This window comes from Acinetobacter sp. UBA3461 (assembly GCF_002381195.1).
Lineage (GTDB): Bacteria > Pseudomonadota > Gammaproteobacteria > Pseudomonadales > Moraxellaceae > Acinetobacter > Acinetobacter schindleri.
On sequence record NZ_DFRO01000041.1, the window covers coordinates 5066 to 54924 of the forward strand.

The 49859-nt window shown below is 43.1% G+C and carries 51 protein-coding genes, 2 tRNA genes and 2 pseudogenes; 27 read left to right on the forward strand and 28 right to left on the reverse strand.

Annotated elements, in window-relative coordinates; translation table 11 throughout:
- Nucleotides 1-169 precede the first annotated feature (169 nt).
- From B3D47_RS11280 to B3D47_RS11325, 10 genes are all read right to left on the reverse strand, one after another.
- Nucleotides 170-589, reverse strand: coding sequence for a F0F1 ATP synthase subunit epsilon (locus B3D47_RS11280; RefSeq protein ID WP_004814254.1), 420 nt, complete (start codon nt 587-589; stop codon nt 170-172).
- Nucleotides 590-615: 26 nt separating this feature from the next.
- Nucleotides 616-2010, reverse strand: coding sequence for a F0F1 ATP synthase subunit beta (atpD, locus tag B3D47_RS11285; RefSeq protein ID WP_286862076.1), 1395 nt, complete (start codon nt 2008-2010; stop codon nt 616-618).
- A 30-nt stretch (nt 2011-2040) separates the two neighbouring features.
- Nucleotides 2041-2910 carry a F0F1 ATP synthase subunit gamma gene (atpG, locus tag B3D47_RS11290; protein ID WP_004814251.1) on the reverse strand — a complete coding sequence of 290 codons (870 nt, stop codon included), beginning with the start codon at nt 2908-2910 and terminating at the stop codon, nt 2041-2043.
- Nucleotides 2911-2997: 87 nt separating this feature from the next.
- A complete protein-coding gene (gene atpA, locus B3D47_RS11295) occupies nt 2998-4542 on the reverse strand; it encodes a F0F1 ATP synthase subunit alpha (protein WP_004814250.1) in 1545 nt (514 codons plus the stop codon).
- Between the two features lie 43 nt (nt 4543-4585).
- A complete protein-coding gene (locus B3D47_RS11300; RefSeq protein ID WP_163164576.1) occupies nt 4586-5122 on the reverse strand; it encodes a F0F1 ATP synthase subunit delta in 537 nt (178 codons plus the stop codon).
- A 12-nt stretch (nt 5123-5134) separates the two neighbouring features.
- Complete coding sequence (locus B3D47_RS11305; RefSeq protein ID WP_004814248.1) at nt 5135-5605, reverse strand: F0F1 ATP synthase subunit B; 471 nt, start codon at nt 5603-5605, stop codon at nt 5135-5137.
- A 39-nt stretch (nt 5606-5644) separates the two neighbouring features.
- The gene (atpE, locus tag B3D47_RS11310) at nt 5645-5890 is read right to left on the reverse strand and encodes a F0F1 ATP synthase subunit C (protein WP_000424060.1); all 246 of its coding nucleotides are present in this window, start codon (nt 5888-5890) and stop codon (nt 5645-5647) included.
- 83 nt (nt 5891-5973) lie between these two features.
- Complete coding sequence (atpB, locus tag B3D47_RS11315) at nt 5974-6849, reverse strand: F0F1 ATP synthase subunit A (RefSeq protein ID WP_004814247.1); 876 nt, start codon at nt 6847-6849, stop codon at nt 5974-5976.
- A 103-nt stretch (nt 6850-6952) separates the two neighbouring features.
- Nucleotides 6953-7351, reverse strand: coding sequence for an ATP synthase subunit I (locus B3D47_RS11320; RefSeq protein WP_004814246.1), 399 nt, complete (start codon nt 7349-7351; stop codon nt 6953-6955).
- A gap of 173 nt (nt 7352-7524) precedes the next feature.
- Nucleotides 7525-8361, reverse strand: coding sequence for a metal ABC transporter solute-binding protein, Zn/Mn family (locus B3D47_RS11325; protein WP_286862079.1), 837 nt, complete (start codon nt 8359-8361; stop codon nt 7525-7527).
- A gap of 138 nt (nt 8362-8499) precedes the next feature.
- Between B3D47_RS11325 and B3D47_RS11330 the strand changes: the two genes are divergently transcribed.
- Genes B3D47_RS11330 through B3D47_RS11345 form a run of 4 tightly spaced genes read left to right on the forward strand, consistent with a single transcriptional unit; the run spans nt 8500 to nt 11051 of the window.
- Nucleotides 8500-8997 (forward strand): transcriptional repressor, encoded by a 498-nt coding sequence (locus B3D47_RS11330; protein ID WP_278364598.1) that lies wholly within the window; start codon nt 8500-8502, stop codon nt 8995-8997.
- Nucleotides 8979-9761, forward strand: coding sequence for a zinc ABC transporter ATP-binding protein ZnuC (znuC, locus tag B3D47_RS11335; RefSeq protein ID WP_180185371.1), 783 nt, complete (start codon nt 8979-8981; stop codon nt 9759-9761). The genes B3D47_RS11330 and znuC overlap by 19 nt, the downstream gene beginning before the upstream one ends.
- A gap of 3 nt (nt 9762-9764) precedes the next feature.
- The gene (gene znuB / locus B3D47_RS11340) at nt 9765-10565 is read left to right on the forward strand and encodes a zinc ABC transporter permease subunit ZnuB (RefSeq protein ID WP_286862081.1); all 801 of its coding nucleotides are present in this window, start codon (nt 9765-9767) and stop codon (nt 10563-10565) included.
- Between the two features lie 3 nt (nt 10566-10568).
- On the forward strand, nt 10569-11051 hold the full coding sequence (locus B3D47_RS11345) for a DUF523 domain-containing protein (RefSeq protein ID WP_286862083.1): 483 nt from the start codon (nt 10569-10571) through the stop codon (nt 11049-11051).
- Between the two features lie 10 nt (nt 11052-11061).
- Here the strand turns inward: B3D47_RS11345 and B3D47_RS11350 are convergent, their stop codons facing one another.
- Together B3D47_RS11350 and B3D47_RS11355 are read right to left on the reverse strand one after the other, a co-directional pair.
- Nucleotides 11062-11382: a pyrimidine/purine nucleoside phosphorylase gene (locus B3D47_RS11350; RefSeq protein ID WP_004895307.1), complete on the reverse strand. Its 321-nt coding sequence runs from the start codon at nt 11380-11382 to the stop codon at nt 11062-11064.
- Nucleotides 11383-11471: 89 nt separating this feature from the next.
- Nucleotides 11472-12095, reverse strand: coding sequence for a LysE family transporter (locus tag B3D47_RS11355; protein WP_005220285.1), 624 nt, complete (start codon nt 12093-12095; stop codon nt 11472-11474).
- Nucleotides 12096-12253: 158 nt separating this feature from the next.
- On the opposite strand from B3D47_RS11355, the gene B3D47_RS11360 reads away from it, so the two are divergent.
- Entirely contained in the window at nt 12254-13174 is a 921-nt protein-coding gene (locus B3D47_RS11360) for a Dyp-type peroxidase (protein ID WP_004895311.1), read from the forward strand.
- Between the two features lie 113 nt (nt 13175-13287).
- Here the strand turns inward: B3D47_RS11360 and B3D47_RS11365 are convergent, their stop codons facing one another.
- From B3D47_RS11365 to B3D47_RS11375, 3 genes are read right to left on the reverse strand one after another with little or no spacing between them, the layout of a single operon-like run.
- Nucleotides 13288-13749: a hypothetical protein gene (locus B3D47_RS11365; RefSeq protein ID WP_286862086.1), complete on the reverse strand. Its 462-nt coding sequence runs from the start codon at nt 13747-13749 to the stop codon at nt 13288-13290.
- Between the two features lie 8 nt (nt 13750-13757).
- Complete coding sequence (locus B3D47_RS11370; RefSeq protein WP_286862088.1) at nt 13758-15059, reverse strand: LysM peptidoglycan-binding domain-containing protein; 1302 nt, start codon at nt 15057-15059, stop codon at nt 13758-13760.
- 2 nt (nt 15060-15061) lie between these two features.
- On the reverse strand, nt 15062-17899 hold the full coding sequence (locus tag B3D47_RS11375; protein ID WP_286862090.1) for a type VI secretion system Vgr family protein: 2838 nt from the start codon (nt 17897-17899) through the stop codon (nt 15062-15064).
- Between the two features lie 245 nt (nt 17900-18144).
- Between B3D47_RS11375 and B3D47_RS11380 the strand changes: the two genes are divergently transcribed.
- From B3D47_RS11380 to B3D47_RS11395, 4 genes are all read left to right on the forward strand, one after another.
- Nucleotides 18145-19299 carry a methionine aminotransferase gene (locus B3D47_RS11380; protein WP_286862092.1) on the forward strand — a complete coding sequence of 385 codons (1155 nt, stop codon included), beginning with the start codon at nt 18145-18147 and terminating at the stop codon, nt 19297-19299.
- Nucleotides 19300-19421: 122 nt separating this feature from the next.
- The gene (locus tag B3D47_RS11385; protein WP_004895320.1) at nt 19422-20786 is read left to right on the forward strand and encodes an MATE family efflux transporter; all 1365 of its coding nucleotides are present in this window, start codon (nt 19422-19424) and stop codon (nt 20784-20786) included.
- A 285-nt stretch (nt 20787-21071) separates the two neighbouring features.
- Nucleotides 21072-21458, forward strand: coding sequence for an LLM class flavin-dependent oxidoreductase (locus B3D47_RS11390; RefSeq protein WP_286862122.1), 387 nt, complete (start codon nt 21072-21074; stop codon nt 21456-21458).
- A 369-nt stretch (nt 21459-21827) separates the two neighbouring features.
- Nucleotides 21828-22142, forward strand: a complete 315-nt coding sequence (locus B3D47_RS11395; protein ID WP_286862095.1) for a nitrilotriacetate monooxygenase — start codon at nt 21828-21830, stop codon at nt 22140-22142.
- 172 nt (nt 22143-22314) lie between these two features.
- On the opposite strand, the gene B3D47_RS11400 is transcribed toward B3D47_RS11395, so the two are convergent.
- On the reverse strand, nt 22315-23160 hold the full coding sequence (locus B3D47_RS11400) for an SDR family NAD(P)-dependent oxidoreductase (protein WP_004814214.1): 846 nt from the start codon (nt 23158-23160) through the stop codon (nt 22315-22317).
- A 220-nt stretch (nt 23161-23380) separates the two neighbouring features.
- Here B3D47_RS11400 and B3D47_RS11405 point away from each other — a divergent pair, with 220 nt between their 5' ends.
- From B3D47_RS11405 to phoR, 3 genes are all read left to right on the forward strand, one after another.
- Complete coding sequence (locus B3D47_RS11405; protein WP_103800693.1) at nt 23381-24058, forward strand: TetR/AcrR family transcriptional regulator; 678 nt, start codon at nt 23381-23383, stop codon at nt 24056-24058.
- Nucleotides 24059-24270: 212 nt separating this feature from the next.
- A complete protein-coding gene (gene phoB / locus B3D47_RS11410; protein WP_005220310.1) occupies nt 24271-24981 on the forward strand; it encodes a phosphate regulon transcriptional regulator PhoB in 711 nt (236 codons plus the stop codon).
- A 24-nt stretch (nt 24982-25005) separates the two neighbouring features.
- Nucleotides 25006-26364, forward strand: a complete 1359-nt coding sequence (gene phoR, locus B3D47_RS11415; RefSeq protein WP_004814208.1) for a phosphate regulon sensor histidine kinase PhoR — start codon at nt 25006-25008, stop codon at nt 26362-26364.
- A gap of 57 nt (nt 26365-26421) precedes the next feature.
- Here phoR and B3D47_RS11420 read toward each other — a convergent pair whose 3' ends face one another.
- From B3D47_RS11420 to B3D47_RS11430, 3 genes are all read right to left on the reverse strand, one after another.
- Nucleotides 26422-27069, reverse strand: coding sequence for a glutathione S-transferase (locus B3D47_RS11420; RefSeq protein WP_004814206.1), 648 nt, complete (start codon nt 27067-27069; stop codon nt 26422-26424).
- 122 nt (nt 27070-27191) lie between these two features.
- Nucleotides 27192-27590, reverse strand: coding sequence for an OsmC family protein (locus B3D47_RS11425; protein WP_286862124.1), 399 nt, complete (start codon nt 27588-27590; stop codon nt 27192-27194).
- 29 nt (nt 27591-27619) lie between these two features.
- Complete coding sequence (locus tag B3D47_RS11430) at nt 27620-28567, reverse strand: pirin family protein (RefSeq protein ID WP_286862100.1); 948 nt, start codon at nt 28565-28567, stop codon at nt 27620-27622.
- A gap of 491 nt (nt 28568-29058) precedes the next feature.
- Here B3D47_RS11430 and B3D47_RS11435 point away from each other — a divergent pair, with 491 nt between their 5' ends.
- Nucleotides 29059-30363: a GGDEF domain-containing protein gene (locus B3D47_RS11435; RefSeq protein ID WP_286862102.1), complete on the forward strand. Its 1305-nt coding sequence runs from the start codon at nt 29059-29061 to the stop codon at nt 30361-30363.
- 198 nt (nt 30364-30561) lie between these two features.
- Entirely contained in the window at nt 30562-31812 is a 1251-nt protein-coding gene (locus tag B3D47_RS11440; RefSeq protein ID WP_286862103.1) for a GGDEF domain-containing protein, read from the forward strand.
- Here the strand turns inward: B3D47_RS11440 and B3D47_RS14805 are convergent.
- The 4 genes and pseudogenes from B3D47_RS14805 to B3D47_RS11455 form a co-directional block, all read right to left on the reverse strand.
- A pseudogene (locus B3D47_RS14805) lies at nt 31813-31908 on the reverse strand (restriction endonuclease); the annotation flags it as partial.
- A gap of 346 nt (nt 31909-32254) precedes the next feature.
- Nucleotides 32255-33823, reverse strand: coding sequence for a glutamine-hydrolyzing GMP synthase (guaA, locus tag B3D47_RS11445; RefSeq protein ID WP_004895334.1), 1569 nt, complete (start codon nt 33821-33823; stop codon nt 32255-32257).
- A 198-nt stretch (nt 33824-34021) separates the two neighbouring features.
- Nucleotides 34022-34387: a NirD/YgiW/YdeI family stress tolerance protein gene (locus B3D47_RS11450; RefSeq protein ID WP_004895336.1), complete on the reverse strand. Its 366-nt coding sequence runs from the start codon at nt 34385-34387 to the stop codon at nt 34022-34024.
- A gap of 150 nt (nt 34388-34537) precedes the next feature.
- Complete coding sequence (locus tag B3D47_RS11455) at nt 34538-34873, reverse strand: DoxX family protein (protein WP_376747633.1); 336 nt, start codon at nt 34871-34873, stop codon at nt 34538-34540.
- Between the two features lie 294 nt (nt 34874-35167).
- On the opposite strand from B3D47_RS11455, the gene B3D47_RS11460 reads away from it, so the two are divergent.
- Entirely contained in the window at nt 35168-35806 is a 639-nt protein-coding gene (locus B3D47_RS11460) for a DedA family protein (RefSeq protein ID WP_004895339.1), read from the forward strand.
- Between the two features lie 16 nt (nt 35807-35822).
- Here B3D47_RS11460 and B3D47_RS11465 read toward each other — a convergent pair whose 3' ends face one another.
- The 5 genes from B3D47_RS11465 to B3D47_RS11485 form a co-directional block, all read right to left on the reverse strand.
- A complete protein-coding gene (locus tag B3D47_RS11465; RefSeq protein ID WP_286862126.1) occupies nt 35823-36416 on the reverse strand; it encodes a LysE family translocator in 594 nt (197 codons plus the stop codon).
- A gap of 190 nt (nt 36417-36606) precedes the next feature.
- Nucleotides 36607-37002 carry a hypothetical protein gene (locus B3D47_RS11470; protein ID WP_286862105.1) on the reverse strand — a complete coding sequence of 132 codons (396 nt, stop codon included), beginning with the start codon at nt 37000-37002 and terminating at the stop codon, nt 36607-36609.
- 16 nt (nt 37003-37018) lie between these two features.
- Nucleotides 37019-37855: a ParA family protein gene (locus B3D47_RS11475; RefSeq protein WP_286862107.1), complete on the reverse strand. Its 837-nt coding sequence runs from the start codon at nt 37853-37855 to the stop codon at nt 37019-37021.
- 63 nt (nt 37856-37918) lie between these two features.
- Nucleotides 37919-38311 (reverse strand): SirB2 family protein, encoded by a 393-nt coding sequence (locus B3D47_RS11480; protein WP_286862109.1) that lies wholly within the window; start codon nt 38309-38311, stop codon nt 37919-37921.
- A 9-nt stretch (nt 38312-38320) separates the two neighbouring features.
- Nucleotides 38321-38629 (reverse strand): BolA family protein, encoded by a 309-nt coding sequence (locus B3D47_RS11485; protein ID WP_004814186.1) that lies wholly within the window; start codon nt 38627-38629, stop codon nt 38321-38323.
- Nucleotides 38630-38868: 239 nt separating this feature from the next.
- Here B3D47_RS11485 and B3D47_RS11490 point away from each other — a divergent pair.
- From B3D47_RS11490 to B3D47_RS11545, 12 genes and pseudogenes are all read left to right on the forward strand, one after another.
- Nucleotides 38869-38944: transfer RNA gene (locus B3D47_RS11490), tRNA-Gly, on the forward strand.
- 47 nt (nt 38945-38991) lie between these two features.
- Nucleotides 38992-39067: transfer RNA gene (locus B3D47_RS11495), tRNA-Gly, on the forward strand.
- Between the two features lie 523 nt (nt 39068-39590).
- Entirely contained in the window at nt 39591-40556 is a 966-nt protein-coding gene (locus tag B3D47_RS11500) for an alpha/beta hydrolase (protein ID WP_286862111.1), read from the forward strand.
- A 369-nt stretch (nt 40557-40925) separates the two neighbouring features.
- Nucleotides 40926-42437 (forward strand): aldehyde dehydrogenase family protein, encoded by a 1512-nt coding sequence (locus B3D47_RS11505; protein ID WP_286862113.1) that lies wholly within the window; start codon nt 40926-40928, stop codon nt 42435-42437.
- 359 nt (nt 42438-42796) lie between these two features.
- Nucleotides 42797-43912, forward strand: a complete 1116-nt coding sequence (gene ribBA / locus B3D47_RS11510; protein WP_163170691.1) for a bifunctional 3,4-dihydroxy-2-butanone-4-phosphate synthase/GTP cyclohydrolase II — start codon at nt 42797-42799, stop codon at nt 43910-43912.
- A gap of 19 nt (nt 43913-43931) precedes the next feature.
- Entirely contained in the window at nt 43932-44402 is a 471-nt protein-coding gene (ribE, locus tag B3D47_RS11515; RefSeq protein WP_004895821.1) for a 6,7-dimethyl-8-ribityllumazine synthase, read from the forward strand.
- A gap of 4 nt (nt 44403-44406) precedes the next feature.
- Nucleotides 44407-44856, forward strand: coding sequence for a transcription antitermination factor NusB (nusB, locus tag B3D47_RS11520; protein ID WP_004814175.1), 450 nt, complete (start codon nt 44407-44409; stop codon nt 44854-44856).
- A 20-nt stretch (nt 44857-44876) separates the two neighbouring features.
- Nucleotides 44877-45794 carry a thiamine-phosphate kinase gene (gene thiL / locus B3D47_RS11525; RefSeq protein ID WP_286862116.1) on the forward strand — a complete coding sequence of 306 codons (918 nt, stop codon included), beginning with the start codon at nt 44877-44879 and terminating at the stop codon, nt 45792-45794.
- A gap of 22 nt (nt 45795-45816) precedes the next feature.
- Nucleotides 45817-46293 carry a phosphatidylglycerophosphatase A family protein gene (locus B3D47_RS11530; RefSeq protein WP_071320831.1) on the forward strand — a complete coding sequence of 159 codons (477 nt, stop codon included), beginning with the start codon at nt 45817-45819 and terminating at the stop codon, nt 46291-46293.
- A 20-nt stretch (nt 46294-46313) separates the two neighbouring features.
- A complete protein-coding gene (glmU, locus tag B3D47_RS11535) occupies nt 46314-47678 on the forward strand; it encodes a bifunctional UDP-N-acetylglucosamine diphosphorylase/glucosamine-1-phosphate N-acetyltransferase GlmU (RefSeq protein ID WP_286862118.1) in 1365 nt (454 codons plus the stop codon).
- An 11-nt stretch (nt 47679-47689) separates the two neighbouring features.
- Complete coding sequence (glmS, locus tag B3D47_RS11540; protein ID WP_286862120.1) at nt 47690-49528, forward strand: glutamine--fructose-6-phosphate transaminase (isomerizing); 1839 nt, start codon at nt 47690-47692, stop codon at nt 49526-49528.
- A gap of 58 nt (nt 49529-49586) precedes the next feature.
- Nucleotides 49587-49859: pseudogene (locus tag B3D47_RS11545) on the forward strand (phosphomannomutase CpsG); the annotation flags it as partial.

Genomic DNA, 49859 nt, shown 5'->3' on the forward strand with positions numbered 1-49859 from the left:
ATATCGTGTGGTACAAAATATAATTATACGGGTTGGTTAAAAAGCTATTTAACAGATCTAACAAGCGACTACTTTTTTTACTAGACTTATAAGATAAGTAGATTCAAACTGAATTTTTACAATAAAAAAACCACCCTTTCGGGTGGTTTCTTCAATCTTAAACCAGCAATTACATTGCGCGGTTTTTGATTTTGCGGATCGTTTCCAGCTGAGCAGCAGTTTCTGCAAGAGCAGCCAAAGCAGCAGCAGCGTCCAAATCGCCCTTTTGATTTGCTAGCAATTGTTCAGCGTGTTTACGCGCTTCAATAATTGCCGCTTCATCCAAGTTTTCTGCACGGACTGCTGTATCAGCAAGAACCGTAACAACATGCGGTTGAACTTCTAGAACACCACCAGATACATAGATTAATTCTTCTGTACCGTTTTCCAAAATAACGCGGATCGCGCCAGGTTGGAGCAAAGTTACCAGCGGAGCGTGACCAGGCATAATACCTAACTCGCCGCCAGCACCTTTAGCAATTAGCATAGTTACAGTGCCTGAGTACAAAGACTCTTGAACACTTACAACGTCACATTGCATAGTCGCCATGAGAATCTCCTAAATTAGGGAACTAATTAAAGTTTCTCAGCTTTAGCAATCACTTCGTCAATACCACCAACCATATAGAACGCTTGTTCTGGAATGTGATCGTATTCACCAGCTAGAAGACCTTTAAAGCCACGAATCGTTTCTTTAAGCGGTACAAGTTTACCAGGAGCACCAGTAAACACTTCAGCTACGTGGAACGGTTGAGAGAAGAAACGTTGGATCTTACGTGCGCGATACACGATAAGTTTGTCTTCTTCTGACAATTCGTCCATACCAAGAATTGCGATAATGTCTTTCAATTCTTTATAACGTTGAAGAACGTTTTGAACTGAACGAGCGATTTCGTAATGCTCAGTACCAACTACAAGTGGATCTAGCTGACGTGAAGTAGAGTCAAGTGGATCGATCGCAGGGTAAATACCTTGAGAAGCAATGTCACGGCTCAATACAACAGTTGCGTCCAAGTGAGCGAACGTAGTTGCAGGCGATGGATCCGTTAAGTCATCGGCAGGTACGTATACCGCTTGGATTGACGTAATAGAACCAGACTTAGTCGATGTAATACGTTCCTGAAGAACACCCATCTCTTCTGCAAGTGTAGGCTGATAACCTACTGCAGATGGCATACGGCCTAGAAGTGCTGATACTTCAGTACCTGCTAGTGTATAACGGTAGATGTTGTCAACGAACAATAGTACATCACGGCCTTTACCGTTTTCGTCTTTTTGATCACGGAAGTACTCAGCCATAGTCAGACCAGTCAACGCTACACGTAGACGGTTACCTGGTGGCTCGTTCATCTGACCGTAGACCATTGCTACTTTGTCTAGAACGTTAGAGTCTTTCATCTCGTGATAGAAGTCGTTACCTTCACGAGTACGCTCACCAACACCAGCGAACACAGATAAACCTGAGTGCGCTTTCGCGATGTTGTTGATCAACTCCATCATGTTTACAGTTTTACCAACACCGGCACCACCGAACAGACCAACTTTACCACCTTTCGCGAACGGGCATAGTAAGTCAATGACTTTAATACCAGTTTCTAGAAGGTCAGTAGAAGCCGCTTGTTCTGCATAAGAAGGCGCTTGACGGTGAATTGGTAAACGCTCTTCAGTTGCAACTGGACCAGCTTCGTCGATTGGGCGACCAAGAACGTCCATGATACGACCTAGAGTCGCTGTACCTACTGGTACAGAAATCGGAGCGTTAGTGTTAGTTACGTTCAAACCACGCTTAAGGCCTTCAGTAGAACCCATTGCAATAGTACGAACTACGCCATCACCAAGTTGTTGCTGAACTTCTAATGTAGTTTCAGTACCGTCAACTTGGAGAGCGTCATAGATCTTAGGAACGCTGTTACGTTCAAACTCGACGTCGATAACCGCGCCGATGATCTGAATGATACGACCGCTACTCATTGCTGTCTCCTCAATTCAAACTAATATATGTTAAACGGCAGCGGCACCACCAACGATCTCAGAAATTTCCTGAGTAATCGCGGCTTGACGCAGCTTGTTATAAATAAGTTGCAGGTTCTTGATCAAATCACCAGCGTTGTCTGTTGCAGCTTTCATTGCAACCATACGAGCAGACTGCTCACACGCGATGTTTTCGATCACACCTTGATACACCACAGACTCGATGTAACGAACCAACAAGCCATTTAAAAGCTCTTCAGCTTCAGGCTCGTAGATGTAGTCCCAACCGTATTGACGGTTAAGCGTCTTGTCTTCTTCAGCAGCTGCTAAAGGAACAAGCTGTTCGATCTTTTGGTTTTGAGTCATGGCGTTGACAAAGCCGTTAGATACTAGATAAATACGATCTAACTCGCCTTTATCGTAAGCGTCTAACATCACCTGTACAGAACCAGATAACTGTTCAAGACTTGGAGTGTCACCCACTTGAGTGGTCGCACCAAGTACTTTACCGCCGTAGTTTTTAAAAAACGAAACCGCTTTTTGACCAATCAAAGCAAATTGAACTTCAATTGACTGCTCTTGTTGCTGTTGAACGTGTTTTACCACTTTCTTGAACAAGTTAATGTTCAAACCACCAGCAAGTCCGCGATCTGATGACACGATGATATAGCCAACGCGCTTTACAGGACGTTCAACCATATAACGGTGTTTGTATTCAGGATTCGCTTGAACCAAGTGAGCAATTACACGGTGCATATTTTCGGCATACGGACGGCCTTGAGCCATGCGCTCTTGCGCACGACGCATCTTAGAAGCTGCTACCATCTGCATCGCGCGAGTAATTTTCTGCGTGCTTTTGATACTAGCTACTTTGGCGCGAATTTCTTTTAAATTTGCCATACGCTTAACCTAGTATTCGAAGGCCCTTTCGAGCCCTCGAAGGTTGATTCCGTGAACCAAACCAACACTAATTAGCAAGTTGCTAAATTAGTAAGTTTGAGTCGCTTTGAACTTTTCAATACCAGCTTTGAATTCAGCTTCGATATCTTTGTCCCAAGCACCAGTCTCGTCAACTTTTTGCATAACTGCAGCATGTTCTGAACGGAAGTAAGAAATTAACGCAGCGTCAAAGTCTACGATTTTCTTAACTTCTACATCAGCCATATAGCCTTCGTTAGATGCATAAACTGATACAGCTTGGTCAGCGATTGAGTATGGAGCATATTGTTTTTGCTTCATAAGCTCAGTTACGCGTTGACCGTGTTCAAGTTGTTTACGAGTTGCTTCGTCAAGGTCAGAAGCGAACTGAGCAAACGCTGCCAATTCACGGTACTGTGCAAGTGCAGTACGGATACCACCAGACAATTTCTTGATGACCTTAGTCTGCGCAGAACCACCAACACGAGATACAGAGATACCCGCGTTCACAGCAGGACGAATACCCGCGTTGAACAATGATGTTTCAAGGAAGATCTGACCGTCAGTAATCGAAATTACGTTGGTTGGTACGAATGCAGATACGTCACCCGCTTGAGTTTCAATAATCGGCAATGCAGTTAATGAACCAGTTTGGCCTTTAACTTCACCGTTAGTGAATTTCTCAACGTAGTCAGCAGATACACGAGAAGCACGTTCAAGTAGACGTGAATGTAGATAGAACACGTCACCTGGGTAAGCTTCACGACCTGGTGGACGACGAAGAAGCAATGAAATTTGACGATATGCTACAGCTTGTTTAGACAAGTCATCATAGATGATCAGAGCATCTTCACCGCGGTCACGGAAGTATTCGCCCATTGTACAGCCTGAGTACGGAGCAAGGAAAAGCATTGCTGCTGGATCCGCTGCCGCTGCTGCTACAACAGTTGTATACGCCATAGCGCCAGTTTCTTCTAGCTTGCGCACAACGTTAGCGATAGTCGATTGTTTTTGACCAATTGCTACGTATACACATTTAATGCCAGAGTTTTTCTGAGCGATGATCGCGTCGATCGCCATAGCTGTTTTACCAGTTTGACGGTCACCAATGATCAACTCACGTTGACCACGGCCTACAGGGATCATTGTATCTACTGATTTATAACCAGTTTGTACAGGTTGATCCACTGATTGACGCCAAATTACGCCTGGTGCTACTTTTTCAACAGCATCAGTTAATTTTGCATCAATTGGGCCTTTACCATCAATCGGGTTACCCAAAGCATCTACTACACGGCCTAAAAGTTCTGGACCAACCGGAACTTCTAATACACGACCTGTGCAACGCGCTTTTTGACCTTCTTGAAGGTTTAAGTAGTTACCTAAAACAACGACGCCCACTGAATCCTGTTCTAGGTTCAGTGCCATACCGTATAAGCCGCCGTCGAATTCGATCATTTCACCGTACATTGCATCAGCAAGGCCGTGAATACGCACAATACCGTCGGATACCATAACAATGGTACCTTCGTTTTTAGCGGTCGCGCTGGTGTCCAGATCGCCGATACGCTGTTTAATGAGCGCACTGATCTCGGATGGATTCAGTTGTTGCATTGCGCTATACCTCAATCTTTTTAAAGTTCAGTCTTCTTATTTCTTAAGCAAGAAGACGAGTACGCATTTTTTCAAGCTTATTAAGCGCAGAATCATCTATCACTTGGTCGCCTGCACGAATAACCACACCAGCAATAAGCTCTGGTTTAACATCTACAGAAACATTTACCGCCGCTTCGAATTTTTTCTCTAATGCGTGAGTAAGGAGTTGTTCCTGTACAGAAGTCAATGGGAATGCTGATTCAATCACAACATCCACAGTATTGTTATTCTGTGATTTGAGCTGTTCATATTCTGCAGCAATTTCAGGAAGCAAAGCCAAACGTGCGTTTTCAGCAAGCATTGTCAAAAAGTTTGACACTGCAGGCGTTTGGTCTTCGCCTAAAACTTTAGCAAAAAGTGTCACCTGCTCAGCAGGTGTCAACTCAGGGCGATTTAGATAAGCTGAAAATGCTTCGTCTTGCACCGCAGCACTGAGCAATTCAAGTGCAGTTGACCAAGAGTCAGCTGTACCTTGCTCAGAAGCGTAAGCAAATGCTGCTTTAGCGTAAGGGCGTGCCAACGTCAAGAGTTCAGCCATAATCCGCCTCTCTTAAAGTTTAGCAGCCAGCTGAGTCAGCATGGCATTGTGAGCTTCTGCGTCAACTTGCTGGCTAAGAATTTTCTCAGCGCCAGCAACTGCAAGAGCAGCCACTTGTTGACGTAATTCTTCGCGAGCAGAATTGATTTCAGTATCAACAGCTTCTTTAGCCTGTTGACGAATACGCTCACCTTCAGCTGACGCTTGAGTACGAGCTTCTTCTACCAATTGCGCTGCACGACGGTTCGCTTGTTCGATCAATTGAGCCGCTTGTGCTTTTGCCGCGTCCAGTTCAGCTTTCACTTGTGCTTGCGCATCTGCAAGGTCAGCCTTCGCTTTTTCAGCAGCATTTAAGCCATCAGCGATTTTACGCTGACGTTCACTAATCGCATTGATTAGTGGTGGCCATACAAACTTCATGCAGAATGCGACGAAAATCGCAAATGCAATCGCTTGGCCAAACAATGTGAGGTTGATATTCATTGCAAATTCCTCAAATAGTGAATTTCGGAATTAAGCTGATTAACCTACAAATGGATTAGCGAAGATGAAGAACAAGCCAATACCAACACCGATCATAGGCACAGCATCAAGAAGACCCGCGATTAAGAACATACGAGTTTGAAGTTGTGGAGCCAATTCTGGTTGACGAGCTACAGCTTCAAGGAAACGGCCGCCTAAAAGACCAAAACCAATCGCAGTACCTAAAGCACCGAAAGCGATCAAGATAGCAGATGCAATTGCAACTAGACCTAAAGTGAGTTCCATGATAATTCCTCAGAGGTTAGGTTTTATACCAAATTAAGTTAAAAAATTGTGCCCAACCATCCCGTGACAGTTAGGCAATACCATTAATGCTTTTCGCTTGCCATGCTCAAGTATACGATAGTCAGCATCATGAAAATGAATGCCTGTAGCGTAATAACAAGAATGTGGAAGATCGCCCAAGGCACAGATAACGCCCACTGGATCCAGAACGGTAATAACGCGATAAGAATGAAGATTAACTCACCCGCATACATGTTACCGAACAGTCGTAGAGCCAATGAAACTGGACGTGCAAGGAAGGTTACCAATTCAAGAATCAAGTTCACTGGAATGAGTAACGCTTTTGCAACTGGGTTACTTGGGTTAAATGGGTTAAGTGCAAGCTCACCAACGAAACCGCCAATGCCTTTCTCACGAATACTGTAGAACAAGATAAGCGCAAATACAGACAATGACATACCAAGGGTAATGTTAGGGTCAGTAGATGGAACGATCTTGAAGTAAACGTGGTGCGGATCAATACCAAGAAGGCTACCAATCACGTGTTGAGCGATATAAGGAATCCAGTCAACAGGGATCAAGTCCATCAAGTTCATGAGGAAAATCCACACGAAGATGGTTAGCGCTAGTGGAGCGATCAAACGCGATTTTCCGTGGAAAGTATCGCGTACACTTGAGTCAACAAACTCGATAATCATTTCGATTGCAGACTGGAACTTGGTAGGAACACCAGAGTTTGCAGCTTTCGCTACGATCCAGAACATGAAACAGAAAAGAATACCAAGGCCGATTGACCAACCCATTGAATCCAAGTGAATAGCAGTGAACCCCATCTGTTGAGCTTCAGCACCATTCTCGGCCAATTTCCATGTACCGTCCGGCATTTTGCCATAGGTCATGTTGGTCAAGTGGTGCTTGATGTACTCGGTCGAAGTAAGGGCATGTTCTTCAGCAGCCATAAATCACACCTGGTCAATGTCAAAAACTAATGAAACTTACGAATATCGCGTGCTGCTTGATATCTCGCTTATTTCTGAAAAAACTTTTCAATTTTTGCTGCGCTTAAACTCGTCTTTGTAGACGTGACACCCAAAACGGAGCGACCCACGACATGGCTTGAACGAGTATAAAACCACAAAACAATGCAACCGGGGATAACGGCTTGACATTGCTTAAAATCAAAATGAATCCAACAATCACAATTGCAAACTTACCGAGCATGCCCCTATACATGTTCGATAGAACTTGTTTGGAAGCTCGCGCGCCCGCAGCACGAAACGACTGCCAGCTAAAGTAGCAGGTCGCCAGCCAACATACGAATGCACCCAAGGCTGCACTCAAGGCTGCGGTTGTGTCCTTCAGAACCCAACCTAACAACGCTGAAACGGGTATCATTACTGCTTGCAAGATGACTAAAGCTTTCGCTAATCGTCGGTCAATCAAGCGACTAGTTCGGCTCATTATTTATTCACTCACAGCAATCATGCTTGACAAGTTTAGCTGATGATTATTTTTAATCGCAGGCATTATAGAGTTACACCCCTTAACATGCAATCTTTTCCCGAGCTTAGCTTCGAAAAATTCGATGGTTCAATCGCTTCTAAACTAAGCAAAACTCGATCACTTTTTAATCATTATCGAGAATTTAGCACACATTTGTTCGTTTGATCAGCTAATTGTTGCCAGCCTTGGATAAAGTCCCCTGCCCCACTCATGCTTTCGTCTACATGCTGGAAAACTACCGGGTTCAGTTTTCTGTACTGATTGGCATTGGCATGTCCCTCAGCCAGCAGACACATTTTGGTCTGTGCGCGGGTATCCTGCAGGTACTTGATCTGTGCAACCGTTGGTGACACATGCGGATCATCGGTGAGTGCACCCATAAACTTCAGGTTTAGCGGACGCTCCAGATATTGATAGGCATCATGATATGACCAATAGGGGCGTGGCTTGGAAGTTGAACTATAACGTTGTGCTGTCGTCAGCATATTTTGTGCAAAAGCACGTGCATTTTTCCAGTAAGTTTCACGGTACTGTGGCATTTGCTGTGAACGCAGCGCAGCAATAAAGAAACCGATGCGAACTGCATTATTTGGATCCAGCCAGACATGTGTATCAACTGTATTTTTTAACGCTTCACCACGCGGATTACGCATTGGTAAAGGATTAATAATGCTGGAATTCAGAATTGCGATACTTTTATTACTTTCTTCGAGTACTTTTGCCAAAGGCGCTTCATGGGCCTGTCCCAGCCAGATCACCAGCCCCGCATCCTGAATGGTTTTACGGTGTGCCGGGGTCAGGCTGACATCATGTCCAGTCTGATTGGCCAATAATAAGGTTGGCTGTTCTACCCCTTGGGTAATTTTTTTGGCAATCAGGTAAATCGGATGCGTAGAAACCACCAGACTTTGTGACCAACTTAAGGTACTCAATAAAGCCAGGGCACAGAACGCAAAGAAACGAGACATGGGTGAAAATCGCGGTAAAAACACTAAGTGTTATAATATAACAAATTTGCAAAAATACCTATGCCCAATCGAAACTGACAACGCTTCATGATAAGATTTAAAATTCTTTTAATTTCAGTTTCGCACTTGAGGTGAACTATGGGTTCCTGTTCGCACGAACACCACAACGCATTGCACGGCGTACACGATCATCCGAACGTGGAACAACGCCTGGCTGAAGCGGAAAGCCTGTGTGCAGCAACTGGTGCGCGACTTACGCCTTTGCGTAAGGAAGTCCTCGAACTGATTTTAAATGCTTCAGGTCCCATGGGCGCCTATGATCTGCTGGCCAAGATTAAAAATAATAGTGATCGTCCTGCGGCACCACCCACAGTATACCGCACGCTCGACTTTTTATTAGAAAAAGGCTTTATTCACCGTCTGACTTCTATTAATGCCTATATTCCATGCTGTCATCCACGTGAAGGTCACCAAGCGGCTTTCCTGATTTGTACCGAATGTAAAGCCGTAACAGAAGCATCTGCACAAGGATTACTGGATCAGCTCGACGCATTAGCAAGCTCAGATGATTTTAGTGCTCATCACAGCATCATTGAGATTTCAGGAATCTGTCAGCAGTGTCGCAACAAAGCCTAACTCCCGTACCGCTGATTCAACTTTCTAAAATTTGGGTCAATATCGATGAGCGGGACATCTTAAAAGCCATTGACTTCTCTTTGCAGGAGAAAGAGATTGTCACACTCATTGGTCCAAATGGTGCCGGCAAGTCGACTTTAATTAAAGTTATGCTCGGAATTGTGAAACCGCAATCCGGTGAGATTAATACGGCGCGCAAACTGAAATTTTCTTATGTACCACAAAAATTCAATCCTTCGCATAGCTTGCCGCTACGGGTAAAAGACTTATTGGCTCTCGAGAAATGCCCTTCAGCTATTAAAGCTGAAATCATCCGTGATACCGGTATTGCCAAGCTGGAAAACTCCAAAGTTCAACAACTTTCTGGCGGTGAGCGTCAACGTGTATTATTAGCACGCGCTTTACTACGCCAGCCGGATATCCTGGTTCTAGACGAACCCATGCAAGGTCTGGATATCCAATCCGAAGCCGAGCTGTATGAATATGTGCGTAGCCTGCCAGAAAAATATGACTGTGCCATTTTAATGGTCTCGCATGACCTGCAATGGGTAATGCAAGGCACGCATCGTGTGGTTTGTCTGAATAAACATATTTGCTGTAGCGGATTACCGGAAAGTGTGCAGCAGCATCCAGAATATCAGGCGATCTTTGGCACCAATCGGGTGTTCTACCAGCATCATCATGATCACTGTGCCCATGGCGACTCTGCAACACCTTGTCAGCACGATACACGACCGCATATTCACCCCGAGCCGGAAGCTTAAGCCATGATGGACTGGTTACAACTGCTTTTACCTGCATGGATCATGGGAACACTCTTGGTGTTCCTGACTGCGCCGCTGGGCTGTTTGATGCTGTGGCGTCGTATGTCTTTCTTTGCTGATACCATGGCGCATGGAACTTTACTGGGTGTTGCCATTGCTGGTGCCATGAGTCTGCCGCTGTGGATGGGTGTGACCTTTATTGCCCTATTGCTGGTGGCTATTTTATGGGTGCTGTATGATCCTCGCTTACCGAACGATGCATTGCTTGCGCTCTGCTCAGCCACCCTGCTCTGCTCAGGCTTATTGTTCATTCAGCATTTACCGAGTTTAAGACCGGAACTGCTGAGTTATCTGTTCGGTGATTTGCTGACGATTTCCTGGAATGATTTACCCACTTTTGCTGTGGTGATTATTGTTGCACTGGCTGTGATTTATAAAAGCTGGCAGGCACAGATCCAAATTGCCATTGATCCTGATATGGCGATCAGCGAAGGTGTGAATGCCAAATTACAACGCCTGATCTTTATGTTATTACTGGCCTTATTCACCATATTGGCACTTCGAGCAGTAGGTTCACTTCTAATGGGAGCCCTGCTGGTCATTCCGGCACTGACGGCTCGCTTGCTTGCGAACTCACCAAGACAAATGGTGATCTGGGCCTTCGTGATTGCTCAGATTGGGGTAACGGTTGGTCTCTGGTCAAGTGCAGGCCTCAACACTTCGACAGGTCTAACCATTGTCCTGACCATGTCAGTACTGTTTACCCTGATCTTCTGTATACAGAAATTTAAGAAACTGAGTTAAGTCATGCAGAGCAAACGCTATTTGATTAGTGCCTGTTTGCTCGGTCATAAATTCCGTTACGATGGACAGGATTGTCTGCTCAAGGAACTGCTGCAACATCTGCTACCTGATCAATATGTCAGTCTTTGCCCTGAAGTCAGTGGTGGCTTAGCCATCCCCCGCCCGCCTGCCGAGATTCAATCTGGGAATGGTCACAATGTACTGCTACGCCACGCTCATGTTCTCGATATAAATGGTATAGATATTTCAGAGGCTTTTATTCAAGGCGCCTATGCTGCTTTAGATCTTGCCCGAAGATTTCAAGTAACACATGCCATCCTCAAAGCCAATAGCCCATCTTGTGGCAGTGACCTGATTTATGATGGATCATTTACTGGGACAAAAATTCAAGGTCAAGGCGTCACTGCTGCCCTGTTGCAACAACACGGCATTATCGTGATGACCGAACAAGATTTTTTGAAACAGTTAAAAGTTCAACCTGAGTAAGTTCACTCCCCTATTCAAAGTGACAAACATAATCCACAACTTCTCGGCATAACAGTTTAAACCGACTATGTTTAGGTACATAGAAAGATTGTCCTGGTACATAACGCTGATAATGCGCATCCTCACCGATCTGCACCAGACATTCACCGGAAATAATTTCCAGACGTTCTGCCACAGCAGTTTCAAACACGATCGGCTGTTCTGTCGGCAGGAACACACCTAAAGTTTTTTGAGTGCCATCCGGCAACTGAATGCAATGACTGATACAACAGCCATATTCATGGATAGTTGGTTTTTTAATAATAGACACGCAGTCGAATTGACCAGACATAGGAATACCTCTTTTATTATTTTTATGTTTTATATTCAAAAGCTAGCGACATCACATTGTTTTTATTTTTGTGTAATGCACCTTTATGTTTAAGCCTGATGCACCAAACTGAGCAAGGTTGCAGCGCAGGCAAACAGCACGGCAAAGCTGCGATTTAATATTTTTTGTTGCTTTGCTGATGTCAATAATCTTAAAACTTTCGCTGCCAATCCGGTATAACCCGCCATCACAATCAGATCAATGGTGACCATGGTTGCTGCCATAATCACGTACTGAATCCACTGAGGTTTGGACAGATCCAGAAACTGTGGCAATACCGCAAGCAGGAACACAATCGCCTTTGGATTACTCATATTCACAAGAAAACCATGCAGCACCAACTTCCCCGCTGATTTACGGGTTAATTCATGCTGAATCTCAATTGACTGCATCGGCGCAGTCCACTGTAAATATGCTAGATAAAGCAGGTAGCCCACGCCAAACCATTTCACCAGCAGGAATGCCCAAGGTGTCGTAGCAAATAACACCCCAGCGCCGGCAGCGACAATGGCGATTTGAACTAGTAAAGCCAACTGCAAGCCTAAAGCATTCCAGTAGCCATGTCGAAAACCGTAATTCAGGCCACTCGACATCGAAGCAATGGCGCCCGCACCCGGGGAAATGCTAATCACCCAACAGGCCAGCATGTAGGCAAACCAAACTTGATAGGACATGAATCTGCTCGATAGAAAACTTGAAGCGTATTATATGACTTTTCAAATATATTCAGATCAAAATCTCGCTAAAATTTAATCTGAATACTATTCACCCTGTATGGCTTCAGGCACAATAGTTCGATTAAATACAGGAATTTTTATTACAGGAGCCATGAATGACAGCCCAATCTGTAATTTTGCCATTACCTTCAGATCATGCTCGTTTTATTGTTTTACGTCTTAAAGATCTCAGCATTGAAGATTTTAAAGAGCAATTAGAGCAATTATTTACGACACGTGATCGTCTGATTACTCAACATCCTAATGCGCAAATTAAAACAGGCGTGGCTTTTGGTCCTGAACTGTGGGCGAAACTTTATGATCAAGCTCCTGTAGGCTTTAAACAACTCGAGCCGATTCAAGGTTCATTTGATATGCCAGTTATTCCTGCGGATGTACTGATTCATATTGCTAGCGCACGTGCTGATATCTGCTTTGCTTTAAGTCAGGCTTTCTTTGAAGGAATTCGCGATCAAGTTGAAGTGCTGGATGAACGTGTCTGCTTCCGCTATTTTGATGGACGTGATATTACCGGCTTCATCGATGGTACTGAAAACCCGCAATTCCCGGATGATCGCGCTGAAGTCGCTTTAGTCGGTGAAGATGCCGGTATTTTCCAGGATGGTTCATTTATTTTTGCACAGCGTTATGCGCATAATCTGGAAAAATGGAAAAAGCTAAAAGTTGATGCTCAAGAGCAAGTAATGGGTCGTACCAAGCTTGAATCAATTGAGCTCGATGATGATGTAAAACCTGCCAATGCACATGTTGCTCGTACAGTAGTTGAAGACGAGGAAGGTGAAGAAATGGAAATTTTACGTCACTCCCTGCCTTATGGTGATGGTCGTGGTGACCAAGGCCTGTTCTTCATTGCCTACACCAAAGATTTAAACATTATTGATGCCATGTTAGAGCGTATGTTCGGTACGTCTGGCGATGGAATACATGACCGCTTGCTCCACTTCGTGACTCCAATAGATGGTGCATATTACTTTGCGCCGAGTGAGGAATTGCTGGAAGAGGTTTTGGAAGGGTAATTTTTAAAAAAAGCAGTTAGGTTTAGCTGCTTTTTTTGAATTCACTTATTAACATTAGTTCAAACATAAACATATATTTCAAATCAAAAAGATATTATTTTTGACGCGAAATTTTATCCACATTGTGCACGTGTATTTTTATTCATTTTTTTCAAATATTTTTTAAAGTCATTCTGTAATTCATTTTCAGTTTCAGAGTCATCTAGTAGCTCATCATATTTAACTTTTGTAGACTTTTTCGTTGCTTCTTTATCTAGAAATATAGAAAAAAAAGTTCTCGTATATCCTAAATACATTTTATTTTTTTTAAAAAAAATAACATCTTCATAACCACCAAAATTAGACTCGTTATTCAAAATAGCTACAATTACGCATTCATTATTTTTTATTTTATATATATTGACATTTTTATCTGAAATTCTTCCATCTTCATATTCAAATGGTATGGTTATAACTTGTAATTTTTTAAATTTATTATTTATTTCCTCTCCTGTATATGAATATGCCATTACCTGATTACTCATACATCCCACAAGGGAAAAATACACTAAAATATATTTTATAAGATTTTTCATACTTTTACCTAAAAGGCCAATTTTCTATAATTTTCAGCACCAAGTTTTATTAATTGAGGTTTTAACTCGCGCCAAGTTTTACCATTTGGATGTAATTCAAAATGTGGCCAATCCTTTTTTCTCCAAACTCCCCCCCATACTAATCCTATTTTTTGTCCTATAGGACCTATTTTTTTACTATCCTCGATAGATTGCTTACTGTCTGAGAGATATGTTATTTCACCATTCCTAACTGAAACAATATCTATAGCTAATCCATATTGATGGTAACTTTGCAAAGCTTTAGCATTAGTATTTGCACTAGGCAGAGCATTCTGTTCTCTTGGACTTCTATAGCCATCTGTAATTACCCAAGTTATTTTTAATTCTTTATATGCAGTATTAATCAAATTAATAACATAGGGTTGATACACTGAATGTAGTTCAGCAATTCTACTCAAAGTTCTTTTGTAGTGCTTTTCTCCACCACATGCTTGTGGCAGTAACCCCTTAGCATTGACTGGAACAGAAGATTCAACTTTAGCTACAGGAGTCTCTTTCTTATTCTTTGATGCATCTTGTTTTACTGTTGGGGGCGTTGCAGTTTTTATCTCTTCTTTCTTCTTCTCAAACTGTGGGTCAGATACAGGAAATACCACTTTACGGTCGTAAACTTTTATTTTTTGGTTTTGACTAAGATTATCGCTGGATAAATTATTTAATTTCTTGATTTCATAGACGAGATTACCTGTTAATTTTGCTATCAAAGCTAAAGTATCTTTTTTCTGAACAACAATAATCTTGGTTTTTTCCTGTCGAATTTGTTGTAGTTTTGGCTTACTTTCAGGTGATGGCGTTGATACTTCCGCTTTTTTTACAGGAATTTTTAACACTTGTCCAGGATGAATATCAGTATCACTTTTTAAATTATTGATCCTAATCAATTCTGTTGTAGTCGTATGATTATCATCTGCTATTCGAGATAAATAATCACCTTCAGCAACAATATATGTCGATCTGACATATGTACCCGTTGCTACATCCTTGGCAGAAAAATTAACTCCTTTTAATAGAATTTTAGGGCTCCGAATAATAAAATTAGTTTTCTCACCTACCAGCTCTAGTTTTATTTTAGATTTATATTCGCCTATAGTACTTTTAACTTTTACTTCAATTGTTGTGCCTACTGGCCGTTTAATCCAAACGGATTCTCCATTTTCAGGAGTAATATATTCTGATATCAAACTAGAACCTACCCATAATTGATGTGCTAGCCCTTGAATAGGCTGATCTAAAGCATCTAAAAATCTGATATTTGCTAGACAATACACGATTAATCCCCTTCTTCATTGCAACAATGGGCGTTACAGCCATGCTCTATTTCTTGATCTTTACTTCCATCATCTAATGACACAGACCAATCATCAGCAGTACCAATGAGAATGTCATAATCCTCATTAATAGATGTATTTATTCGTTGAGTTCGACCATGTTGGTCGAGTGTTCCGGAAATATAGGTATTATTTTTATTGTTAATTAATTTGTATTTAACTTCTGAAAAATTAGCTTCATAAAATAGATCATAAAAGTCCCATCTGTTTGTAAAAGTCTTAACATCTTGAATTACAGGTAAAGTTTGTATTTCAGTTTTAACTTTATCCCCCTCCACAAAACTATGCTGCCCCGCTTTACACTCAAACTTCCCACTTGTAGTACTAAATACTCCCTGTCTATTAATCTTTAACTGAGATCCACCCGCAGTCAGTACAATTTCTTTAGGACTTATAATTTCAATCTGATCTTCAGTCGAAATAATTTTAATTTGTTTGCGAGCAATAGCTTCAATTGCATCATCTTGTGCTTGAAGCTCAATTTTGCCTTTTGCCGCAATGGCTCTGAATCCTTTTTGTGCTGCAAACAGGCTAATCCTGTCCTGAGCATGGGCAATTAAAGATTTCTGGGTTGAAAAATTGATGCTATCCGCGGCACTGTGGTTAATATGTTTATCAGCCAATAAGTGCAAATCTTCATTCGTTGAAAGTGCAATTGAATTTGGTGCACAAAGTACCATTAGCGCCTGTTTAAAGGTTTCAGCCTTACTTTGATCCTGCTGTTCAATTTGGTTCAGAAAATTTGTCAGATGATCAAGTGCCTCTAAAGGATCAGTTTGCTGGTTTTTAGCAACGTCACTTAAGGCCTTACTATTATTTAAACTTGATTCAAGCTGGCTTTTAGCCGGGCTACTATTTAAGTGGTTGGCATTAGCATTTCCCTGTTTATGTGTTGAAAGAAGCAGGCCAGCCCCCGCCCTCACTGCTCCCCACTGATCCGTCCTAAGCTCAAACCCTTCACCACGCCCATCACTCACTTCATCTTCTTTAGGGTGACTTAGATTTCCTAAATTTAGTTGGCTAGCCCCATGACTACTTTGTAGCTGTACACTAATCTGTCCGGTCGTATCATCAAACCGAAGCTGGTTAAAACCTTCCCCATTTACCTCCTGAGAGCGGATACCGCTCAGTTTTTTGGTTAATGGCAGTTTGCCTTTGACATCAAACATCGTCTGATGCCGTTCAGCTTCATGAATACGACCCACCACAAATGGCCGGTCGACATCTCCCTCAAAGAAATCAATGACGACGATTTCCCCGATACGTGGATGGAATCTTGCTCCATAGCCTTCACCTGCCCATGGTGTCAACACATCTACCCAAGCCGAGTCGCTATCATTATCATTGGCACCAGCGCCACCATCATGTTGATGGTCATCACTGCGGGTAAACAGGAAACGAACCTTGACCCGCCCCCATTCATCCACGTAAATAGTTTCACCCTCAGGTCCAACTACTTTCGCCCGCTGTGGATAGGCCATAGGCCTATGTTGTAATGGATGATATTCAGGTACGACTGGAATATGACGACGAACCAAATACAATTCATTACTCTGTCTTTCATCATCTAATACTTTCCAGCGGCTGGACTGTATTAAGTGATCAAGCTGCAGCAAAATATCTTTGGGTAAATTATTCTGGTTATAGAAGTATTTCCCTAAAATTAAAAATTCACGTTCATTGGCTGGATGTTGATCTATTTCGGGATGATCATGTAATTCAAACCAGTACCCAACTTGTGCATCACGCACACTACTACTGGCCTTAAAATATTTGGACTGCAAGGCATGGGACTGGTGTAGCTGCTGGCTGAGTTGATCCAGTTGAGCAGAACTGGCTGAAGTCGTCTGATCTTCTCCATTCAGGTCGCTGATCCAGGCTGGGCTAATGGTCCAGACATCTTCAAGATTCAGGCTTTGATTATCCTGTACTTCGCTATGCTGATGGCTACTGAGCAGTACCTGACTTTCATTCTGAGCCAGCTGATCCGCGTGCCAGCGCTGGGTTTGTACTAAGGTTGGATTTAAAGAACGCTCTGCCAATAGACCAGTAATCGTGTCAAAAGGTTCGGTGGCATGGCTACGATGAAAATGGATACTACGGCGCTTTAAAGACTGAAAATGCGGCTGGTCATCAATCAAACGTAGAATTTGTGGCTGAATGGTCTGAGCTGAAACGGGGACCATGATTTCCTTTTCATCGATCAGCCAGTTAACGCCTTCACTACGCCATAAGCGGGTCAGAAACTCATAATCCGTTTCATTTGACTGCATCACAAAAGGTCGAACATCGTAGTCCCGTGACAAGGCAGAAACATCCAGGCTCAATCGTGCTGCAAATAAGGAGCTGCGAGCCTGCCATTCTTTAAATAAAATTTCACTAATATCCCGAACGCTTTTATTCATAAACACACGACTATTGCGGCGTTTATGCCATAAGGAAGTTGCATCCTGCAGGGTCAGTTTATACAGCGTCAAAGCTCCGTCGCTTTGTCCCTGGCTTGCCGCTGTAATCAGACCTGTCGTTCGAAATAATTCTCCACGGTCAGTCACTTGATCAACTGCAACCTGACAGCCAATAAATTGTTTTAAAGCGAGATTTGCATTGGTTGAAAGGCAGATCAGTTCTGCCTGTAAACCCTCATTAATCTGATGATGACCTTCAATGCGCTGAATAAAAACCTGTGTATTTAAAACCTGATTAGAAAACTGGATATGTAGGGCTCGTTTTTGCAGATTAAGCCCAAGAGTCTCAAGGATGATATGAATATTGTTTAGCATCTTATAGTTATTTTTAAGGAATATTATGCAGCTGATTTTATGAAAATTGCCCCCTATACGTCCATCATGCTTTTTATTTCACATGATTTGACCATTAATTTATTGCTCATCAGCTCTTTCATTAAGGTTTTAATCTTTTAATATTTTATTGACAAAATGACTAACGATTTCTGTTATTTGTGCTCACAGAGCAGAATCGTTACTGCTACACTTTATGCTTATATCAATCAAAAGAGCGTTGTGACATGCTTGATCTCCAGTCCAAACTGCCTGACTTGGGCGTGACGATTTTCAGTACCATGTCTGCCCTTGCTCAGCAACTCGGGGCATTGAATCTTTCACAGGGATTTCCCGATTTCCCTGCACCACCCGATTTAATTGAAGCTTTAGGACGAGCAAGCACATCCGGTTTTAACCAGTATGCACCTGGAGATGGTTTACCTTTATTACGCGCTTTGGTCGCTGATTTATATTTACAGCGTGATCAATTATCACTAGATCCAGCTCAGGAAATTACCATTACACCTGGCGCAACGATTGCAATCTTCTGCGCAATTCAGGCTGTAGTGCGTGCAGATGAAGAAGTCATTATTTTTGACCCGAGTTATGACAGTTATGCGCCGACGGTACAGGTTTTAGGGGCTAAACCGATTCATATCGCACTCGGACATCCGGATTTTTCAGTGGACTGGAGCCAGGTTAAGGATGCGATTAATGATCGCACCCGCATGATTATTGTAAATACCCCGCATAATCCTACTGGAAGTGTCTGGTCTAAAGCGGATTGGCAACAGCTGATTGAACTGATCCGTGACCGCAATATTGTGGTGCTCTCTGATGAAGTTTATGAACATCTGGTCTTTGATGATGTAAAACATTATTCAGCACTTTCCTTCCCGGAATTGCGTGAACGCAGTTTTGTCATTGGCTCTTTTGGCAAGACCTTCCATGTCACCGGCTGGAAAACCGGCTTCTGTGTAGCTACCCCGGCCTTAATGAAATTGTTCCGTCAGGTATACCAATTTGCCAGCTTTTGTGGTGTAACACCAGTACAAGTAGCATTAGCTAAATATTTACAACAGCATCCTGAGCATATTCCCCAGCTGTCGGCCTTCTATCAGGCCAAACGCGATTTGTTTAATTCATCCATTCAGAATTCACGTTTTCAGTGGACACCATCACAGGGGACTTACTTCCAGAATCTGGATTACAGCGAAATTCGACCAGATTTAGAGGATGTTGCTATGTGTCAGTATCTGGCCCATCAACATGGGATCGTGGCGATCCCGGTATCAGTATTTTATAAACAGCCACCAAAAGATTTACGTTTGCTGCGTTTCTGTTTTGCCAAAAAAGAACAAACCTTGCTGCAAGCGGGCGAAATTCTTTCCAAAGTTTGATTTAAATATTTAAAGACTTACATAGCTTCAGCCTTAGTTACCTAAAAGCTAAGGCTATTTTTCTGCAAATTTCCGATAATTATTTTTTTCTCCCTTTCTAATAATCAAGAACAGGATGTTTTATGGCACAGCAAGCATTGGTTCAGCAGCAAAATCTATGGAAAACATTTTTTATTTTCCTGTTGCCGCTGGTTGTGACCAATATCCTGCAAAGTTTGTCCGGCACGATTAATACGATTTTTGTGGGGCAAATGCTGGGCGTACATGCCATTGCTGCAGTTGCGGTTTTTTTCCCAATTCTGTTCTGCTTGATGGCTTTTGTAATTGGCTTGTCCGCAGGTTCAACCGTTTTAGTAGGACAGGCTTGGGGAGCAAAAAATCTGGAAAAAGTCCGCTGTGTTATTGGTTCTACCCTTTTTATGACCCTGATTGGCGGTAGCCTGATTGCATTTTTTGGGGTGATTTTTGCAGAGAAGATTCTGCTACTGCTTGGAACCGATCCCGATGTGATGCATCTGTCTCTGCCTTATGTGCAATGGATGCTTGCGGGTAGCCCGCTGATTTTTATTTATATTATTTATACTTCAATTTTGCGTGGTGTGGGTGACAGCACGACGGCCTTATTTGCCTCAGCCCTGACGATTGGAGTTGGTCTGGTGGTGACACCTGTTCTGATTGCCGGTTATTTCGGTTTCCCGAAAATGGGGATTATCTCGCCTGCTATTGCAACTATTCTTGGTAACATAGCAGTCCTGTTATTTTTAGCCCTATATTTAAATTATAAACAACATCCACTTAAGCTAGATTGGGCTTTACTCAAGCATATCCGTCATCATCCCGGCTTAAGCAAAATTATTCTGCGCTTGGGCATTCCTACCGGTGTTCAGATGATTACTACTTCAGCTGCCGGTTTGGTGATTGTCGGTCTGGTCAACCGTTATGGTGCGGAAGCTACAGCAGCTTATGGTGCAGTAAATCAGGTGCTGAATTATATCCAGTTCCCTGCACTTTCCATTGCGATTGCTGCTTCCGTTTTTGGTGCCCAAGCAATTGGTGCTGGTAAAAATGACTTACTCAATAAAGTGACGCGCACCGCCCTGAGTATGAATATCCTGTTTACAGGTAGTCTGGTGGTATTGGCCTATCTGTTCTCGAAATATCTGATGGCTCTGTTTATTACCGATCCGCAAGTGGTGGTGTTGGGTCAGCAGCTGCTATTTATTGTGCTTTGGTCAATTCTGTTCTTTGGTGCCAGTGCGATTTTTGCTTCAATTATGCGAGCCAGCGGTACAGTGACCGTACCGATGATTATCAATATTATCGCCATCATCGCAATTGAAGTTCCGGCAGCTTATCTATTCAGCCATTGGTGGGGGCTGCAAGGCATCTGGTATGGCTATGCCTTGGCTTTTGTCTGCCTGTGCATCATGCAAGGCTTGTATTACCAGTTTGTCTGGAAAAAGAAAACCATTGAAGCGCTGATTTAACAGTAGCTTAAGTATGTATAAATTCAAAACTTATCTATTTTTGAAGTAAATACATCTCGTCCTTATGTTTATCCCATATTCATTATAAGGATTTAATTTTATCGTATTTTTAAACTCGATTATTCCTTGTTATAAACCTGTTGAAATACAGGATAACAACAGGATTTCAGCATGGCTCAACGACAAATTAAACTGGGTGCCTTCATTCCAACGACATCGCAACATGCAGCAGGTTGGCGGCATCCAGCGTCCCAGCCTCAAGATCATTGAAGCCTTGATTATGCAATTGAACTAGCAAAGACTGCTGAACGTGGTCTATTTGATGCTTATTTTCTTGCCGATGGTTTAGCTGTTAACTGGAGTCATGGCGCTTCTAAACATAATAAAAATGTAGGTTATAGTGACAAAGTTGTTGGGTTTGAACCCGTGACCTTATTTGCAGCTATTTCAGCAGTCACCAAAAATATTGGCTTTATTGCCACTGCATCAACCACCTATGAAGAACCCTATCTATTAGCACGTAAATATGCCTCTTTAGACCATATCAGTAAGGGACGCGCTGCATGGAATGTTGTGACGACTATCTCTACTGAAACTGCGCATAACTTTGGTTTTAGTGCACATCCAGATGCCAAAGTCCGTTATGAAAGTCCGTTATCAACGTGCGGATGAATTTATTGAAGTTGTGCAGAAACTCTGGAACTCCTAGGAAGATGATGCCTTCTTCTACCATAAAGAAAGTGGTCATTTTTTTGAGGCCGCTAAACAGCATGAACCGCTTCATCAAGGAAAATATTTTAATGTCCAAGGCGCACTGAATGTCTCTCGTCCACCACAAGGCTATCCGGTAATTCTGCAGGCAGGTCAGTCTGAAGATGGGCGTGAACTGGCAGCGAAATATGCATTGCTCAATAACCTGATCCACCCGGATGTCGGCCTGGGCTTACTCTCAGGTTTAGCCGGCGATATTGATCTTTCACCCTATGATCTGGATGCACCTTTCCCTAGAGAAAATATGGAGATCAAGTTCAGCCGTCAGCGATGCTTGAGATTACAGCGAAGCATCACTTTAGTATTCGTCAGTTATACGAATATATTGCTTCTGCCCGTGGTCACTGGACATTGATTGGTACACCTGAACAGGTGGTCGATCAGTTACAGGAATGGTTCGAAAATGAAGCTGCAGACGGCTTCAATGTGTTACCACCAACAACACCTGCCGGCCTGGATGACTTCGTCAATTTCATTGTACCGGAGCTACAACGCCGCGGCCTGTTCCGGACTGAATATGAAGGCAGCACTCTGCGTGAAAATCTGGGTCTGAAACGTCCAGTAAACCAGTATCTAGTGACTTAACCCAATACGGCTATAGCCTTTTAGATCAGCCTTTATAAAAAAGATTAGTTTGAATTACTATTTTATTTTCTATAGAGGACAGAAAGAAAAAATTATTGCTAGTCTTTCATTTCTTAAATTTAAATATTAAAAGTCCGCAGAAGCGGACTTTAATTTCATAACTTTTAATAATTTAAGCTGATTTCTTAGATTTACCTAACTTAGTGGCAAAAGCTGTGACCTTCTGATACCCCGTTGGCAAAATACGTTGGATTAAATCAATCGCTTTGGCATCATTACCAATCAATAAACGGCGTTTGTCTTTTTGAACGGCCTCCAAAATCTGACGCGCTGCTTCTTCAGGCGGACAACGCAATAATTTATTGAAGCTACGCGCAGACTTTTCAGGGCTCATCCCTAAAGCCCTGAGGCTGTCATTCATTTTGGCCGCATTGGCAATATTAGTACGAATTCCCCCCGGATGTACGCAGAGCGCGCTTACACCACAATTTTCAATATCCAATTCTTGACGTAAAGACTCAGTAAAACCACGCACTGCAAACTTGGTGGCATTGTAGGCAGACTGGGTTGGCTGTGCAGTCAGTCCAAATAAACTCGAAATATTCACCACATGACCATCGCCGGTCTTTTTAATGCGTGGCAAGAATTCTTTGGTGCCATACACCACGCCCCAGAAGTTGATTCCGACAATCCACTCGAGTTCGTCATAGGATGCACCTTCCACTGTTGATCCCAAAGCAACCCCTGCATTATTGAAGATCATGTTGATACTGCCATGATCCTGCTCGACTTTTTCCGCCCATGCACGGACTTCTTCCAAATCGGCAACGTTGACCTTGTCGAGGGTGGCACGCACGCCAGTGTCTTTAATCAGTTCAAGTGTTTTAAGTAAACCTTGTTCATTCACATCACTTAATGCCAGATGACAGCCCTGTTTCGCCAAAAGTACAGCCAACTGCTGACCAATGCCCGAACCTGCACCGGTAATCGCTGCAACTTTATTATTAAAATTTTTCATAAGTTTCCCTTATTGATGAAACTGCCTGCCCAGACAGCATTTCTTGTTCTGTCGTGCTTCATGCAGCAATTCTCTTCAATATAGTTTTGACAATACTCATTGTCAATCATGATGACTTATCTGTTCAGGACAATCTAGGTTAGTGATCAAGAACATAGGTCTAAATGCAATTTATTGGTAAGATATTCAAAATTTCGGTGCTTATGAGCTTAATCATTCTATGACCAATTCGGCAATTCCTGTGGAAAAACAACAAAAAACGATGACAAAGGAACGTCAGTTTAAGGGACTGTCTATGGCTGAACGCCAGCAGGCACGCCGGGAAAAGCTGATTGAAGCTGGTATTCAAGCTTATGGCACGCATGGCTTTTTTTCTGTAACCGTCAAAGATATCTGTACTGAAGCCAAGCTGACCGAACGCTATTTCTATGAATCGTTTAAGAAAAGTGAGCATCTGTTTCAAACTATTTTTCTAAAACTGATTGATGAATTGCAGCAAAATGTCATGCAAGCCATGATGCAGGCTTCCTCTGATCCTAAAAAGATGATCGAAGCTGGTCTGACTGCCCTGCTCACTACATTGCGCGATAATCCACGTATGGCCCGGATCATTTATATCGATGCCATGCTGGTACAGGAACTGCATAATCAGGCCACCATTCACGAAACCATGGGCCGTTTTGATCGCATGATTCAGGCCTTTGTCATGCTGATGATGCCGAACCTGAGCCGTTCCGCACAGGAAATTTCTCTGGTATCCACGGGCTTAAATGGTTATGTCACCCAGATTGCCATTCGTTGGGTCATGAGCGGTTTTAAACAGTCCATGGAGGAGGTCTTGTCCTCGTGCAGTATTGTATTTTTGGCACTTTTTGAATCTTTTTCAGATAAGAAATAAGGTTTAGCGCAATTATTTCTTAATTTATTTTCTATTTTTCAATCAATTGTTATTACAGATATTTTTCCTTTATCAAGCAACTTAAATTGTCACAAATCTTTGCGAAAGCAGGGCAAATATCCCTTTCTGCAATGATACTGTCATAATTAATCTTTGTAATAGGCTCGTCATAAATATAAAACGGTCCACCGTTGACTTATAGGAAATGCGCTGTGAAAGATGACTACATTTTAATCGTCGATGATGAGCTTCCAATTCGGGAAATGATCCATACGGCACTGGATATGGCTGGCTTCAATTGTTTAGAAGCAGAAGATGCCAAACAGGCTCATCAAATGATTGTGGATCAGCGTCCAGCCTTGATCCTGCTGGACTGGATGATGCCCGGTGGAGTGAGCGGTGTAGACTTATGCCGTCGCCTGAAACGCGATGAAACCCTGTTAGAAATTCCAGTCATTATGCTCACTGCACGAGGCGAAGAAGATCATAAGGTTCAAGGTCTGGATGCCGGTGCAGATGACTACATGACCAAGCCATTTTCTACCCGTGAACTGGTATCCCGTATCAAAGCCGTACTGCGCCGTACCAATAGCCTGAATGGTGAAAAAAGTATTGAAGCCAATGGCCTGTTACTTGATCCTGCAAGCCAGCGTGTCAGCTTTAATGATACTATTCTGGATATGGGGCCGACTGAATACCGCCTGCTGGCCTTCTTCATGACCCATCCAGAACGTGCCTATACCCGTGCCCAGCTCCTGGATCAGGTTTGGGGTGGCAATGTGTATATTGAAGACCGAACCATTGACGTGCATATCCGACGCCTGCGCAAAGTGCTGGAGCCATATGGCGCTGACCGTTTTGTACAGACTGTACGCGGAACCGGCTATCGCTTTTCGACCCGTATTGATGTTGCACTCGGATAATTTGACTTAGGTAAATCCTGCTTTATGTATAAACCCTACCCTGTTCCTGAAATGGCCCGTGGGCATAAATTGCCAAGCTCCAATAGCTTATGGGATTTTGCCAAGCAGGATTTACGCCTTCTGGCCTTTTTCCTGTTGATCGGTAGCCTGATTGGTTTCGGGATCGGGTATTTCTGGGTCTGTATCGTACTGGCTTTTGTAGCATTTTTTGTCACACAAATCCGTTCCCTGTATCTGGTCAATGACTGGATTTCCAATCGTCCTTATGACGTACCACCCAAGATCAATGGCATCTGGGGTGCCCTGCTCTTTAATGTCTATCAGGCCCAGCGTCAGGAACGCATTGTACAGGCGGAAATGGTCGAGCTGATTGATCGTGCCCAGTCTTCTCTAGGCGCGCTACAGGAAGCCGTGGTACTGATCGATGAAAATCAGCAGATTGAATGGTGGAATCCCGCAGCTGAACGTCTGCTCGGCATCAGTGCTGAAGATAAAAGCCGTAATATTCTGAGTTTACTCTCTCAGCCAAATTTCGTTGATTATTATCATCATATTGATGATGCGCCTGACGGTCTCAAGATGCAATCGTCGATCTTTGAAGACCATTATGTACAGGTCAAGATGACCCGCTTTGGGGGTGAAAGCCGTCTCTTGGTCGCTTATGATGTGACCCGGATGCATAATCTGGAACAGATGCGCAAAGACTTTGTAGATAACATCTCGCATGAATTACGCACACCTTTAACAGTGCTCAGTGGTTATATCGAAACCTTTACAGATCAGGAAGATATCAGTCCACGCTGGAAACGTGCCTTTGACCAGATGCAATCCCAGACCCGGCGTATGAATGCCTTGGTCAATGACTTGTTACTATTGTCTCGTCTGGAAAATGACGAAAATATTGCCAAGAATCAGATTATCGACATGCCCAATCTGATGAACCAGCTATTTGATGATGCTCAGGCCTATAACGTGGATTATGGTCATACGCTGAACCTGGATATTGACAGTCATTGTGATCTGATTGGTTCCGATATGGAAATTGCCAGTGCTTTCAGCAACCTGATCACCAATGCGATTAAATACACGCCAAAAGGCGGTACGGTCACCATGGGCTGGCATGATGATGGTGAATCGGCTTACTTTGTGGTGGAAGATACCGGGATCGGGATTGACCCGAAACACGTGCCGCGTCTGACTGAACGGTTCTATCGCGTCGATTCTGACCGTAGCCGACGTACTGGCGGTACAGGTCTTGGACTCGCGATTGTAAAACATGTACTGATGCAGCATCAGGCACAGTTAAAAATTGATTCTCGTGAAAATCAGGGCTCTACTTTTAAAGTGATTTTCCCGAAAGAACGCTTGAGCTTTCCGGACTGATTGAAACTTTATCCCAATAAAAAGGTGCCTTTTGGCACCTTTATTTTTAATGGCTTGTTAACTCAATACTTCTTCTTTGGACATGGCCCGGAAATAGGCGGGACGATGAGATAAGCGTTCCAGATAGGCTTCAATCGCCGGATAACGTTTACCCGTACGGGTCTGAATGGCATCTAATGGGAAACTCATCTGAATATCAGCAAAACTAAATCGACCGGCAAAATATTCATGCTCGCTCAGGTAGTCTTCCAGATATTGAATATGATCTTTAAGACGCGGCTGTACAAATTTACTTTTAATTCCACTGGTAATCTGTCGCGCCATAGGACGCAGCAAAAATGGTGTGTGCTTCTCAACGGAATTCATGACCAGATGCATAACCAGCAACGGCATCAGTGAGCCTTCGGCATAATGCATCCAGTACCGGTACTGCTGTTTGGTAGTAGAATTGAGCGGCTGAAACTCCATACCCACATCATAAGTTTCCTGCAAATATTGTAAGATTACCGCAGATTCTACCAGCACCTGATCACCATCAATCAGGATCGGCGCCTTCCCCAATGGATGGATCATCTTCAACTCTGAAGGGGCAGAAAAGTTAGGCAGCCGTTTATGGAACTTGATTTCATAATCTAGCCCCAATTCCTCCAATGCCCATAAAATACGGAACGATCGGGACTGCTCAAGATGGTGTAGGATACGCATGTTAGACTCTTTTGTTATTGTCGTGTTATTGCCGCTTCAGCATAACAAAAAGTGTCTGGTTCCGGTGAAATGCTTTACGAATTATATTACATTTCAATCAGTCTTCTTTACATATGGCGAGATCAAAGTAATGTAGTTCGAATCTCCAGACTCCTTAGCAAAGTTTTGGTCACTGGTGTTTTTTGACAAATTTCCAGAATTTTTTGCCGCAATGTTTCATCTAACGGATTTTGAAAACTTAAACGTCGTTCAATCCATTCCTGCCCTTCCCGATTGGCAAAGAAATCGGCTTCAACCTGAAACTCCCCCAGCTCCAGATCTTTATGGCTGGCATACATACGCAAGCTAATCATGGTGCAGGAAATCAAGCCTGCCAGCAGAAAATTATAAGGTGCGGGACCACGATCCTGACCACCAAAAGCTTCCGGCTTATCCGTCAGATATTGGTGATTGCCATGACTAATTTGTCCCTGCCATGGTGTTTCCAGACTATGTACACGAGCACTTGCAAGCATGGCTATTTCTTCTTCCTTATTTTATGGTGATCCATTTATTTTGAAGGACGCATATGGCCCGGGAAAGCAGGGGCTTCAAGTCGTGGTCCCTCGTAGGCAGGAATCGAGCCAAATCGCTCATGTTCTGCAATCCATTGCTCACGTGCCATTTTCAATTCTTCAGTCGTGCGGCCAACAAAGTTCCACCACAGTAAAATCGGGCTTTCAAAAGGTTCGCCCCCCAGCAACAGTACACGGCTTCCGGCATGAATCTCGACATGTACCTGTTCCAGCCCCGGTTCCAGAATCACCATATTATCTTCAGTCAGTTCATGTCCGTTGATACTGGCCGTCCCTTCCAGTGCCAGAAAACCATATTCAAATTTTAGATGAAGCGGTAATACGGCTTGGGTACTGTCTGCTGCATACAGGTCCACCCCGAGCAGTTCGCTATGTACCTTCACTGGTGATATAGCCTTAAGATATTCCCCGACCAGTACCGTGAACTCAATGCCTTGATCCTCAACCACAGGCAATTCCGGATAATGATCAAACGCGGGTGCCATATTGACCATATCATCTGGCAAAGCGATCCAGAGCTGTGCGGCATGCATTTTAGTTTCTGTTTCAGGTGCAACTTCAGAATGGGAAATGCCATAACCAGCCGTCATCAGATTGACCTGACGCGGACGTAGCAACTGCGCACTGCCCAGACTGTCACGATGCATCATGGTACCTTCGATCATCCAGGTAAAAGTCTGCAGACCAATATGTGGATGTGGTCCTACATCCAGGCCATCCCCTTGCGGGAAATAAGCAGGTCCGGCATGATCCAGAAAACACCATGCCCCGATCATCCGTTTATGCCGGCTTGGTAACGCACGCTTGATCACTGTTCCTTGACCAATTTCAGCACGGCGTAATGGAAATTCTGCAATGAACTGATTGACGTATTTTGTACAATCATCTGAATTGAAAAGTTCGATATCATTATTATTCGACATGTTCTGGCTCACTCGGCTGGGTCAAAAGATCATAGCAATTCAGATCGGTAAAAAGAGTGCTACTTTCAGGATTGTGCTTGTCATATTTGCAACAATCTTTAACTTCAACGGTCTGATCTGTACTTGACCTGATTTCTTGTTTTCATGGGTACTCAGAATCTTGAATCTATCTTTAAAATTCGAGGTCGCAACTAGTTAAAGATCACCCAAACCTTTTTTAGCATTTTTCATTTTAATAAGGTGAGGTTTACACATACTGCAACAAACAATTATCTCGGACTGTTTCACGTGAAACAGGCTTATATTTAAATTTTTTATAAATTAAATCAAATAATTAATTCAATAATACCTAAGTTTTGGCTTTCTCCTTTCGCAGAAAAAATGTTTTGTTACTTTTTCCTTCTCCATGCGTCGCAATCTATCCGTTTAACCATAGATTCCTGACCCCAAAATTTGCTCATAATATGTGCGAATTTTTAATGGATTGAAAAATGACGATTGCCGATGGCAGGATGCATGCAAATATGCAGGCTTCCTTGCAGAGTCTTAATCGGCATTCTTCGGAACAGCTGCAACCTTCCGAGAATGACCTGAAGAACCGTCAAGTGCTAGAAGATGCACTTGTGGATCGGCACGCCCGTATTCCTGTGCAATTTCTACCTCATTTTTACGACTATCTGTACCGGCATAACTACCATAGTCTGCGTCAGATCCACTTACTGGCGCAGTTGGTGTTCCTGCTATATTTCTTTGCCGATATCTTTATCATCCCCGACCTGATGATGGTTTCTGGGTTTACTCGGGTGATTTTGGTCTTAGTTTTCTGGATCGTCTGTGAACTGTTATTTCAATACAGCCAGAACATTCGCTTGCTCGATCTGATCCTGCCGATAGGGACTACGCTTTGTGCTGGAGTATGGATCCTGCTCCTGCTCTCTTCTACCAGCCTACATGTAGAAAATTACTTGTATGCTGCATCCATTTTTATTCTAATTGCCAATCTCTGCATCAAGGTTCAATTTAGGGCTGCACTATATTGTTCAATCCTGATCAGCCTGCTGGTCCTGATAGCAATGACGCAGCTAATGACGTTATCGGAAGCTTTTATCTTTATGGTCGTGTTCAGCCCAGTGTTGCTGTTTAGCCTGTATTTTAACTGGAATAATATCCTGCATACCCGTCGTGCATTTATCCGTACTTTGTTAGATGAATGGAACTACCATATGGTGCGTAATCTCGCCCATACTGATGAACTGACTCAGCTCTATAACCGCCGGCATTTTGTTAATCTGGCAGAAAACTGTATTCATGACTGGCCAAGATATTCAAGCACCTGTCTGCTAATGTTTGATGTGGACCATTTCAAGCAAATCAATGATAGTTATGGGCATGATGTCGGGGATCGGGTACTACAGTTAATTGCAGATACAGCGCGTAAGGAAATGCGCCATAGTGATGTACTGGCACGTTTTGGTGGTGAGGAGTTTATTATTTTGCTGTCCGATACACAGTTGCAAGATGCTTTGGTAATTGCCGAGCGCATTCGTAATTCGATTCAGCAGCAGTATCTCTATGCCCGGCCTGAGTTGATACTGAAATTTACAGTTTCGATTGGTATTGCTGAGCTGGAGTCCCATACTCAGGATCTGGATGATCTGATTAAAAAAGCGGATGTGGCGCTTTATGCCGCCAAGAAGAGTGGACGTAACCGGATTGAAGTGTATCGTCCAGATATGAGTTCACCGTTTCAATCTGATCTACAGAATTTTTATACTGAAAAATATATTAACTTATGAACAGTCATAGAAGTAATTTAAACGCATAGACAGTAAATCCAGCCTATCTCATTTTTTGCTTTGTACTCACTCTCCCTTTTTTGTAACCGAAAATATTTATTCTAGATGACTACTTTTAAAGTAAATTTTTAAGGAATAGAATAAAATTTATACAAAACTTAATATATAAAAAATTTTATTTTTTATGGGGAAGGCTGAATGCCACAGGAATATCATAAGGAGTCACGCCTTCTGATTCAGCAGGCGCTTAAAGATCCTCTGGTGTGTATTCCTCAGCCATTAAAATCTGCCTATTATTCTCATCAGAAAAAGCTGCATCTGAGATATCTGCTTCAGGTGAATCTGTTTGCACAGTTTGCTTATGCTTCCTATACCCTTGCGGATATTTATGTACTGCGTGACGTCCACACCCTGTTGCTTGTAACCAAACTGGGTTTTACCTCAGTCATGACCCTGATCACGGTCTGGATGTACCAGCATAGCCGGAATTTACCACTCTTTGATCTATTGCTACCCACTTCGATTATTGGTGCCAGTGCGGTCTGGTTTTTTAATTTAAATCAGTCAGAAAGTCCTTATAACCTGATCTATCAATATTCCTCTCTGGTCTTTATCGTTCTGGCAAATTTAAGTGTACATATCCGTTTCAGACCTTCCCTGACCATCTCGGCCCTGATTACCCTCATGATCTATATTGGTGTGTATTTCAATGTTAAAGGTGATCTGCAACAGCTGGTTCTGTTTTCTCTGATTTATTTGCCGGTGCTAAGTTTTAGTATCTATATCAGCTGGAATTCAACGCTTAAATCTCGGATTGTATTTTTACAACATACCTTGAACGAATATAACCGTCAGGCTTTTGAGCATATGGCGCATACCGATTCCCTAACAGGATTAAATAATCGCCGCTTTTTTGAATATTTGGCTCAGCAACATCTAACACATACGCTTGAAGAAGGAACACCGAGTCCTAGTTCATTAATCGTCTTTGACGTCGATCATTTTAAAAAGATTAATGATAACTATGGTCATGATATTGGCGACCAGGTACTGCAAATCATTGCGAAAACAGCTCAAAGTGAAATGCGAAATACTGATATTCTGGCGCGCTACGGCGGGGAAGAGTTTATTGCCCTGCTTCCTGATACGCATCTGGATGATGCTCTAAAAATTGCCGAGTGTTTAAGGCAGCGCATTGAACAGACCGAAGTGTTTCTTGATCAAGTTCAGTCCTTAAAATTCACCATTTCAGTGGGTGCGGCGATCTTGGAAACCTGTGAAACGGACCTGTATACCGTAATTAAACAGGCGGATATTGCGCTGTATCAGGCCAAGGCCAACGGACGGAATCGAGTAGAGCACTATGACCCTTTAACCAGTCCTAATGTCGTACTGCTGTCACAAGGCTCATGGAATAAGGATCGGGCAATTAAAATCGTAGGAACCTAGTTAAAAGATATCTTCATCGAAACGGTCTTGATCGATTTTATAAATATGAAAGTTACGTTCAATTTGTATCTCTAAAAGAAACTCTATTTTTAAAATACTCTTTTTACTTGGAAGTATTTGATTGAGTACCTCTTTTAATAGATTTAAGCATTCAGCTCATATATTTGCCGCATCTGAAATTTTTATAGGCTCATTTAACTTAAACAATAGCTTCATGAAAGGCAGCATCAGTTGATGATAGCTAGGCAATGACATATTTTTCTGTATAAAGTTTTATTTTTATTCATCATAAACATAAAAAAGGACGCCTAGGCGTCCTTTTTATTGATATATCATTTTTCAGATACTGCCGCGCGTATCTTGCGCAAAGTTAAAAGCAGTGCTTTTAACCTTGCTCATGGCGTAATTTAGGCAAGAAGCTTCGCTTCTTGAAACCCCTAAATTACTCCCATTCAATCGTCGCAGGTGGTTTAGACGATACGTCATAAACCACACGAGAAACTTCAGCAATTTCGTTCATGATACGAGTCGAGATTTTATCTACCAGCTCGTATGGAAGGTGAGCAAAACGAGCTGTCATGAAGTCAACAGTTTCAACTGCACGAAGTGCAATGACCCATGCATAACGACGACCATCACCTACAACACCAACAGATTTAACAGGCTGGAATACAGCGAATGCTTGCGCAGTTTTGTCATACCAACCGCTAGCACGAAGTTCTTGCATGAAAATGTCATCTGCCAAACGGAGAATGTCAGCATATTCTTTTTTCACTTCACCAAGAATACGAACACCTAGACCCGGACCTGGGAATGGGTGACGATAAAGCATTTCAAATGGAAGACCTAAAGTGGTACCCAATTTACGTACTTCATCTTTGAACAGGTCACGAATTGGTTCAACCAGTTCAAATGCTAGATCCTCTGGTAAACCACCCACGTTGTGGTGTGATTTAATCACGTGTGCTTTACCCTGTTTGCTTGCAGCAGATTCGATCACGTCAGGATAAATCGTACCTTGAGCCAGGAAGTTTACGCCATCAAGCTTACGTGCTTCTTCAGCAAATACTTCGATGAATTCACGGCCGATGATTTTACGTTTTTTCTCTGGATCAACTTCACCCGCAAGTGCAGTCAAGAAACGCTCTTCAGCATCAGCACGAATGACACGGATACCCATGTTTTTCGCAAACATGTCCATAACCTGGTCGCCTTCATTCAGACGAAGTAAACCATTGTCCACGAATACACATGTCAATTGATCACCAATTGCACGGTGTAAAAGTGCCGCAACAACTGATGAATCTACACCGCCTGAAAGACCGAGCAGTACTTTTTGATCACCAATCTGTTCACGAAGCTGTTCAACACGAAGGTCGATAATGTTTTCAGAGTTCCACAGGCTACGGCAACCACAGATATTGTGAACGAAGTTAGACAGTAACTCTTTACCTTTGGCAGTATGAGTGACTTCCGGGTGGAACTGAATACCATAGAAACGGCGTTTTTCATCAGACACCATTGCGACCGGACAGCTTGGTGTACTGGCAGTAATCTGGAAGCCTTCTGGAATTTGAGTCACTTTGTCACCGTGGCTCATCCAGACTTTCAATTTGTCTGCTGAATCTTCAAGATCGCCAATAAGACCATCACGGATTTGAATGTCTACTTCTGCATAGCCAAATTCATGTACTGTACCTGGCTCAACCTTACCGCCAAGTTGTGCAGACATGGTTTGCAGACCGTAGCAAATACCCAATACAGGAATGCCCAAGTTGAACACAACTTCTGGCGCACGCGGGCTGCCTTCTTCGTGAACGCTCTCAGGACCACCTGACAAGATGATACCGTTTGGATTAAATGCACGAATGTCTTCTTCAGACATGTCATAGGCAAACATTTCAGAATATACGCCAGACTCACGTACGCGACGTGCAATCAATTGGCTATATTGAGAACCGAAATCCAAAATCAGGATACGATCTTCAGTGATTTGAGTATTGGTAGTCATGACAAACAACTATAGAAAGGCAAACGAAAGATAAGCGCCGTATTCTATCATTTTTCGCTGCATTAAGCACACTGTTTCAAGGCGCTTGAAATATATACATATTTAGCACTGTATCTTGATCAGACTGAATTTTTTGTCAGATCTGCTTCAATCCTGGATTCAAGATTGAATGAGATTGAAGCAGAACCTTAAATGTGGTTATTTCACTTTTTCGATACTAATCACATCAATATCGGTAGGTTTCTGACGATGAGTATCTACCTCACCAAGCACACGAACGTTATCACCCGCTTTTAACTTTAAGGGTTTCCACAGGTCATCATCAACATCAATAATAATCGTGCCACTGCTGTCTCGAAGTTCAAAATCATCACTCTGCGGTGCAACTTGACGCACAATTTTACCTGTTAAGGTCACACCAGTTTCATCCGGCATTTTTTGTGCTTGAGCAATGCTGACTTTATTTTTTTGAGCTTCAGCAAGGAGGGCCTGATCTGACTTTGCCCATGCACCGCCACTAACAACGAGTCCCGTCATCAATACAGCTAAAATTTGCTTTTGCATTCAATATACTCCTTAAACAACAGGTTTAAATTCCTGATTCTATCTAATCAGAGTGAATGCACTGCACGAAGCTTAATTCTGTAAAGCTAGTTTAATGTTATGTATCCACAAAAAAGCGGTCTTAGACCACTCGATTGGATCGTTGTTTTACTATTGGCGCTCAATCAGATGATCAAGACTGAAGCGACCTGCACCCTGTAATACCAATAGCAATAAGCCGCCTGCCATCGCGAAGTTTTTCATAAAGTTCACTGCATCCTCAGGCGTACCATGAAATAAAAATGCAGTCACTAAGCTAAAGCCAGCCAAAAGTGCTGCCACAACACGAGTCTGCAAGCCAAATAAAATCGCTAAACCACCACCCAACTCCAGCAAAATTGTCACAGGTAATAATTCAGCAGGAACACCCATAGCTTGCATATAACCAACTGTTGCTTCATAGCCAGCGATTTTGCCCCAACCTGCCACAATAAAAATATAAGCCATTAAGACACGTGCAGACACGTGCAGACACGTGCAGACACGAATGTTGCGGATTCAAGTACAGGATGAGCAACAAGATTGGCGATAATACGATTTGGATTCAACATGATAAAAACTCGAAGATGATTGCTAAAACATGAGCACATCTTATAAGTTTCATTTTTAATTATTAATAACCAAAATAAGATTCATCATTTTATTTTTAGAATGATGAGACTGGAAATAGACCACTTTTGATGCTGACTTTAAGCCTAATCACTGTTAGGATTTGGGCACACTTTTGCTTGTACTGGCGCCATGGAACTGCTTGATTTTATCCTACATGTAGATGACCATCTGCTTGAATTCATCACCAATTATGGGGTGTGGATTTATGCCATTCTTTTCCTGATTATCTTTGTAGAAACGGGACTGGTAGTCATGCCTTTCCTGCCGGGTGACAGCTTGCTGTTTGCTGCGGGGGCACTTGCAGCATCTACTGGGGCCATGGATCCGTGGGTACTGATTCCGCTCCTATTTGTGGCAGCAGTACTGGGTGATACGCTGAACTATCATATTGGCAAGTTCATCGGGCCGCGTGTGTTTGAAGTTGAATCGCGCTTTATCAATAAAAAACACCTACTAGCAACCCAGCAATTTTTTGCCAGACATGGTGGCAAGACTATTATCTTTGCCCGTTTCGTGCCTTTCGCCCGTACCTTTGCTCCTTTTGTGGCCGGTGCTGGCAGCATGAATTATAAATATTTCCTGAGCTATAACGTGATTGGTGGTTTTTTGTGGATCAGCTCTTTTGTGATTTTGGGTTATCTGTTTGGAAATATGCCAATCGTTAAAGATAACTTTACCTATCTGATCTTCGGCATCATTATTATTAGTGTATTGCCAGGCATCTTCGGTTTTATTCAACAAAAACTGAAAAAGAACAAAATGGCTTAAATCCTGATCGCTGAACTCAGTTAAATATACTGATGATCAGCGGAATCAGGCAAAGCAGCAAAAACAGGACCGACCCTTTATATACGAGGTCGGTTTTTATTTTCTCCGACTCCCCTGCCAGAATTGCCTGACCGAACGCCATCCAGAAGACAAACACTGGTAATGTCACCAGACTAAATATCGCGAACACCAGTACGAAATTAGTTGGATTTTCCCAGGTCACCATGGGAAAAATACCGGAAGCAAACAAAGCCGCTTTAGGATTTTTTAAAGTCGCAGTAAACATCTGCCAAGGCCGGATCATCGGGTGCTTATGATTATGCTGCTCTAGCTGTTTGGCTTTAAACAGTCTGAAGGTCATCCAGCCTACAGTAATTGTGCTCAGTATATGTAGCATGCCCTGAAAATTCGGCCAGATCGGGACAGCAAGATGTATCAGCAAGGCCCAGACATTAATGGCATAGAAGTAACCCAGCAGAATAGCAGGTATATATAAACTGGTTCTGGCCTGACCATGTTGATGTGCCGCACTGGCAACCAGTGCATTGCCTGGGCCCGGAATCATCAATACTGTAATTACAGCCAGAATAAATAGCCAGTTTTCGATCATACGCAAACTTACCGCAAAGAATGGCGCAACATTAACGAATCTGCTCAATATATAACAAGATGAAAATTCTCATAAATTTGTTCCGAGCAGTCATTCCAGCTAGTTTTATATGCAAAATAATGTCCCTTTCCGGAATGCGATGCTAAAAAATGCCGACCTCAGTCAGCATTTTTATTTTTTATCTTCATCATTATATTTTTGGTACAGCCTGGCGAATGATCAGTGGGCAGCTCTTATAGCGTGCTGCCTGAACAATCGCTTCCTGCTCACCTAAAACACGTGCCAGTTCGGTCTTCTTGGTATTGGAAGACTGACCCATATTCACTGAAATGCTCGGCCCAATGCCCCAACCACTATGGCTACCCCAGCCACCACCCACACCGACGCCTACGCCAACACCCGTTCGTTTCGGCGCTTGTACACCATTGTCGATATACTGCTGGATACGGTTATATTCGCCTTGCAGCTGACCGCAATCATAGGACTGGTATTGGGTGGGCGACACATAGGTCGGCTTGACGGTCGTAGCACAGGCACTTAACAAGGCCAGGCCCACGATGCCAAGACTGAATTTTATGAGTTTCATGCTGGAATCATCAATCTTATTTTTGCTCAATCTCATTGAACAACGATTGATAGGCCTGAGTCAATTTATGATCAGTAGCCAGATGAATTAAGGGCTGATTTTTCTGATGGGATTCTTTCATGATCACCGATGGCGGCAACATATTTTCCAATACCGGCAAGCCCTCATCTTTCAGCTGTTGCACCACCTCACGTGGCAGTTTGGCCTGAGCCTGAAACTGATTAACCACAATCCCTTCAATTTCCAGACGGTTATTATGGTCGTCCTGGGTTTCGATGACATTTTCAATCAGGGTATGCAGGGCACGTTTGGAAAATACATCACAGTCAAAGGGAATCAGTACCCGATCTGCCGCAATTAAAGCTGATAAGGTAAAGAAATTAAAAGCCGGCGGCGTATCAATAAACACCAGCTCATACTGACCCGTTAACTGTTGTAAGGCATCACGTAGTTTATAGATCTTATGTTTGGATTCCAGTGCATGTGCCAGTGTGCCGAGACTTGGGCTGGCTGGAATCACATCCAGATGTTTAAACGGTGACTGGTGCACATAGCTTTCCAGGCCTTTAGTGCGGGTTTTTAGAATTGAGCCGATGGCATTGCCAATCAGACCCTTGTTCTGCTGGCTGCCCAGCACTTCATCAAAATAGTTTTCAATATTGGGTTCTAATGCAGGCTTGTCTCCCGAATAGGTTGCATCATCACCAAGCAGATACTGGCTGGAATTGGCCTGTGGATCGAGGTCAATGAGTAAGGTTTTATGCCCCTGATGTGCACTGATTGCTGCCAGATTCACTGCAATACTCGACTTCCCCACGCCACCTTTTTGGTTAAACACCACACGTGTACGCATTAAAACCCCCTATTATTTTTATCAATCTATTTAAAATTTAGCCAAACAAAATGATGTTATTTTCTAGCCAAAAGTTGGCTTGATAATCACTAGTGCCATAATTGCAGCTAATGAAATAATTGCAATAACCAGGCCAGCACGACGTTGAACCAACAGGACAGAGTCATCTTTTTTATAGGCTTTCATCAAAGATGAAACCAGTACCAGAAATAAAATGACCTTGGCATAGAACCAGGGTTGTACTTCAAAGTTTTTTATCACTAGCGAAATGACACCCGTCAAAGCAATTATGGCAAGTGCCAGATGCTGCAAGGCAACAAATAGCTTGCGTGCGACCGGATTAGGTAAATTGCCCTGTGTACCAACAAACAAGGTAAATGCACGTGCCAGAATCGCGATAATTGCCAGACTGGCCGCTGACATATGGATAATTTTGACTAATAATTGGGTTTCCATATGTTCCTCTTAGTTTTTCGGGGCATGTGCACATTCAGGACTGGTCGTATCCTGACCGCTCCACTCTTCTGGAACAAATGCGTGGATTGCTAATGCATGGATTTTTTCCGGACTCAGTAAATCGCCTACTGCGGCATAGACTTTCTGATGACGCTGTACCTGACGCAGGCCTGCAAAAGCTTCACTCACAATTACCGCTTTAAAGTGTGATTCCTTACCCGGGTAATAGCCACCGTGACCAGAAGACTCATTTACCACCTCAAGATGAGATGGAGACAGGGTAGCCAGACGCTCTCTTAAGACTTGTTCAATACTCATGGCCTTCTCCGCAATTACAAATGATCCAAATTCTATTCAGTATACCCTGTTCTGTCATGAGTTTTACTGTGCTCAAGGAGAGTTAAAGGTTGCCAAGGCCCTGTTTTAACAAAATTTTGCATAAATTTTGTCGATTTATAGCGCTGAATTGGCTGAATTGATTTTATTTTATGCAAACGGTGCAAGATTTCTCATAAAGTTATTGACCCTGTTTTTGCATGCTGTATTATACACGGCATGCGGGAATAGCTCAGTTGGTAGAGCACAACCTTGCCAAGGTTGGGGTCGCGAGTTCGAGTCTCGTTTCCCGCTCCAGATTCTTTTTTGTTTAGTTTTTTAATAGTAAAAAATTATTCGACCCTGCGGGAATAGCTCAGTTGGTAGAGCACAACCTTGCCAAGGTTGGGGTCGCGAGTTCGAGTCTCGTTTCCCGCTCCAAATTCTAAAAGCCCTGATCGAAAGATTGGGGCTTTTTTTATTTTCAGGCTATTTAGCCAAGTTGAAATTAGATGCCTGGTTGAATATCTATTTCTCTGGGTATTTCCACGATCCCCTACTTCAATTAATCTATTGATACAAAAGACAAAAATTACTTTCCTAAATCTACATCCATAATTTTAGCGTCGTTATACAAAATTACATGTATTAGGAAGGTGCGTATCATACATGGCGCCTTTCTACACTCCAATGTGGTCTGAGCACAAGCGCATTCTATTGATTAGATCATAGTCTTTTTCTGTATTTTCTAGCCTTATATTTACCAGCAAAATAACAAACAAGGAACTTATAGATATCTTTTTCAGTACAGAGAAGCTTTGCCTCCTATTTATTCTATCCCGATGAGCTGTTTATCTTTAATTTCAGGTGATCAGCTCCTCATTAGAAAATATTGTTTTTTTTATTTGACGCTAGTGTAGAAATATCTAAATATAAAATCCGAACAAAAATTTAAGAGAAAATAATGACAACAAAAATAGAGGTAGATTATCAACCCGATATTTTAGGAGCTGGTTATGAACAGGCCACCTTAGATCTTCCAAATGATTACGAAGGTCAGGTGGTGGCGACCCTCGTTCGCAAGAAAGCCGCTGAACCGACTAAAAAGGCGGTGCTATATATCCACGGTTTTATCGACTATTTTTTCCAAACTGAAATGGCAGAGCGTTTCAATGAGCAGGGTTTTGACTTTTATGCGCTGGACCTACGTAAATATGGCCGCTCCTATTTGCCACATCAGAAGTACTATAACGTTCATAGCCTGTCAGAATATGATGCAGAAATTACTCAGGCACTGGATATTATCGGTCAGGAAAGTCATGACGCCGTGCTGCTTTGCGGACATTCAACGGGGGGCTTAACCACAACCTTGTATGCTGCACATCATCCTGATCATCCCCTGATTAAAGCACTCTGGGCAAACAGTCCCTTTTATGACTTCAATATGAGTCGTCTGGAAAAGAAATTTGCCATTCCTCGAATGGCAGCAATGGGCAAACGTTTTCCAAACCTTCTATTCCCAAGTCGTCTTAATAAGTGGTATGTCCCAAGTTTGCACGCCAGCCATCATGGTGAATGGAACTTTAACCTAGAATGGAAAAAAGTCCGTTATCCTATGGTGCGTTTGAGCTTTGTACATGCCATTCATGAGGCCCAAAAAGAACTGCATCAAGGTCTTCAGTTAAATATTCCTGTCCTGATCATGCATTCGCATCAGACGACTTATCCACGAAAATTTAATCGTCATGCACAAAGCAGCGATGTGATCCTGGAAGTGCAGGATATGATTCAGCATGCCAGAAAAATATCGGGCGATGTCACCTTATGTGAAATTCATAATGGCTTGCATGACCTGGTCCTGTCAGAAAAAGCGGTACGGGAACAGGTCTATCAACAGCTGTTTGAATGGTTACAGACCAAAGGACTTTGACCAGTTCATAACCCTCATTATTTGCAAGATAGCGGGAAGGAAAATGATAAATGACCTTCCCTAAAATTTGCTCAAAGATTTTTCATCAAGCAGGTATTAATTGTTATTTTTTAGCAAGCTTATTTGTGTGAAACATCATGTTTTAATATTTTAAAAATTTAATCTTTATAGGCTAATAATTTGATTTTTATTAAAAATAAGGAAATCTCCTTATCCCCGCTTTGTTACCTTTTGTAGCACGCTTGTAAACCCTCGACATAGCTTCAGATTTGCTCTTTATATTAGCTATAACTCTTCATTCCCAGATGAGTCTTCGTCTTTCACCCTTATTTCTCTCACAGCTATAACAACCAATGAAAGGACAAGAATATGCGCTATGCAGATCCAAATACTGACGGTTCAAAAGTTCAATTTAAAGCACAATACGAAAACTTTATTGGTGGTAAATGGGTGCCCCCGGTCAAAGGTGAATACTTTGATAATATTTCCCCAGTCGATGGTAAAGTTTTTACCAAAGTACCACGCTCCAGTGTAGAAGATATTGAACTCGCACTCGATGCCGCCCATGCCGCCAAAGCCCAGTGGAATAGCTCATCACCGACCACACGTTCAAATATCCTGCTCAAGATTGCCGATCGTCTAGAGGAAAATCTGGAATTGCTCGCGGTGGCAGAAACCTGGGACAACGGTAAACCGATTCGTGAAACCCTGAATGCAGATATTCCATTATGTATCGACCACTTCCGTTATTTTGCTGGTTGTATTCGCGCGCAAGAAGGCGGCATTTCAGAAATTGACGAAGACACCATCGCCTATCATTTCCATGAACCCCTCGGCGTTGTCGGTCAAATCATTCCCTGGAACTTCCCAATTCTCATGGCAGCATGGAAACTGGCTCCGGCTTTAGCTGCCGGTAACTGCATTGTGCTGAAACCAGCAGAACAAACCCCTGTAAGTATTTTAGTGTTGGTTGAACTGATTCAGGATCTTTTACCACCTGGTGTACTGAATATTGTTAATGGCTATGGCGTTGAGGTCGGTCGCCCACTGGCGACTAACCCTCGTATCGCAAAAATTGCCTTTACCGGTTCAACCGCAGTCGGCCAATTGATTATGCAATATGCCACTGAAAATATTATTCCTGTGACCTTAGAGCTGGGTGGTAAATCACCAAACCTGTTCTTTGCAGATGTGATGGATCAAGAGGATGAATACCTAGATAAAGCCTTAGAAGGTTTTACCATGTTTGCCCTCAACCAAGGAGAAATCTGTACCTGCCCTTCACGTGCACTGGTACAGGAAAGTATTGCCGACAAATTCCTTGAACGTGCAGTTGAGCGTGTCAAGCGCATTAAAACCGGTCATCCGCTGGATACCGACACCATGATTGGCGCACAGGCATCGCAAGAACAGCAGGATAAGATTTTGGGTTGTATCGCCACAGGTCGTGAAGAAGGTGCACAAGTGTTAACAGGTGGTGAAGCACGCCATGAAGTAGGTCAAGGCTTCTATATTGAACCGACCATTTTTAAAGGCACCAATGACATGAAAACCTTCCAGGAAGAAATTTTTGGACCGGTGCTGGCTGTCACCACCTTTAAAGATTTTGATGATGCCATTAAAATTGCCAATGACACCATTTATGGCTTAGGTGCGGGTGTCTGGTCGCGTTCAGCCCATACATCCTATCGTGCCGGCCGTGCGATTCAGGCAGGTCGCGTCTGGACCAACTGTTATCACATTTACCCTGCCCATGCGGCATTTGGTGGTTATAAAAAATCAGGGATTGGACGCGAGAACCACAAAATGATGCTCGATCATTATCAACAAACCAAAAACTTGCTCGTCAGCTACTCGACCAAACCCGCAGGTTTCTTCTAATTCCTCTCTAAGCAGAAGCGAACTTCGGTTCGCTTTTTATTGACTTGGTAATTTTAGCCCAAATAGAAAAATAACCGTCCCTCTATCCCAATAAAATCATAAAACTATCCAAAACAAGTATATATATCCTCCTATGATAAGCATTGATTTTTTTAATATTTTCAATTGGATAAAAAAAATACAAAAATTAAAAACTTCCATATAAAGTCGGCTTTCTTTGCCGAAAAAGACTGTGTATAACAATGTTCAGTTTAGGGAAATCAATAAGCATAGGCAAAATTGCTCAAAAAGCGTTAAACTATGCAACCAATAATGTCATGATTCGGTCTGAACAAGATCAAAAAAGAAGGTGAAGGTTGATGCCGCTCAATACAGTTGAAGAGCTTGTAGCAGATATCCGTGCAGGAAAAATGGTCATCCTGATGGATGATGAAGACCGTGAAAATGAAGGCGATTTAGTCATTGCTGCCACGCACGTGCGTCCTGAAGACATCAACTTTATGATCACCCATGCTCGTGGTTTAGTGTGTCTGACTTTAAGTAAAGAACGTTGCCAACAGTTGAATCTTCCATTGATGGTAGATGCTAATGGCGCTCAACACGGGACCAACTTCACGTTATCGATTGAAGCAGCTGAAGGTATTTCTACCGGTATTTCACCTGCAGAGCGTGCGCATACCATTCAAACCGCTGTGGCGGCTCATGCTAAACCTACGGACATCGTACAGCCTGGCCATATCTTCCCATTGATGGCACAGCCAGGTGGTGTCCTGCACCGTGCAGGTCATACCGAAGCAGGCTGTGACTTATCGCGTCTCGCAGGTTTAGAGCCAGCCTCGGTGATTTGTGAAATCATCAATGAAGATGGCACCATGGCACGTCGCCCAGATTTAGAAGTCTTTGCCGAAAAGCATGGCTTGAAAATTGGTACGATTGCTGACTTGATTCATTATCGCATGACCAATGAGCAGACGGTTGAACGTTTAGATCAGCAAACAGTTGATACCGAATACGGTACCTTTGATCTGTATCGTTACCGTGAATTAGGTAACCCGGATATTCATGTAGCACTAGTCAAAGGCGAGCCGAAAGAAGGCGTAACGACTGTACGTGTCCACGGCTTTAACCCGACACGGGACCTCTTAAAACTGAATAAACAGGACGGCGAACCGGCTTGGAATTTAGACAAGGCACTTAAAGAAATTGCAAGCAGTGATCGTGGTGTCTTGGTCTGGATCGGTCAACGTCATTTACAAGATCTAGGTCCTGCGCTTGATACTTTAAAAGCACCCAAAAATGTGAAATCCAATGCTGCACTGTCGCAGCAGTATCAAACTATTGGTGTCGGTGCACAAATTTTGCGTGATCTAGGCGTAGAAAAAATGAAGCTGCTGAGTTCACCATTACGCTTTAATGCATTGTCAGGTTTTAATTTAGAAGTGGTGGAATACATCACCGCACAACACACATCTTAAGATAAGAATCGAGGTTATTATGGCTGTTCGCCGTATTGAAGGTATGTTACATCTCGCGAACGAAGACCGTTATGCGATTTTAGTTGGTCGTTTTAATAGCTTTGTTGTTGAACATCTGTTAGAAGGTGCCGTTGATACATTGAAACGCCATGGTGTATCAGAGGATAATATCACGGTCGTTCATGCACCTGGTGCCTGGGAACTTCCAATCGTTGCAAAAAAATTAGCAGCGACTGGTAATTTCGATGCCATCATTGCCTTGGGCGCTGTGATTCGTGGTAGCACACCGCACTTCGATTTCGTGGCAGGTGAATGTGCCAAAGGTTTAGGCGTAGTTGGTCTGGACGCTGGTCTTCCTGTCATTAATGGCGTACTCACTACGGATAGTATTGAACAAGCGATTGAACGCTCTGGAACAAAAGCAGGCAATAAAGGTAGTGAAGCTGCCTTGACTGCGATTGAAATGGTTAACTTGTTAAAGGCTATTTAAGGCTATGTCGCAAACACTTCAAGCAACTTATGCTGCAAAACGTAAAGCACGTCGTTTTGCTGTACAAGGAATTTATGAATGGCAAATGAGCCACAACCCTGTGCATGAGATTGAAGCACGTACACGTGTGGACAATGCCATGCACAAAGTGGATCTTGGCTATTATCATGAATTGTTGACTCAAGTGGTTGCCAATCATGAAGCATTGGATGCTTTGCTTATCCCTGTGCTGGATCGCGAACTTTCTGCACTTGACGGTGTAGAACTCGCAACACTTCGTTTAGGTGCGTATGAGCTCAAAGAACATCTTGAGATTCCATATCGTGTTGTTTTAGACGAAGCAATTGAGTTAGCTAAACATTTTGGCGGTGCAGACAGCCATAAATACATCAATGGTGTATTAGATCGTTTAGCGACAACTTTACGTGCAGCAGAAAAACAACAAGCAAACTAAGTTTTAAGTAGATTTGTTGTATGGCTGAGTTTTCGATTATCGACACCTATTTCAATCGTAAGAATCAAGATTCTGTCGATTTAGGGGTCGGTGACGACTCAGCCTTGCTCACTCCTCCTTCTCACCAGCAATTGGTGATTTGTGCCGACACCTTAGTTGCGGGTCGACATTTTCCTGTAGATACAAACCCACATGCTATTGGCTGGAAATCTGTTGCCGTCAATTTATCTGATATTGCTGCCATGGGCGCCACACCACACAGTATTTTATTGGCATTGAGCTTACCCCAAATTGATCATGCTTGGCTCAAAGGCTTTAGCCAAGGTTTATATGATTGTTGCGATCAATTTGGCGTGCGTTTAATTGGTGGTGATACCACGCAAAGTCCACATCTGACTCTATCCGTCACAGCACTGGGCTGGGTCGATACAGGCCTTGCTGTAGCACGCTCAGGTGCCCAAGTCGGTGATCTGATTTGTGTTTCAGGTACGGTTGGCGATGCGGCATTTGGCTTAAAGCATTTAGGTCATGATCTACAAAAACGTCTGGATTATCCAACGCCACGTTGTGCTTTAGGTGCTGCGCTTAAAGGCCTGGCCAATAGTATGATTGATGTCTCAGATGGTCTTGCACAAGATTTGGGACACATCCTCAAAGCATCAAATGTCGGCGCAAAGCTGCAACTTGAAAACCTACCACTAAGTACTGCCCTGCACGCCTTAAATGATGAACAAAAATGGCAGTATGCATTGGCGGGTGGCGATGACTACGAATTATGTTTTACAATCAGTCCTGAACATTATGAGCAACTGCGACAGCAAAATCTGGATGTCGCTATAACTAAAATTGGTACGATCACACAATCAAAAGGCTTATCGTTCCATCAAAATGACCAGTCCATTTCGCTGGACTTAAAGGGATATCAGCACTTTGCATAAACCTAAAATTAATTTTTCAGCGATGTCATGGCCTGAGCGTTGCATCGTGTTTTGTGGTGTTGGGTTTGGTTCTGGTCTAGCCCCTAAAGCTCCCGGAACTTTTGGCTCTGCATTTGCGCTTTTGTTTGTGCCAATTTGGCTTGCAATTGGATTTTCAAACACCATATTAGCCATCATTATTATGTCATTGGTTGGTATTTGGATCTGCGGTAGAACAGCAGACCTTATGGGCGTTCACGATGATGGTCGCATTGTGTGGGATGAATTTGCAGGTCAATCCATTACCTTTTTGCCTTTGCTTTATCTGAATGAAATGAGCTGGACGTGGGCATTGGTCGGTTTTGCTCTGTTCCGTTTATTCGATGTCTGGAAACCATGGCCGATTCGTGTCATTGACCGTCAAATTGACGGCGGTTTCGGCATCATGCTGGATGACATTATTGCTGGCCTGTGGGCGGCCCTTTGTATTTTGCTTTATTTTTACTTCACTGTGGCATAAGCCATATTTAGGATTAGAACATGTCAACGACTGTTATTATTCTTGCTGCAGGTAAAGGAACCCGTATGCGTTCCAGCTTACCGAAAGTATTACAACCCCTTGCAGGACGCCCTTTACTAGGTCATGTCATTGAAACGGCAAAAAAATTAAACGCAGATAATATTATTACGATCTATGGTCACGGTGGTGACCGGGTTCAGGCTGCTTTTGCAGAGCAAGAGATTAAATGGGTCGAACAGGCTGAACAGCTGGGTACCGGTCATGCGGTACAGATGACCTTGCCTGTCCTGCCTCAAGACGGCGTCTCTCTGATTCTTTCTGGTGATGTACCCTGCATTAACCCTGTAACCTTGCAAAAATTACTCGATGCCACTGCAGAAACCGGTATTGGTCTGGTGACATTAACCCTGCCAGATGCCAATGGCTATGGCCGTATCGTACGTGAACAGGGTCAGATTCAGGCCATTGTTGAGCACAAGGATGCTTCTGAAGAGCAACGTCAGATTAAAGAAATTAATACCGGTATTTATGCCGTCAGCAATGCCAAACTGCATCAATGGCTACCACGTTTAAGCAATGACAATGCGCAAGGTGAATATTACCTGACTGATATTGTGGCAATGGCTTTGGCAGATGGTATGCAAGTTGCATCTGTAGAACCAGAAATGGCTTTTGAAGTTGAAGGGGTAAATGACCGTGTGCAGCTGGCTGCTTTAGAACGTCAGTTCCAGGCATTTCAGGCCAAACAGCTAATGCAGCAAGGCGTACATCTGATTGATCCAAGCCGTTTTGACCTACGTGGTAATTTAACTGTAGGTACTGACGTTTGTATTGATATCAATGTGATTATCGAAGGTGATTGCGAGTTAGGTAACAATGTTGAAATTGGCGCAGGCTGTGTGATTAAAAACACTAAAATCGCAGCGGGTACCAAGGTTCAGCCATATAGCATTTTCGACAGTGCTATCGTGGGTGAAGATACCCAAATTGGCCCATTTGCACGTTTACGTCCAGGGGCAAAACTTGCCAATGAAGTTCACATTGGTAACTTTGTTGAAGTTAAAAATACCACGATTGGTCTAGGCTCTAAAGCCAACCACTTTACCTACCTGGGTGATGCTGAAGTTGGTGCAGGCTCAAACATCGGTGCAGGGACCATTACCTGTAATTATGATGGTGCCAACAAATTTAAAACAATTATTGGTGATCAAGCCTTTATTGGCTCGAACAGTTCATTAGTGGCACCTGTGAGAATTGGTAACGGTGCTACAGTCGGTGCAGGCTCGACGATTACCCGTGATGTGGAAGACAACAGTTTGGCAGTAGAGCGTTCTAAGCAATTTGCCAAAGAAAACTATCCACGTCCGCAAAAAATCAAGAAATAAGGGGAACAAATATGTGTGGTATCGTCGGTGGCATTGCGGAACGCAGCATTACCAATATTTTGATTGAAGGCTTAAAACGCCTGGAATACCGTGGCTATGATTCAGCAGGTTTAGCCCTGATCAACAATCATCAGGTCCTGCGTGAACGCCGTGTCGGCAAGGTTTCCAACCTTGAACAGGCGGTGAATGAATCACAGATTAGTGGTTCCCTCGGTATTGCACATACACGCTGGGCGACCCATGGCAAACCGACTGAAGAAAATGCCCATCCGCATATTTCTGAAAATGTTGCAGTGGTGCATAACGGAATTATCGAAAACTATCAGGAACTCAAAGATGATCTTGAAGCTTTGGGCTATGTGTTTACCTCACAGACCGATACTGAAGTGGTTGCCCATCTGATCAATGATGCGCTGAAATCTACCCCAAGCCTGTTAGAAGCTGTACGTCAGGTGGTGCCGCAACTAAAAGGTGCTTATGCACTGGGTATCGTACATACGGATCATCCAGATGAACTGATTACCGTGCGTGAAGGCTCTCCACTGGTGATTGGTGTCGGCATTGGTGAAAACTTTATCAGTTCTGATCAACTGGCTCTGTTGCCGATTACCAACCGTTTTATCTACCTTGAAGAAGGTGATATTGCCCGTTTGACCCGCACCACCATTGAAGTCTTTGTCGATGGTCAACTGGTCGATCGTCCGGTCAAAGAACTGGATGCTGCGGTCAGCAATGCTTCTAAAGGTGAATACAAGCATTACATGCTCAAAGAAATTTATGAGCAGCCTGAAGCGATCAAACAGACGATTTCCCAAGCCTTAAATGGGAATGATCTGCGCGAAGATTTTCTTGCGAATGCCGTTGAGGATTTTGCCAAGATTCAGCAAATTCAAATAATTGCCTGCGGTACCAGCTATCATGCCGGCATGATTGCCAAATACTGGTTTGAACAGCTGATTGATCTGCCTTGCCAGATCGAGATTGCCAGCGAATTCCGTTATCGTACGCCAGTGATTGTAAATCATACGCTGTATGTGTGTATTTCCCAATCTGGTGAAACTGCCGATACCTTGGCTGCATTACGTGATACACAGAAACGTGCGGCTGCCAAAGGACTGGATATCACCACCATGACGATTTGCAACGTAGCAACCTCCTCGATGGTACGTGAAACCAATCACAACCTGCTGACTTTGGCAGGCCCTGAGATTGGTGTTGCATCGACTAAAGCCTTTACCACACAGCTAGCTGCACTGATGCTATTGGTACTGAAACTGGGTACAGTCAAAAATACAATTTCAGCAGAACAGGTCACAGCTATTAGCACCGACTTATGGCATATGCCAAAAGTGATTCTGGATACCTTGCATCATGACAATGAAATTTTACGCCTTTCTGAACTGTTTGTAGAAAAGCAGCACTGTCTGTTCCTGGGCCGCGGTACACATTTCCCGATTGCGCTAGAAGGTGCCTTGAAGCTGAAGGAAATTTCCTATATTCATGCTGAAGGTTATGCCGCAGGTGAACTTAAACATGGTCCATTGGCCTTGGTCGACAACGACATGCCCGTGGTGATTCTGGCGCCACAGGATGACATGCTGGATAAACTCAAATCCAATATGGAAGAAGTGCAGGCACGTGGTGGTGAGCTGTTCGTCTTTGCTGATGAAAACAGTGGTATTAAAGCCAAAGACCGTCAACATGTGGTCCATATTCCTGCAGTCAATGCAGTACTGGCCCCGATTGTGTATAGCATTCCGGTGCAGTTATTGTCCTATCATGTTGCAGTGCTGCGTGGTACGGATGTCGATCAGCCACGTAACCTGGCAAAATCGGTCACTGTAGAATAATTAGAATTGAATCAAGGCTGGAGAACCGGCCTTTTTCTTCTGAATAGAGAGCCTCTAAATGACAAAACTGACGTGCTTTAAAGCCTATGACATTCGCGGCAGATTGGGCAGCGAACTCAATGAAGAGATTGCCTATAAAATTGGTCGCGCCTACGGACAAATTTACCAGCCAAAAACCGTTGTGGTTGGTTGTGATGTTCGCCTTAGCAGTGAAGATTTAAAACAGGCTACTATCCGCGGTTTAAATGATGCGGGCGTGAATGTTCTAGATTTAGGTATGACTGGGACTGAAGAAGTTTATTTTGGTGCCTTCCATTTAGATGTGCAAGGT

Excerpts from the sequence above, each read along its gene's own strand:
- B3D47_RS11280 (WP_004814254.1), bottom strand. The coding sequence starts at position 589 with ATGGCGACTATGCAATGTGACGTTGTAAGTGTTCAAGAGTCTTTGTAC.
- atpD (WP_286862076.1), bottom strand. The coding sequence starts at position 2,010 with ATGAGTAGCGGTCGTATCATTCAGATCATCGGCGCGGTTATCGACGTC.
- atpG (WP_004814251.1), bottom strand. The coding sequence starts at position 2,910 with ATGGCAAATTTAAAAGAAATTCGCGCCAAAGTAGCTAGTATCAAAAGC.
- atpA (WP_004814250.1), bottom strand. The coding sequence starts at position 4,542 with ATGCAACAACTGAATCCATCCGAGATCAGTGCGCTCATTAAACAGCGT.
- B3D47_RS11300 (WP_163164576.1), bottom strand. The coding sequence starts at position 5,122 with ATGGCTGAACTCTTGACGTTGGCACGCCCTTACGCTAAAGCAGCATTT.
- B3D47_RS11305 (WP_004814248.1), bottom strand. The coding sequence starts at position 5,605 with ATGAATATCAACCTCACATTGTTTGGCCAAGCGATTGCATTTGCGATT.
- atpE (WP_000424060.1), bottom strand. The coding sequence starts at position 5,890 with ATGGAACTCACTTTAGGTCTAGTTGCAATTGCATCTGCTATCTTGATC.
- atpB (WP_004814247.1), bottom strand. The coding sequence starts at position 6,849 with ATGGCTGCTGAAGAACATGCCCTTACTTCGACCGAGTACATCAAGCAC.
- B3D47_RS11320 (WP_004814246.1), bottom strand. The coding sequence starts at position 7,351 with ATGAGCCGAACTAGTCGCTTGATTGACCGACGATTAGCGAAAGCTTTA.
- B3D47_RS11325 (WP_286862079.1), bottom strand. The coding sequence starts at position 8,361 with ATGTCTCGTTTCTTTGCGTTCTGTGCCCTGGCTTTATTGAGTACCTTA.
- B3D47_RS11330 (WP_278364598.1), top strand. The coding sequence starts at position 8,500 with ATGGGTTCCTGTTCGCACGAACACCACAACGCATTGCACGGCGTACAC.
- znuB (WP_286862081.1), top strand. The coding sequence starts at position 9,765 with ATGATGGACTGGTTACAACTGCTTTTACCTGCATGGATCATGGGAACA.
- B3D47_RS11345 (WP_286862083.1), top strand. The coding sequence starts at position 10,569 with ATGCAGAGCAAACGCTATTTGATTAGTGCCTGTTTGCTCGGTCATAAA.
- B3D47_RS11350 (WP_004895307.1), bottom strand. The coding sequence starts at position 11,382 with ATGTCTGGTCAATTCGACTGCGTGTCTATTATTAAAAAACCAACTATC.
- B3D47_RS11355 (WP_005220285.1), bottom strand. The coding sequence starts at position 12,095 with ATGTCCTATCAAGTTTGGTTTGCCTACATGCTGGCCTGTTGGGTGATT.
- B3D47_RS11360 (WP_004895311.1), top strand. The coding sequence starts at position 12,254 with ATGACAGCCCAATCTGTAATTTTGCCATTACCTTCAGATCATGCTCGT.
- B3D47_RS11365 (WP_286862086.1), bottom strand. The coding sequence starts at position 13,749 with ATGAAAAATCTTATAAAATATATTTTAGTGTATTTTTCCCTTGTGGGA.
- B3D47_RS11375 (WP_286862090.1), bottom strand. The coding sequence starts at position 17,899 with ATGCTAAACAATATTCATATCATCCTTGAGACTCTTGGGCTTAATCTG.
- B3D47_RS11380 (WP_286862092.1), top strand. The coding sequence starts at position 18,145 with ATGCTTGATCTCCAGTCCAAACTGCCTGACTTGGGCGTGACGATTTTC.
- B3D47_RS11385 (WP_004895320.1), top strand. The coding sequence starts at position 19,422 with ATGGCACAGCAAGCATTGGTTCAGCAGCAAAATCTATGGAAAACATTT.
- B3D47_RS11395 (WP_286862095.1), top strand. The coding sequence starts at position 21,828 with ATGCTTGAGATTACAGCGAAGCATCACTTTAGTATTCGTCAGTTATAC.
- B3D47_RS11400 (WP_004814214.1), bottom strand. The coding sequence starts at position 23,160 with ATGAAAAATTTTAATAATAAAGTTGCAGCGATTACCGGTGCAGGTTCG.
- B3D47_RS11405 (WP_103800693.1), top strand. The coding sequence starts at position 23,381 with ATGACCAATTCGGCAATTCCTGTGGAAAAACAACAAAAAACGATGACA.
- phoR (WP_004814208.1), top strand. The coding sequence starts at position 25,006 with ATGTATAAACCCTACCCTGTTCCTGAAATGGCCCGTGGGCATAAATTG.
- B3D47_RS11420 (WP_004814206.1), bottom strand. The coding sequence starts at position 27,069 with ATGCGTATCCTACACCATCTTGAGCAGTCCCGATCGTTCCGTATTTTA.
- B3D47_RS11430 (WP_286862100.1), bottom strand. The coding sequence starts at position 28,567 with ATGTCGAATAATAATGATATCGAACTTTTCAATTCAGATGATTGTACA.
- B3D47_RS11435 (WP_286862102.1), top strand. The coding sequence starts at position 29,059 with ATGACGATTGCCGATGGCAGGATGCATGCAAATATGCAGGCTTCCTTG.
- B3D47_RS11440 (WP_286862103.1), top strand. The coding sequence starts at position 30,562 with ATGCCACAGGAATATCATAAGGAGTCACGCCTTCTGATTCAGCAGGCG.
- guaA (WP_004895334.1), bottom strand. The coding sequence starts at position 33,823 with ATGACTACCAATACTCAAATCACTGAAGATCGTATCCTGATTTTGGAT.
- B3D47_RS11450 (WP_004895336.1), bottom strand. The coding sequence starts at position 34,387 with ATGCAAAAGCAAATTTTAGCTGTATTGATGACGGGACTCGTTGTTAGT.
- B3D47_RS11455 (WP_376747633.1), bottom strand. The coding sequence starts at position 34,873 with ATGGCTTATATTTTTATTGTGGCAGGTTGGGGCAAAATCGCTGGCTAT.
- B3D47_RS11460 (WP_004895339.1), top strand. The coding sequence starts at position 35,168 with ATGGAACTGCTTGATTTTATCCTACATGTAGATGACCATCTGCTTGAA.
- B3D47_RS11465 (WP_286862126.1), bottom strand. The coding sequence starts at position 36,416 with ATGATCGAAAACTGGCTATTTATTCTGGCTGTAATTACAGTATTGATG.
- B3D47_RS11470 (WP_286862105.1), bottom strand. The coding sequence starts at position 37,002 with ATGAAACTCATAAAATTCAGTCTTGGCATCGTGGGCCTGGCCTTGTTA.
- B3D47_RS11475 (WP_286862107.1), bottom strand. The coding sequence starts at position 37,855 with ATGCGTACACGTGTGGTGTTTAACCAAAAAGGTGGCGTGGGGAAGTCG.
- B3D47_RS11480 (WP_286862109.1), bottom strand. The coding sequence starts at position 38,311 with ATGGAAACCCAATTATTAGTCAAAATTATCCATATGTCAGCGGCCAGT.
- B3D47_RS11485 (WP_004814186.1), bottom strand. The coding sequence starts at position 38,629 with ATGAGTATTGAACAAGTCTTAAGAGAGCGTCTGGCTACCCTGTCTCCA.
- B3D47_RS11500 (WP_286862111.1), top strand. The coding sequence starts at position 39,591 with ATGACAACAAAAATAGAGGTAGATTATCAACCCGATATTTTAGGAGCT.
- B3D47_RS11505 (WP_286862113.1), top strand. The coding sequence starts at position 40,926 with ATGCGCTATGCAGATCCAAATACTGACGGTTCAAAAGTTCAATTTAAA.
- ribBA (WP_163170691.1), top strand. The coding sequence starts at position 42,797 with ATGCCGCTCAATACAGTTGAAGAGCTTGTAGCAGATATCCGTGCAGGA.
- ribE (WP_004895821.1), top strand. The coding sequence starts at position 43,932 with ATGGCTGTTCGCCGTATTGAAGGTATGTTACATCTCGCGAACGAAGAC.
- nusB (WP_004814175.1), top strand. The coding sequence starts at position 44,407 with ATGTCGCAAACACTTCAAGCAACTTATGCTGCAAAACGTAAAGCACGT.
- thiL (WP_286862116.1), top strand. The coding sequence starts at position 44,877 with ATGGCTGAGTTTTCGATTATCGACACCTATTTCAATCGTAAGAATCAA.
- B3D47_RS11530 (WP_071320831.1), top strand. The coding sequence starts at position 45,817 with ATGTCATGGCCTGAGCGTTGCATCGTGTTTTGTGGTGTTGGGTTTGGT.
- glmU (WP_286862118.1), top strand. The coding sequence starts at position 46,314 with ATGTCAACGACTGTTATTATTCTTGCTGCAGGTAAAGGAACCCGTATG.
- glmS (WP_286862120.1), top strand. The coding sequence starts at position 47,690 with ATGTGTGGTATCGTCGGTGGCATTGCGGAACGCAGCATTACCAATATT.